This is a genomic window from Streptomyces sp. D2-8, assembly GCF_023184515.1.
GTDB lineage: Bacteria > Actinomycetota > Actinomycetes > Streptomycetales > Streptomycetaceae > Streptomyces.
In genome coordinates, this window is sequence record NZ_JAAHBP010000008.1 from 111,939 (window position 1) to 167,324 (window position 55,386).

Annotated in this window: 55 protein-coding genes and 2 pseudogenes (2 of these 57 running past the window's edge); 34 read left to right on the forward strand and 23 right to left on the reverse strand. The window is 71.3% G+C overall.

All coding sequences use genetic code 11. The annotated features are described in order from the left end of the window. From G3I77_RS16410 to G3I77_RS16445, 8 genes are all read left to right on the forward strand, one after another. Positions 1-247, forward strand: partial view of a hypothetical protein gene (locus G3I77_RS16410; protein WP_248504479.1) — the end only. It extends 392 nt beyond the left edge of the window; the window shows 247 of its 639 coding nt (coding positions 393-639); the start codon falls outside the window, past its left edge; the stop codon is at positions 245-247. Positions 248-414: 167 nt separating this feature from the next. Further along, positions 415-2,322 (forward strand): translational GTPase TypA, encoded by a 1,908-nt coding sequence (typA, locus tag G3I77_RS16415; protein ID WP_248504481.1) that lies wholly within the window; start codon positions 415-417, stop codon positions 2,320-2,322. A 605-nt stretch (positions 2,323-2,927) separates the two neighbouring features. After that, positions 2,928-4,541: an ABC transporter substrate-binding protein gene (locus G3I77_RS16420; protein WP_248504483.1), complete on the forward strand. Its 1,614-nt coding sequence runs from the start codon at positions 2,928-2,930 to the stop codon at positions 4,539-4,541. 132 nt (positions 4,542-4,673) lie between these two features. Further along, entirely contained in the window at positions 4,674-5,603 is a 930-nt protein-coding gene (locus G3I77_RS16425; protein WP_248504485.1) for an ABC transporter permease, read from the forward strand. After that, positions 5,596-6,555: an ABC transporter permease gene (locus G3I77_RS16430; RefSeq protein WP_248504487.1), complete on the forward strand. Its 960-nt coding sequence runs from the start codon at positions 5,596-5,598 to the stop codon at positions 6,553-6,555. Before G3I77_RS16425 ends, G3I77_RS16430 begins: the two co-directional genes overlap by 8 nt. Before the next feature lie 11 nt (positions 6,556-6,566). Beyond that, positions 6,567-7,625 (forward strand): ABC transporter ATP-binding protein, encoded by a 1,059-nt coding sequence (locus tag G3I77_RS16435; RefSeq protein ID WP_374385403.1) that lies wholly within the window; start codon positions 6,567-6,569, stop codon positions 7,623-7,625. After that, a complete protein-coding gene (locus tag G3I77_RS16440; protein WP_248504489.1) occupies positions 7,618-8,766 on the forward strand; it encodes an ABC transporter ATP-binding protein in 1,149 nt (382 codons plus the stop codon). The genes G3I77_RS16435 and G3I77_RS16440 overlap by 8 nt, the downstream gene beginning before the upstream one ends. Positions 8,767-8,844: 78 nt before the next feature. Continuing rightward, positions 8,845-9,261: a VOC family protein gene (locus tag G3I77_RS16445; protein ID WP_248504491.1), complete on the forward strand. Its 417-nt coding sequence runs from the start codon at positions 8,845-8,847 to the stop codon at positions 9,259-9,261. Positions 9,262-9,385: 124 nt separating this feature from the next. Here G3I77_RS16445 and G3I77_RS16450 read toward each other — a convergent pair whose 3' ends face one another. Beyond that, positions 9,386-11,512, reverse strand: a complete 2,127-nt coding sequence (locus tag G3I77_RS16450; protein ID WP_248504493.1) for a S9 family peptidase — start codon at positions 11,510-11,512, stop codon at positions 9,386-9,388. Between the two features lie 177 nt (positions 11,513-11,689). Here G3I77_RS16450 and G3I77_RS16455 point away from each other — a divergent pair, with 177 nt between their 5' ends. Further along, complete coding sequence (locus G3I77_RS16455; RefSeq protein WP_003992731.1) at positions 11,690-11,884, forward strand: hypothetical protein; 195 nt, start codon at positions 11,690-11,692, stop codon at positions 11,882-11,884. Positions 11,885-11,945: 61 nt separating this feature from the next. On the opposite strand, the gene G3I77_RS16460 is transcribed toward G3I77_RS16455, so the two are convergent. After that, a complete protein-coding gene (locus tag G3I77_RS16460; RefSeq protein ID WP_248504942.1) occupies positions 11,946-12,134 on the reverse strand; it encodes a DUF397 domain-containing protein in 189 nt (62 codons plus the stop codon). A 6-nt stretch (positions 12,135-12,140) separates the two neighbouring features. Between G3I77_RS16460 and G3I77_RS16465 the strand changes: the two are divergent. The 5 genes and pseudogenes from G3I77_RS16465 to G3I77_RS16485 form a co-directional block, all read left to right on the forward strand. Beyond that, positions 12,141-12,635, forward strand: a pseudogene (locus G3I77_RS16465) (helix-turn-helix domain-containing protein); the annotation flags it as partial. Next, positions 12,635-12,871, forward strand: a pseudogene (locus G3I77_RS16470) (hypothetical protein); the annotation flags it as partial. The pseudogenes G3I77_RS16465 and G3I77_RS16470, both read left to right, overlap by 1 nt. A gap of 53 nt (positions 12,872-12,924) precedes the next feature. Further along, positions 12,925-13,785, forward strand: coding sequence for an N-acetyl-1-D-myo-inositol-2-amino-2-deoxy-alpha-D-glucopyranoside deacetylase (gene mshB / locus G3I77_RS16475; protein ID WP_248504495.1), 861 nt, complete (start codon positions 12,925-12,927; stop codon positions 13,783-13,785). Beyond that, positions 13,782-14,192 (forward strand): DUF6113 family protein, encoded by a 411-nt coding sequence (locus G3I77_RS16480; protein WP_248504497.1) that lies wholly within the window; start codon positions 13,782-13,784, stop codon positions 14,190-14,192. The genes mshB and G3I77_RS16480 overlap by 4 nt, the downstream gene beginning before the upstream one ends. 156 nt (positions 14,193-14,348) lie before the next feature. Continuing rightward, positions 14,349-17,060 (forward strand): hypothetical protein, encoded by a 2,712-nt coding sequence (locus tag G3I77_RS16485; RefSeq protein ID WP_248504498.1) that lies wholly within the window; start codon positions 14,349-14,351, stop codon positions 17,058-17,060. A 113-nt stretch (positions 17,061-17,173) separates the two neighbouring features. On the opposite strand, the gene G3I77_RS16490 is transcribed toward G3I77_RS16485, so the two are convergent. After that, entirely contained in the window at positions 17,174-18,025 is an 852-nt protein-coding gene (locus G3I77_RS16490; protein WP_248504499.1) for a transglutaminase-like domain-containing protein, read from the reverse strand. Positions 18,026-18,042: 17 nt separating this feature from the next. Beyond that, complete coding sequence (locus tag G3I77_RS16495) at positions 18,043-19,071, reverse strand: GNAT family N-acetyltransferase (RefSeq protein WP_248504500.1); 1,029 nt, start codon at positions 19,069-19,071, stop codon at positions 18,043-18,045. A gap of 140 nt (positions 19,072-19,211) precedes the next feature. On the opposite strand from G3I77_RS16495, the gene fdxA reads away from it, so the two are divergent. Further along, positions 19,212-19,532, forward strand: coding sequence for a ferredoxin (gene fdxA, locus G3I77_RS16500; RefSeq protein WP_003973842.1), 321 nt, complete (start codon positions 19,212-19,214; stop codon positions 19,530-19,532). Between the two features lie 121 nt (positions 19,533-19,653). After that, on the forward strand, positions 19,654-20,745 hold the full coding sequence (locus G3I77_RS16505; protein WP_248504501.1) for a succinyldiaminopimelate transaminase: 1,092 nt from the start codon (positions 19,654-19,656) through the stop codon (positions 20,743-20,745). An 88-nt stretch (positions 20,746-20,833) separates the two neighbouring features. Here G3I77_RS16505 and G3I77_RS16510 read toward each other — a convergent pair whose 3' ends face one another. Both G3I77_RS16510 and G3I77_RS16515 read right to left on the reverse strand, forming a co-directional pair. Further along, a complete protein-coding gene (locus G3I77_RS16510) occupies positions 20,834-21,280 on the reverse strand; it encodes an ATP-binding protein (RefSeq protein WP_248504502.1) in 447 nt (148 codons plus the stop codon). Positions 21,281-21,640: 360 nt separating this feature from the next. Next, positions 21,641-22,561: a heavy metal transporter gene (locus G3I77_RS16515; protein WP_248504503.1), complete on the reverse strand. Its 921-nt coding sequence runs from the start codon at positions 22,559-22,561 to the stop codon at positions 21,641-21,643. A 145-nt stretch (positions 22,562-22,706) separates the two neighbouring features. Between G3I77_RS16515 and dapE the strand changes: the two genes are divergently transcribed. Both dapE and G3I77_RS16525 read left to right on the forward strand, forming a co-directional pair. Then, entirely contained in the window at positions 22,707-23,786 is a 1,080-nt protein-coding gene (gene dapE, locus G3I77_RS16520; protein WP_248504504.1) for a succinyl-diaminopimelate desuccinylase, read from the forward strand. 119 nt (positions 23,787-23,905) lie between these two features. Beyond that, complete coding sequence (locus G3I77_RS16525) at positions 23,906-24,664, forward strand: TIGR00730 family Rossman fold protein (RefSeq protein ID WP_248504505.1); 759 nt, start codon at positions 23,906-23,908, stop codon at positions 24,662-24,664. 95 nt (positions 24,665-24,759) lie between these two features. Here the strand turns inward: G3I77_RS16525 and folP are convergent, their stop codons facing one another. Beyond that, on the reverse strand, positions 24,760-25,620 hold the full coding sequence (folP, locus tag G3I77_RS16530; RefSeq protein ID WP_248504506.1) for a dihydropteroate synthase: 861 nt from the start codon (positions 25,618-25,620) through the stop codon (positions 24,760-24,762). A 145-nt stretch (positions 25,621-25,765) separates the two neighbouring features. Here folP and G3I77_RS16535 point away from each other — a divergent pair, with 145 nt between their 5' ends. Continuing rightward, positions 25,766-26,149, forward strand: coding sequence for a DivIVA domain-containing protein (locus tag G3I77_RS16535; protein WP_248504508.1), 384 nt, complete (start codon positions 25,766-25,768; stop codon positions 26,147-26,149). Then, complete coding sequence (locus tag G3I77_RS16540) at positions 26,146-26,733, forward strand: DNA-3-methyladenine glycosylase I (protein WP_308311393.1); 588 nt, start codon at positions 26,146-26,148, stop codon at positions 26,731-26,733. The genes G3I77_RS16535 and G3I77_RS16540 overlap by 4 nt, the downstream gene beginning before the upstream one ends. Before the next feature lie 58 nt (positions 26,734-26,791). Here G3I77_RS16540 and G3I77_RS16545 read toward each other — a convergent pair whose 3' ends face one another. Further along, positions 26,792-27,595, reverse strand: a complete 804-nt coding sequence (locus G3I77_RS16545) for an enoyl-CoA hydratase/isomerase family protein (protein ID WP_248504509.1) — start codon at positions 27,593-27,595, stop codon at positions 26,792-26,794. Between the two features lie 67 nt (positions 27,596-27,662). On the opposite strand from G3I77_RS16545, the gene G3I77_RS16550 reads away from it, so the two are divergent. Next, positions 27,663-27,827 (forward strand): hypothetical protein, encoded by a 165-nt coding sequence (locus G3I77_RS16550; RefSeq protein ID WP_248504511.1) that lies wholly within the window; start codon positions 27,663-27,665, stop codon positions 27,825-27,827. 153 nt (positions 27,828-27,980) lie between these two features. Next, the gene (locus tag G3I77_RS16555) at positions 27,981-28,148 is read left to right on the forward strand and encodes a DUF3117 domain-containing protein (protein ID WP_003966491.1); all 168 of its coding nucleotides are present in this window, start codon (positions 27,981-27,983) and stop codon (positions 28,146-28,148) included. A 119-nt stretch (positions 28,149-28,267) separates the two neighbouring features. Here the strand turns inward: G3I77_RS16555 and G3I77_RS16560 are convergent, their stop codons facing one another. After that, positions 28,268-28,966 (reverse strand): O-methyltransferase, encoded by a 699-nt coding sequence (locus G3I77_RS16560; RefSeq protein ID WP_308311396.1) that lies wholly within the window; start codon positions 28,964-28,966, stop codon positions 28,268-28,270. A gap of 234 nt (positions 28,967-29,200) precedes the next feature. On the opposite strand from G3I77_RS16560, the gene sigE reads away from it, so the two are divergent. The 5 genes from sigE to G3I77_RS16585 all read left to right on the forward strand — a co-directional run bounded on the left by sigE (position 29,201) and on the right by G3I77_RS16585 (position 34,593). After that, positions 29,201-29,902: an RNA polymerase sigma factor SigE gene (gene sigE / locus G3I77_RS16565; protein ID WP_248504947.1), complete on the forward strand. Its 702-nt coding sequence runs from the start codon at positions 29,201-29,203 to the stop codon at positions 29,900-29,902. After that, positions 29,899-30,939 carry a zf-HC2 domain-containing protein gene (locus G3I77_RS16570; protein ID WP_248504513.1) on the forward strand — a complete coding sequence of 347 codons (1,041 nt, stop codon included), beginning with the start codon at positions 29,899-29,901 and terminating at the stop codon, positions 30,937-30,939. Before sigE ends, G3I77_RS16570 begins: the two co-directional genes overlap by 4 nt. Positions 30,940-31,070: 131 nt before the next feature. Continuing rightward, positions 31,071-33,020, forward strand: a complete 1,950-nt coding sequence (locus tag G3I77_RS16575) for a trypsin-like peptidase domain-containing protein (RefSeq protein WP_248504515.1) — start codon at positions 31,071-31,073, stop codon at positions 33,018-33,020. A gap of 224 nt (positions 33,021-33,244) precedes the next feature. Further along, positions 33,245-33,694, forward strand: coding sequence for a sec-independent translocase (locus G3I77_RS16580; protein WP_248504517.1), 450 nt, complete (start codon positions 33,245-33,247; stop codon positions 33,692-33,694). 227 nt (positions 33,695-33,921) lie between these two features. Then, positions 33,922-34,593 carry a hypothetical protein gene (locus G3I77_RS16585; protein ID WP_248504518.1) on the forward strand — a complete coding sequence of 224 codons (672 nt, stop codon included), beginning with the start codon at positions 33,922-33,924 and terminating at the stop codon, positions 34,591-34,593. Positions 34,594-34,642: 49 nt separating this feature from the next. Here the strand turns inward: G3I77_RS16585 and G3I77_RS16590 are convergent, their stop codons facing one another. The 3 genes from G3I77_RS16590 to G3I77_RS16600 are packed head-to-tail and all read right to left on the reverse strand — an operon-like array spanning position 34,643 to position 37,691. Beyond that, a complete protein-coding gene (locus G3I77_RS16590) occupies positions 34,643-35,776 on the reverse strand; it encodes an Mrp/NBP35 family ATP-binding protein (protein WP_248504521.1) in 1,134 nt (377 codons plus the stop codon). A gap of 42 nt (positions 35,777-35,818) precedes the next feature. Then, positions 35,819-36,418 (reverse strand): DUF1003 domain-containing protein, encoded by a 600-nt coding sequence (locus G3I77_RS16595; RefSeq protein WP_248504523.1) that lies wholly within the window; start codon positions 36,416-36,418, stop codon positions 35,819-35,821. After that, positions 36,408-37,691, reverse strand: a complete 1,284-nt coding sequence (locus G3I77_RS16600; RefSeq protein ID WP_248504524.1) for a magnesium transporter MgtE N-terminal domain-containing protein — start codon at positions 37,689-37,691, stop codon at positions 36,408-36,410. Before G3I77_RS16600 ends, G3I77_RS16595 begins: the two co-directional genes overlap by 11 nt. Before the next feature lie 225 nt (positions 37,692-37,916). On the opposite strand from G3I77_RS16600, the gene G3I77_RS16605 reads away from it, so the two are divergent. Further along, a complete protein-coding gene (locus tag G3I77_RS16605; RefSeq protein WP_248504526.1) occupies positions 37,917-38,672 on the forward strand; it encodes a hypothetical protein in 756 nt (251 codons plus the stop codon). 4 nt (positions 38,673-38,676) lie between these two features. On the opposite strand, the gene G3I77_RS16610 is transcribed toward G3I77_RS16605, so the two are convergent. Then, entirely contained in the window at positions 38,677-39,189 is a 513-nt protein-coding gene (locus G3I77_RS16610; RefSeq protein WP_248504528.1) for a hypothetical protein, read from the reverse strand. Between the two features lie 23 nt (positions 39,190-39,212). After that, positions 39,213-40,328 (reverse strand): magnesium and cobalt transport protein CorA, encoded by a 1,116-nt coding sequence (locus G3I77_RS16615; RefSeq protein ID WP_248504530.1) that lies wholly within the window; start codon positions 40,326-40,328, stop codon positions 39,213-39,215. A 455-nt stretch (positions 40,329-40,783) separates the two neighbouring features. On the opposite strand from G3I77_RS16615, the gene G3I77_RS16620 reads away from it, so the two are divergent. Continuing rightward, positions 40,784-41,368 carry a suppressor of fused domain protein gene (locus G3I77_RS16620; RefSeq protein ID WP_248504532.1) on the forward strand — a complete coding sequence of 195 codons (585 nt, stop codon included), beginning with the start codon at positions 40,784-40,786 and terminating at the stop codon, positions 41,366-41,368. A 30-nt stretch (positions 41,369-41,398) separates the two neighbouring features. On the opposite strand, the gene G3I77_RS16625 is transcribed toward G3I77_RS16620, so the two are convergent. After that, the gene (locus tag G3I77_RS16625; RefSeq protein WP_248504534.1) at positions 41,399-42,709 is read right to left on the reverse strand and encodes an MFS transporter; all 1,311 of its coding nucleotides are present in this window, start codon (positions 42,707-42,709) and stop codon (positions 41,399-41,401) included. Positions 42,710-42,871: 162 nt separating this feature from the next. Between G3I77_RS16625 and G3I77_RS16630 the strand changes: the two genes are divergently transcribed. The 3 genes from G3I77_RS16630 to G3I77_RS16640 all read left to right on the forward strand — a co-directional run bounded on the left by G3I77_RS16630 (position 42,872) and on the right by G3I77_RS16640 (position 45,222). After that, on the forward strand, positions 42,872-43,513 hold the full coding sequence (locus G3I77_RS16630; RefSeq protein ID WP_248504536.1) for a DUF6758 family protein: 642 nt from the start codon (positions 42,872-42,874) through the stop codon (positions 43,511-43,513). 104 nt (positions 43,514-43,617) lie between these two features. Further along, positions 43,618-44,478, forward strand: coding sequence for a PHP domain-containing protein (locus tag G3I77_RS16635; protein WP_248504537.1), 861 nt, complete (start codon positions 43,618-43,620; stop codon positions 44,476-44,478). 138 nt (positions 44,479-44,616) lie between these two features. After that, positions 44,617-45,222, forward strand: coding sequence for a MarC family protein (locus G3I77_RS16640; protein ID WP_248504539.1), 606 nt, complete (start codon positions 44,617-44,619; stop codon positions 45,220-45,222). Positions 45,223-45,231: 9 nt separating this feature from the next. Here G3I77_RS16640 and G3I77_RS16645 read toward each other — a convergent pair whose 3' ends face one another. Both G3I77_RS16645 and G3I77_RS16650 read right to left on the reverse strand, forming a co-directional pair. Further along, the gene (locus G3I77_RS16645; RefSeq protein ID WP_248504541.1) at positions 45,232-47,331 is read right to left on the reverse strand and encodes a serine protease; all 2,100 of its coding nucleotides are present in this window, start codon (positions 47,329-47,331) and stop codon (positions 45,232-45,234) included. Positions 47,332-47,462: 131 nt separating this feature from the next. Next, complete coding sequence (locus G3I77_RS16650; protein WP_221342551.1) at positions 47,463-47,639, reverse strand: hypothetical protein; 177 nt, start codon at positions 47,637-47,639, stop codon at positions 47,463-47,465. A 194-nt stretch (positions 47,640-47,833) separates the two neighbouring features. On the opposite strand from G3I77_RS16650, the gene G3I77_RS16655 reads away from it, so the two are divergent. Beyond that, a complete protein-coding gene (locus G3I77_RS16655) occupies positions 47,834-48,736 on the forward strand; it encodes an NYN domain-containing protein (protein ID WP_248504949.1) in 903 nt (300 codons plus the stop codon). Between the two features lie 105 nt (positions 48,737-48,841). On the opposite strand, the gene G3I77_RS16660 is transcribed toward G3I77_RS16655, so the two are convergent. Then, positions 48,842-49,714 (reverse strand): alpha/beta fold hydrolase, encoded by an 873-nt coding sequence (locus G3I77_RS16660; RefSeq protein ID WP_248504542.1) that lies wholly within the window; start codon positions 49,712-49,714, stop codon positions 48,842-48,844. A 97-nt stretch (positions 49,715-49,811) separates the two neighbouring features. After that, a complete protein-coding gene (locus G3I77_RS16665) occupies positions 49,812-52,418 on the reverse strand; it encodes a DEAD/DEAH box helicase (RefSeq protein ID WP_248504951.1) in 2,607 nt (868 codons plus the stop codon). A gap of 475 nt (positions 52,419-52,893) precedes the next feature. On the opposite strand from G3I77_RS16665, the gene G3I77_RS16670 reads away from it, so the two are divergent. Beyond that, positions 52,894-53,643, forward strand: a complete 750-nt coding sequence (locus G3I77_RS16670) for a ferritin-like fold-containing protein (RefSeq protein WP_248504544.1) — start codon at positions 52,894-52,896, stop codon at positions 53,641-53,643. Between the two features lie 54 nt (positions 53,644-53,697). On the opposite strand, the gene G3I77_RS16675 is transcribed toward G3I77_RS16670, so the two are convergent. The 4 genes from G3I77_RS16675 to G3I77_RS16690 all read right to left on the reverse strand — a co-directional run. Beyond that, on the reverse strand, positions 53,698-53,967 hold the full coding sequence (locus G3I77_RS16675) for a hypothetical protein (protein WP_248504546.1): 270 nt from the start codon (positions 53,965-53,967) through the stop codon (positions 53,698-53,700). Between the two features lie 195 nt (positions 53,968-54,162). Further along, positions 54,163-54,390 (reverse strand): DUF3107 domain-containing protein, encoded by a 228-nt coding sequence (locus G3I77_RS16680; RefSeq protein ID WP_248504549.1) that lies wholly within the window; start codon positions 54,388-54,390, stop codon positions 54,163-54,165. A gap of 134 nt (positions 54,391-54,524) precedes the next feature. Further along, positions 54,525-55,172, reverse strand: coding sequence for a TetR/AcrR family transcriptional regulator (locus G3I77_RS16685; protein ID WP_031132394.1), 648 nt, complete (start codon positions 55,170-55,172; stop codon positions 54,525-54,527). A 207-nt stretch (positions 55,173-55,379) separates the two neighbouring features. After that, positions 55,380-55,386 carry the 3' portion of a hypothetical protein gene (locus tag G3I77_RS16690; protein WP_248504551.1) on the reverse strand. The gene runs 218 nt beyond the window's last position, so the window shows 7 of its 225 coding nt (coding positions 219-225); its start codon lies beyond the right edge, outside the window; the stop codon is at positions 55,380-55,382.

A 55,386-nucleotide genomic window follows, 5' to 3' on the forward strand; every position in this document is an offset into this window, starting at 1 on the left:
CACCGACGTCCGGCTCCCGGCGCCCGACCTCGACGACGGCCGTGTCACGCCCCACGCGGCGGGCGAGTTCGTCCAGTACGCCGGTGTGCGGGAAGTGGCGGCGGACTTCCGCTACATCTGCCAGGACGGCAGGACGGTCTCGGGCCACGCCCGGAACTGGACGGTCGACATCTCAGGCCTGACCGACTGCGACGAGCGCCCCGACTCGGCCCTCGCCCGGGAGGTCGTCCGGCGCTCCTGCGCCTGAGAAGCTCCTCGAAACAAGGCCTGACCTGCACCGACGTATCCCGGCTAACCCCTGCGGCCGCAGCCCCGTAGCATGGGGTGTGGCCGTGGCATGTTCAGCCCGGCAGGGCCCGCGCACCGTAGACGTCCGCGCAGGGCATTCCTCACACTCCGGGAGAACGCCGCAATATGGCCACGCGCCACGACATCCGCAACGTCGCCATCGTCGCCCACGTCGACCACGGCAAGACCACCATCGTCGACGGCATGCTGAAGCAGGCCGGCGCCTTCGCCGCCCACCAGCTCGAAGGCGTCGACGACCGCATGATGGACTCGAACGACCTGGAGCGTGAGAAGGGCATCACGATCCTGGCCAAGAACACGGCGGTGAAGTACCACCCGAAGGACGGGGGGGACGTCATCACCATCAACATCATCGACACCCCCGGTCACGCCGACTTCGGCGGCGAGGTCGAGCGCGGTCTGTCGATGGTCGACGGTGTCGTCCTGCTCGTGGACGCCTCCGAGGGCCCGCTCCCGCAGACCCGCTTCGTGCTGCGCAAGGCGCTCCAGCAGCGGCTGCCCGTCATCCTGTGCATCAACAAGACGGACCGCCCGGACTCCCGGATCGACGAGGTCGTCAACGAGACCTACGACCTCTTCCTCGACCTGGACGCCGACGAGGAGCAGATCGAGTTCCCGATCGTCTACGCCTGCGGCCGCGACGGCATCGCCTCGCTGACCAAGCCGGACAACGGCACGGTTCCCGCCGACTCCACCAGCCTGGAGCCGTTCTTCTCCACGATCCTGGAGCACATCCCGGCCCCGACCTACGACGAGGCCGCCCCGCTCCAGGCCCACGTCACCAACCTGGACGCCGACAACTTCCTCGGCCGTATCGCGCTGCTCCGCGTCGAGCAGGGCGAGCTGCGCAAGGGCCAGACGGTCGCGTGGATGAAGCGCGACGGGTCCGTCAGCAACGTCCGCATCACCGAGCTGATGATGACCGAGGCGCTCACCCGCAAGCCGGCCGAGATGGCCGGCCCCGGTGACATCTGCGCGGTCGCCGGTATCCCGGACATCATGATCGGCGAGACCCTGGCCGACCCGGAGAACCCGGTCGCGCTGCCGCTGATCACGGTCGACCAGCCCGCGATCTCCATGGTCATCGGCACCAACACCTCCCCTCTGGTCGGCCGTGGCGCCACCGGCAAGGGCGCCGACAACAAGGCGGCCGTCAAGGACCGCAAGGTCACCGCCCGCCAGGTCAAGGACCGCCTCGACCGCGAGCTGATCGGTAACGTCAGCCTCCGGGTGCTGGACACCGAGCGGCCGGACGCCTGGGAGGTGCAGGGCCGTGGTGAGCTGGCGCTGGCCATCCTGGTCGAGACGATGCGCCGGGAAGGCTTCGAGCTGACCATCGGCAAGCCGCAGGTCGTCACCAAGGACGTCGACGGCAAGGTCTACGAGCCGGTCGAGCGCATGACGATCGACGTGCCCGAGGAGCACATGGGCGCGGTCACGCAGCTCATGGGCGTGCGCAAGGGCCGCATGGACAACATGTCCAACCACGGCTCCGGCTGGGTCCGCATGGAGTTCGTCGTGCCCTCGCGCGGCCTCATCGGCTTCCGGACCGAGTTCCTGACCCAGACCCGCGGCACGGGCATCGGCCACTCCATCCACGAGGGCTTCGAGCCCTGGTTCGGCACGCTCCAGACCCGTAACAACGGCTCCCTGGTCGCCGACCGCTCCGGTGCGGTCACCGCGTTCGCGATGACCAACCTCCAGGAGCGCGGCGTGCTGTTCGTGGAGCCGGGCACCGAGGTGTACGAGGGCATGATCGTCGGCGAGAACTCCCGCGCCGACGACATGGACGTCAACATCACCAAGGAGAAGAAGCTCACCAACATGCGGTCCTCCTCGGCCGACTCGTTCGAGGCGATCGTCCCGCCGCGCAAGCTGTCGCTGGAGCAGTCCCTGGAGTTCTGCCGGGACGACGAGTGCGTCGAGGTCACCCCGGAGGCCGTGCGCATCCGCAAGGTGAACCTGGACGCCCGCGAGCGCGCCCGCGCCGCGAGCCGCGCCAAGCACGGCTGACACCCCTGCGACAGCACCGGGCACCCCGCATGGGCGGGGTGCCCGGTGCTGTTGTGTGAAGGGGAGAAAGCGCAAAGAAGAAGGGTAGGGAAAACCCTCGATTTGCCGGTGACAGCCGTCGGGGGCGCTCCTCGCCCACTACCCTGCTGCGGAAGCGCCAGGCCTCCCCGGTTCCGGGGAGCGCACAACGGCCGTGCCGCACAAGCTACTTGAGCGCGCGACAGACTCCGGTGGAACCCTGCACGGGATCCACGGTAGGTCGCAAGCGGTTTATCTCACTCTCGCGTCCGGAATGCGGACAGCCGACACCGATAGATGTGTAACAAGTCCGTTTCGCAGGGATCTTTCACCAAACCCTTTGTCCGGATTTTGGAAGATGTAGGCGAGAGCTGTGATCGAACCGAGACCTCGAGAGTGTGGTTCGGTCCTGGCGTTTGGCAGATAGTTAGGCGCGTAGAGCTCGGATGAACGGGTCACTCGCTGGAGGCGGCGCCGACTCACGAGCGCGGGGGCACCTGACGATTTCCGGCACCGGCGACGGGCGGTGGCGGTGGTCTGTCTGTGCTCCCTTTGCGGTGAACCAATGACTTCTTTAGGAGGAACCCATGCGCGGTGCCAAGAGCGCCAAGTGGGTCGCGGGGGCGATAGTGGTCGCCCTGGCCGCCACCGCCTGCGGCGGCAACGGTGATGACGAGGGTAAGAGCAAGGGTTCCGGGCCTGCCGGCTACGTCTCGATCGACGTCGGCGAGCCGCAGAAGCCGCTGATCCCGGCGGACACCAACGAGTCCAACGGCTCGTACGTCATCCAGTCCCTCTTCACCCAGCTGCTGGACTTCGACTCCAAGGGTGACATCGTCTACACGAACGCGGAGTCGGTCACCAGCGACGACTCCAAGACGTGGACGGTCAAGCTCAAGAAGGGCTGGAAGTTCCACAACGGCGAAGAAGTCACCTCCAAGTCGTACATCGACGCTTGGAACTGGTACGCCAACATCAAGAACAACCAGCAGAACTCCTTCTGGTTCCAGGACATCAAGGGCTACGACGATGTCCACCCGGAGAAGGGTGACCCGAAGGCCGAGACCATGTCCGGTCTGAAGGCCGTGGACGACCACACCTTCACCATCGAGCTGAAGTACACGATGCCGTACTTCAACTACAAGCTCGGCTACACCACGTGGGCCCCGCTGCCCAAGGTCTTCTACGACGACCCGAAGGCCTTCGGCCAGAAGCCGGTCGGCAACGGTCCCTACAAGTTCGAGAAGTGGGACCACAAGAAGCTCATCCAGGTCAAGGCCTGGGATGACTACCAGGGCCCGAACAAGGCGAAGAACAAGGGCGTCCAGTTCAAGGCCTACACGACCCTCGAGGCCGCCTACAAGGACGTCGTCTCCGGCAACCTGGACATGATCCGCCAGGTCGGCCCGACGGACCTGCCGAAGTACAAGCAGGACCTGGGCGACGGCGCCATCGAGCAGCCGTACGCGGCCCTCCAGTCGCTGACCGTGGCGTTCTACTCCAAGAGTTTCAAGGACATCGACCCGAAGGTCCTGCAGGGTCTGTCGATGGCGATCGACCGTGACACGATCACCAAGACGGTTCTGAACAACACCCGTACGCCGGCGAAGTCGTTCACCCCGCCGGGCGTCAAGGGCAACCAGAACCTGGACACCGACGTGTTCACGTACAACCCGGAGAAGGCCAAGAAGCTCGTCCAGGAGGGCGGCGGCGTTCCGGGCAACAAGTTCACCATCCAGTACAACACCGACGGTGGACACAAGGAGTGGGTGACCGCGGTCTGCGAGTCCATCCGCAAGGCCACCGGTGTCGACTGCGCCGGCGACCCCAAGCCGGACTTCGCCACGGACCTCGAGGCCCGTGACAACGACCAGGTGAAGGGCATGTACCGCGGTGGCTGGGTCGCCGACTACCCGGTCAACGCCAACTTCATGAAGGAGCTGTACCACACCACCGCCGAGGCCAACAACGGCAAGTTCTCCAACAAGGAGATCGACGGACTGATGAACAAGGCCGACAAGGCCAAGTCCCTCGAGGAGTCGGTGAAGGCCTTCCAGGAGGTCGAGAAGAAGCTGCTCGACCACATGCCGGCCATCCCGCTCTGGTACTACCGCATCAACGGCGGCCACGGTAAGAACGTCGACAACGTCAACGTCGACTTCCACGGTGACCTCGAAGTGTGGGCCGTCACCACCAAGTAAGAGGAGCCCTCGGGCTTTTCCCACTCGGCCGTAAGCCCACCGCCGATTCAGGCGGCGGTGGGAGGTGCGTGGGGTCGTCTCGTCACGAGGAGACGGCCCCCGCACCTGCGTTAACCCCTCACGGAGGCACCTATGGGGCGCTATGTCGCACGACGACTGCTCCAGATGATCCCGGTGTTCATCGGGTCAACTCTGCTCATCTTCTGCATGATGTACGCCCTGCCCGGCGACCCCGTCCGGGCGATGATGGGGGATCAGGCGTACGACCCGACGGTGGTCGCGAGCATCAAGAAGGATCTCGGCCTTGATCAGCCGCTCCTTCAGCAGTACGCGAACTACATGGCCGGGCTGTTCCAGGGCGACTTCGGTACCCAGATCGCCAGCCAGCGGCCCATCGCGGACGTCATCGCCGACGCGTTCCCGGTGACGATCAGACTGACGCTCTTCGCCTTCACCTTCGTCACGCTCGTGGGTATCGGCCTCGGTGTCGTCGCCGGTCTGCGCCCCGACACGCTGCAGGACCGCGGGCTGCTGACGCTGACGCTGTTCCTCGTCTCGATGCCCTCCTTCGTGCTGGGATTCCTGCTGCAGTACCAGTTCGCGTTCAAGTGGCAGCTCACCACGCCCACCGTGACCGACTCCACAGACTTCTCTCAACTCGTGCTCCCCGCCGTAGTGCTGGCGTCGCTCTCACTCGCCTACGTCGCCCGGTTGACCCGCACGTCGATCGCGGAGAACCTGCGGTCCGACTACATGCGCACCGCCATCGCCAAGGGGCTGCCGCGGCGCCGTGTCATCGGTGTCCACCTGATGCGCAACTCGCTGATTCCCGTGGTCACCTTCCTCGGCATCGAGATCGGCAGCCTGATGACCGGCGCCATCGTGACCGAGGGCATCTTCAACGTGCGGGGTATCGGCCTCGAGATCTACGACGCGCTCACCCGGCGTGAGGGCGCCACGGTCGTGGGGATCGCCTCGCTGATGGTGCTCATCTACCTCGCCGCCAGCTTGATCGTCGACCTGCTTTACGCGGTCCTGGACCCGAGGATCCGGTATGCCTGACAAGACCGTCGAGAAGGTCGAAGCCCTTCCCGGGGACACCGTGAGCACCGCGGGCGTCGTCGTGACCGACGCCGGCCCGGCTCCCGAGAAGGCGCGCAGCCTGTGGTCCGACGCCTGGCACGACCTGCGGCGCAACCCGCTGTTCCTGATCTCGGCCGTGCTGATCGTGTTCCTGCTGGTGATGTCGGTCTGGCCGGGGCTGTTCACCAGCGCCTCGCCGCGCGACGCCGACCTGGCCAAGCACTACCTGGGGAAGCCGAACTGGGGCCACCTCTTCGCCCCGGACTGGCTCGGCTACGACGTCCAGGGCCGATCGATCTACGCCCGTGTCGTCTACGGTGCCCGCGCCTCGATCACCGTCGGTGTGGGGGTCACCGTCGCCGTCACCATTCTCGGCACGGTCATCGGCATGATCGCCGGCTACTTCGGCGGCTGGACCGACACCCTGCTCTCGCGGATGACCGACATCTTCCTCGGTATCCCGTTCCTGCTCGGTGCCCTGGTGGTGCTCAACTCCTTCGACGAGCGCACCGTCTGGGTCGTCATCATGGCCCTTGCCTTCCTCGGCTGGACCCAGATCGCCCGTGTCGCCCGCGGTGCCGTGATCACCATCAAGCAGGCGGACTACGTGGTGGCCGCCAAGGCACTCGGCGCCTCGACGTCCCGGATCCTGTTCCGGCACATCCTGCCCAACGCGCTCGCGCCCATCATCGTCGTCGCGACCATCGCGCTCGGCGGCTACATCGCGGCCGAAGCCACCCTGTCCTTCCTGGGCGTGGGTCTCGGTGACTCGGCGGTATCGTGGGGCGGCGACGTGGCGCGAGGACGCGAGCAGCTCCGGATCGCCCCGCACACCCTGATCATCCCGTCGGTGATGGTCTCGATCACGGTGCTCTCGTTCCTGATGTTCGGCGATGCGGTACGCAACGCCCTCGACCCCAAGCTGCGCTGAGGGAGGCGTACGTGACCATCATCGATGAAGTGGCGGGAAGTCCCGCACCGGACGGTTCGGCGGACACGAGCCGCCCGCTGCTCGAAGTCCGCGACCTGCACGTGGAGTTCCGCACCCGCGACGGCGTCGCCAAGGCCGTCAACGGCGTCAACTACTCCGTCGCCGCGGGCGAGACGCTCGCCGTCCTCGGCGAGTCCGGCTCCGGAAAGTCCGTCACCGCCCAGGCCATCATGGGCATCCTCGACATGCCGCCCGGCCGCATCCCCCAGGGAGAGATCCTCTTCCGCGGCCAGGACATGCTGAAGATGTCCGGCGAAGAGCGTCGGAAGATCCGCGGCAACAAGATCGCGATGATCTTCCAGGACGCCCTCTCCTCGCTGAACCCGGTGCTCTCGGTCGGCTACCAGCTCGGCGAGATGTTCCGGGTCCACCAGGGCCTGAGCAAGAAGGACGCCAAGGCCAAGGCCATCGAGCTGATGGACCGCGTGAAGATCCCGGCCGCGAAGGAACGCGTCGGCGACTATCCGCACCAGTTCTCCGGCGGTATGCGCCAGCGCATCATGATCGCCATGGCGCTCGCCCTGGAGCCCGACCTGATCATCGCCGACGAGCCGACCACGGCCCTCGACGTGACGGTCCAGGCCCAGGTGATGGACCTGCTCGCGGAGCTCCAGCGCGAGTACAACATGGGCCTGATCCTGATCACCCACGACCTCGGCGTGGTCGCCGACGTCGCGGACAAGATCGCGGTGATGTACGCCGGCCGGATCGTGGAGACCGCGCCCGTGCACGAGCTGTACAAGCGGCCCGCGCACCCCTACACCAAGGGTCTGCTCCACTCGATCCCGCGCCTGGACCAGAAGGGCCAGGACCTGTACGCGATCAAGGGCCTGCCGCCCAACCTGACGCGTATCCCGTCCGGCTGCGCCTTCAACCCGCGGTGCCCGCAGGCGCAGGACATCTGCCGTACGGACGTCCCGCCGCTGCTCCCCGTCACCGAGCGGGACGGCGGCGAGCTGACCGGCCGCGGCAGTGCGTGCCACTTCTGGAAGGAGACGATCCATGGCTGAGCTGAACAAGACGGACGAGTCCATGGACGCCACCCCCAACGTCACCGACGTCGAGACGGTCGAGGCGGCCACCGACGAGGAGGCCGTCGCGGCGATCGAGGCGCCGGTCGAGCGCGGTGAGCCGATCCTGCAGGTGCGCAACCTGGTCAAGCACTTCCCGCTGACCCAGGGCATCCTGTTCAAGCGTCAGATCGGTGCGGTCAAGGCCGTGGACGGGGTCTCCTTCGACCTCTACCAGGGCGAGACGCTCGGCATCGTGGGCGAGTCCGGCTGTGGCAAGTCCACCGTCGCCAAGCTGCTGATGATGCTGGAGAAGGCGACCGCGGGCGAGATCTTCTACAAGGGCCAGGACATCACCAAGCTGTCCGGGCGTGCGCTGAAGGCGGTCCGCCGCAACATCCAGATGGTGTTCCAGGACCCGTACACCTCGCTCAACCCCCGTATGACGGTGGGCGACATCATCGGCGAGACCTTCGAGATCCACCCCGAGGTGGCCCCGAAGGGGGACCGCCGCCGCAGGGTCCAGGACCTGCTGGACGTGGTCGGTCTCAACCCCGAGTACATCAACCGCTACCCGCACCAGTTCTCGGGCGGTCAGCGCCAGCGCATCGGCATCGCCCGCGGCCTGGCCCTGAACCCCGAGATCATCATCTGCGACGAGCCGGTCTCCGCGCTGGACGTGTCCGTTCAGGCGCAGGTCATCAACCTGATGGAGAAGCTCCAGGACGAATTCAACCTCTCCTACCTCTTCATCGCGCACGACCTGTCGATCGTCCGGCACATCTCGGACCGCGTGGGTGTGATGTACCTCGGCAAGATGGCGGAGATCGGCACGGACACGGAGATCTACGACCACCCGACGCACCCCTACACCCAGGCGCTGCTGTCGGCCGTCCCGGTCCCCGACCCGGAGTCCCGTGAAGGCCGCGAGCGGATCATCCTCACCGGCGACGTCCCCTCCCCGGCCAACCCGCCCTCGGGCTGCCGCTTCCGCACCCGCTGCTGGAAGGCCGAGGACAAGTGCGCCCAGGAGGTCCCGCTCCTCGCGATCCCCGAGCGCTTCAAGGGCGACGACACCCCGGCGGCCCACGAGTCCGCCTGCCACTTCGCGGAGGAAAAGGACGTGGTCCACGCGGCCTGATCCGCCGACCCGACGTCTCCACTGGTTCCCGGCATCCCCGCAGCGGGGATGCCGGGAACCGGCGTTCGAGGATCCTGGATGCTGCATCACATCGAACTGTGGGTGCCCGACCTGCCGCGGGCGGTCCGCGAATGGGGCTGGCTCCTCGGCCGCCTCGGCCATGACGCGTACCAGGAGTGGGAACACGGCCGCAGCTGGCGGCTCGGCCCTACGTACCTGGTCGTCGAGCAGTCGCCGGCGATGAGCGCCGCGGAGCACGACCGCATGCGGCCGGGGCTCAACCACCTCGCGTTCCACGCGGGACCCCCCGAGCGGGTCGACGCACTGTCCGCCGCGGCCCCGGCCCACGGCTGGACGCCGTTGTTCGCCGACCGCTACCCGCACGCCGGCGGCCCCGAGCAGTACGCGGCCTATCTCTCTAACACCGACGGCTTCGAAGTGGAACTCGTGGCGTCCGAGGCGTACAACCCCACAAACCCCCGCGAACTGCGTTAACAAACAGGCAACTTCGCCGACCCGGTTCCGATATACGGACACGTCACGCTGGTCAGCGTACGGCCGTGCGGGTGCCGTAAGCGGGCCGGGGCACGCCATGTCGCCCCGGCCCGTTGCCGTGTGCTCAGGTGCCGGTGATGCCCAGGGAGCGCTTCAGGAAGTCGACCTGGAGGAGGAGCAGGTTCTCGGCGACCTGTTCCTGGGGGGTGATGTGGGTGACGCCGGACAGCGGCAGCACCTCGTGGGGGCGGCCGGCGGCCAGCAGGGCCGAGGACAGGCGCAGGGCGTGCGCGACCACCACGTTGTCGTCGGCGAGGCCGTGCACGATCATCAGCGGGCGGTGCGGCTCGGCGGGGGAGGACAGCCCCTCGGCGGTGACCAGGGAGCTCTTCGCGTACGACTCCGGGTGCTCCGCCGGCGTGCCCAGGTAGCGCTCCGTGTAGTGGGTGTCGTACAGGCTCCAGTCCGTCACCGGCGCGCCCGCGATGCCCGCGTGGAAGACGTCCGGGCGGCGCAGCACCGCCAGGCCCGCCAGCCAGCCGCCGTAGGACCAGCCGCGGATCGCGACCCGGGACAGGTCCAGGGGGTGGCGCTTCGCGAGGTCCTCCAGAGCCTCCACCTGGTCGTCCAGCGACAGCGTGAAGTCGTGGTGGATCGCCTTCTCCCAGGCGGGGGAGAGGCCCGGGGTACCGCGTCCGTCCGCGACCACGACCGCGAAGCCCTGGTCCGCGAACCACTGCGAGGTGAGGTGCGCGTTGTGGGCCGCGACCACCCGCTGGCCGTGCGGGCCGCCGTACGGGTCCATGAGGACCGGCAGGGGGGTGTCACCGTCGTAGTCCCGAGGCATAAGCACGGCGCACGGGACAGAGCGTGCGCCCCCCTCGGTGAGCGTCACGCGGGGGGACATACCGGGATCTTCGGCGTACGAGGGGATAGTCCTGGTCGGTTTTCCGTCGCGCAGGACCCGTACCAGAGAACCTGGCCGGTTCAGCGTCGCCGAGACCAGGACCGTCACCTCCCCGGCCCGCACCGCCGCGTGCACGCCCGGCTCCTGCGACACCCGCTCCACGCCCAGCTCGTTCACCCGGTACACATGCACCTGGCCCGTCTCCGCCTCGCCGGCGGCCTCCGCGCCCGCCGACGCCGAGATGAGCACGTCGTGCTCGGAGACGTCCAGCACGGCCCGGACATGCAACTGCGCTCCCGTGAGCGGCCGTTCCCCGACCGCCAGCACCCGCGCACCCCCCTCGTCCGCGATCCGCACCAGCTGCCCGGACGGGCTCCAGCACGGCACCCCGGGGAAAAGATCAAGCCATGTTCGATCTTCGTCGGCGTGCACCATCCGCGTCGCGCCCGAGTCCGGATCCACGGCCAGGATCAGCTGACTGCGCTGGTCGCGCGCCTGTACGAGCAGCAGTGGCGCGCCCGCCGCTGACCAGTGGACATGCGCCAGATACGGGTAGCGCGCCCGGTCCCAGGAGACCTCCGTGCGCAGCCCGTCCAGGTCGATCACGAACAGCCGCACCTCCGCGTTGCCCGTGCCCGCCGCCGGGTACGGCACCCGCTGCGGCTCCCGTTCCGGATGCGCGGGATCGGCGATCCACCACCGCCGCACCGGCGTGTCGTCCACCCGCGCCATGAGCAGCCGGTCCGACTCCGGAGCCCACCAGAAGCCCCGCGAGCGCCCCATCTCCTCGGCCGCGATGAACTCGGCCAGTCCGTATGAGACATTCTCCGACTCCGGCTCGGCGAGCGACCGGTCGCCCTCCCCTTCGGCGCCCACCACCCGCAGGGCACCCTGCGCGACATACGCGACGTGCCGCCCGTCGGGCGACGGACGCGGGTCGATCACCGGCCCCGGCGCGGGCAGTTCACGCGCCGTCCCGGCCCGCAGCTCGGCCGCGAAAAGCCGCCCCGACAAGGCGAAAGAGGCCAACTCGACGGCCGTGTCGGTGGCGTAGCCGACGATGCCGGCCCCGCCCTCGCGGCTGCGTTCGCGCCGGGCCCGTTCCTCGGGCGAGAGGTCCTCCGAGGCACCGCCCAGCAGGGCGCGCGGGTCGGCGGCGACGCGCTCCCCGCCCTCCTCCGTGTCGAGGACCCAGAGCGAATTCGCCCGGTCCGTACCGGAACCGGAGCGCAGGAACACGACACGCGAACCGTCGGGCGCCACGGTGAACGAACGCGGCGCGCCGAGCGTGAAGCGCTGGGTACGGGCGTGCCGTCGGGGGAAGGAGTGAGGCTCGGTCGTCATGCCCTGACCATATTGGCCATGCGCCCCCTTGTGCGGCCGTGCGCCGATCGATGCGCACGGAGGGATAGTTATGATCAATGTCGCATAGTGGGTATGAACCTGCTGGCTGCTGTACGGATTTGATACCCCCATAGTCCGACCCCCCGCGCCCTCGTGGATCTTTGGAGGTGAACCGCCGTGGCACTCTCGATTTCGGCGGTGGTGCTGCTGGCGATCATCGTCTTCTTGCTGATCAAGAAGTCAGGACTGAAGGCGGGGCACGCGATCGTCTGCATGCTGCTCGGCTTCTACCTCGCCTCCTCGACCGTCGCTCCCACGATCAGCGAGCTGACGACGAACATCGCGGGCATGATCGGCAGCATCAAGTTCTGAGCGTCGCGCCCGCAGGCCCGGAGCGAGGGACGGTCCGGGCCTGAGCGGAGGCGTCGCCGGATCAGCTCCCGACCGCGTACGGCACGAAGCCGGCCCACGCGGCGGGGGTGAAGGCCAGCCGGGGGCCCTCGACGTCCTTCGAGTCACGGACGTGGGCGGTGCCGGGTTCTGCGGCGACCTCGACGCAGGAGTCGCCTTCACTGCCGCTGCTGTAGCTGCTCTTGACCCTAGCGCGCCCCCGCGCGCCCAGGCCCGAATTGCGGGCAACAAACACCCGAACCGGCGGCCCGGGGCGACCCACCGCACCGGCGGCCTCCAGCACGACAACACCCGCCACACCACCCGCTTCACGGTGGTCGGCAACCACCTGGCCCAGCACGAGGAGCTCTCGCTCCTCGCCATCGGGCTCGGCACGCACCTCCAGTCACTGCCGAAGGGCGCCCCGGCCGACATCAAGACCCTCGCCGCCCGGTTCCCCGAGGGAGCGACCCGGATCGGCGCCGCCCTGCGCGAACTGGAGGCCCACGGCTACCTGCGCCGCGAACGCGTCCGCACCCCCACCGGCCGCATCGTCACCCGCACGACGTCCTGCAATCAGCCGGCGGCGGCCCGCCAGCCCACCGAGGCGACCTGAGGGGCCACGGAGTCGAAGCCTCGGGATGCCTGCGAGGAGCGCGCGTCCCGGGTGAATCGTGAGGCACGAGCACCCCGCAAACCGCTCCCGGCCGTACCGACCCCCGCGTACCCCGCCGTGACTATCCGCTGCTCGGCATTCCCGTCTACGCGATCTTCGACCCCCGTACCGGCACCGGTGCGGTCCTCACCGACATCCACCCCACTCCGGACGGCCCCCGGTACGCCACCCGCAAGGACTTCGTCTACGGGGAGGACGTCACCATCGGTGAGTGGACCATCCCCACGAGCGGCCTGCCGCGCTACCAGGACGACGATGCGGGAGAGCTCGCCCACGTGCCCGACGAGGGCTGACAGTGGCCGGGGCGCGCGGCGAACGGGGGACCGGTGCCTCGTAGGGTGGCCCCATGACGGAACTGCCCTCCCGACGTCTGCTGCTGGTGCACGCGCACCCGGACGACGAGTCGATCAACAACGGCGCGACCATGGCCAGGTACGCGGCCGAGGGTGTCCACGTCACCCTGGTCACCTGCACCCTCGGTGAACGCGGCGAGGTCATCCCGCCCGAGCTCGCGCACCTGAGCGGTGCCGCCCTGGGCCAGCACCGCCGCAGCGAGCTCGCCGCCGCCATGGCCGAGCTCGGCGTCCAGGACGTCCGCCTGCTCGGCGGCGCCGGGCGCTACAGCGACTCCGGGATGATGGGCCTGCCCGACAACGACGACCCCGGCTGCTTCTGGCAGGCCGACGTCGACAAGGCCGCCGCGCACCTGGTCGAGGTGATCCGCGAGGTACGCCCCCAGGTCCTCGTCACCTACGACGACAACGGCGGCTACGGACACCCCGACCACATCCAGGCCCACCGCGTCGCCATGCGCGCCGCCGAACTGTCCGCCGACGCCGGCCTGCCGATCCCCAAGGTCTACTGGAACCGGGTCCCCCGCCCCGTTGTGGAGGAGTCCTTCGCGCGGCTCCGGGAGGACCTGCCGGGCACCCCCTTCACCAAGGCGGCCGACGTCGACGACGTCCCGGGTGTGGTGGCCGAGGAGCGGATCACCACCGTGCTCGACGGCACCGCCCACGCCGCCGCCAAGGCCGCCGCGATGCGCGCCCACGCCACCCAGATCACCGTGGCCGAGCCGTACTTCGTGCTGTCCAACGAACTCGCCCAGCCGATCCTCACGACGGAGTACTACGAGCTGGTGCGCGGCGAGCGGGGCCCCGGAGAGCGGGAGACGGACCTGTTCGCCGGTCTCGAGGAGGCCTCATGAGCGACCGTACGCCGATGCTCGCCCAGCCGATGCGGCCGCCCACCGCGGGACGCATCGGGGCCTTCCTCGGGTTCTTCGTGCTCGGCGCCGTGGTCGGCGTGGCCGGGGCCCTGGTGCAGCCCGGGTGGTTCCCGGGCGGGCTGCTGCTCGCCCTGGCCGGTGAGGCCGGAGCCGTCCTGGGCGCCGCACGCGTCCTCCGCGGCCGGGTCGGGGGCGTCGCGGCCGCCGCCGGCTGGATGCTCGCCGTCGTCCTGCTCACCGCCAGCCGCCCCGAGGGCGACTTCCTCTTCGCCGCGGGGAGCGGCTCCTATCTCTTTCTGCTCGGAGGCATCGCCGTGGCTGTGATCTGCGCCACCTTCGCCCCGGGGCGGCAACCTGACGGCGGTTCCGTCCGACTTGCCAAGTGACGTACCACTTCGCCAGGACGTGGCCGTGGGGGTCCGGTGTGGGTTTCCCCGGCGGTCCTGGGATACGGGCGAGAAGTGGCCAGTATGGTGGTGCGCGCCGCCGAGCTGCCCGCGTGAGGTTGCGTCGGGCGGCGGAGCCAACCGGGAGAACCTGCCTTGAGTCGTGAAACTGACACTCCGTCCTCCGGGCCCAACGGGCGCGGCGGAGCCGCCTACCCGTCGGGTACGCCGCCGTACGGGACCCCGACGGTCTCCGACGCCGGTACGGACGCGGGCCGTTCCGCCACGCGGCCGGAGGAACGCAAGACCGAGACCACGCTGACGACCCGGATCCGGATCAACATCCCCGGGTCGCGGCCCATTCCGCCCGTGGTGATGCGCAAGCCCGTCGCGGAGGCGGAGAGCCCGGCCGTCACCGACACGCACGGTGAAGCGTCGACGGCGCCGGGCACCGCCCCGTCCACGGGCGCGGGCACGGCCGAGCCTCCCGTCGAGCCCGCACAGCCGGGCGACGACAAGCCGGCCAGCGACTGGTTCGCGCCCCGCAAGTCCGGCGGGGGCAAGGGCGGTCCGGGCAGCGGCTCCACCAACGGGGCCGGGCTGCCGGGCGGTTCGCCTCAGACGGCGGGCGGCTCCGGTGCGGGCGGTCCCGGTGCGGGCGGTCCCGGCGCGGGGGCGCCGGGTGCCGGTGCGTCCGGTGGGGCGCGGCCGGGTGCCGGGCGGCCCGGAGGCGTGGTCGGCTCCATGGGCGCGCCGGGCGGCTCCCGGTCCGGCGGCACTAACGGTGCCGGGCTCCCCGGCGGCGCGACCGGCGGCCCCGTCGCGCCCGGGCACGGCGGCGGCACCGGCTCCTTCGACGTCACCGAGGCCCTGGCGGCGGGCCCGCTGGGCACCGGCTCGCGTCCCGCCCCGGGCGGTGGCGAACCGCGCCGCGACGACCTGCCGTACTTCTCCGAGAACGGCCGCGACGGGCAGGGCGGGCAGAACGGGCAGGGCGGCTTCGGCGGCCCGAGCACGGCCAACGGCTTCGGCGGGACCGGCGCGCCCGGCACCCCCGGATCCCAGGGCCCGGCCGGCCCGACGGGCGGACCGGTCACCGGTGACGGCCCGATGGTGCCGCCGGCCGGCGGTCCGGGCGGCTTCCCCGAGCAGGGCGGTCCCGGCGGTCCCGGGCGGCAGGGTGCCTTCAACGCGCCCGGAGGCCCGGGCGGTCCCGGTAACCCGGGTGGACCTGGTGCCTTCAGTGCTCCCGGCGGCCCCGGTACTCCCGGCGGGCCTGGCGGCTTCGGCGACCCGGGCAGGCCCGGTGGCCCCGAGGCCTTCAATGAGCCCGGCGGCCCCGGTGCTCCCGGCGGCCCCGGTGCCCCAGGCGGCCCTGGCGGCTTCGGCGACCCCAGCAGGCCCGGTGGCCCCGAGGCCTTCAACGAGCCCGACCGACCCGGCGCCCCGGGCGGCCCTGGAGCCCCCGGAGCCTTCAACGACCCCGGCCGGCCGGGAGGCCCCGGCGCGCCCGCCGGACCCGGAGCCATAGGCGGCGGCCCCGGTGGCCCGGGCGCCCCCGGCGGTCCCGCCGGTACGGGCGTACCCGGAGCTCCTGGCGGCCCCGCGGGCCCGGGTGCCCGGGGCGCCACCACCGCTCCCGGCGCCGCAGGCCCCGGCCCCGGCGGTGGCATGAGCGACGACACCGCCATCCTCACCCCGCAGAAGCCGGCCCCCGAACCCCCGGACGGCCAGGGCTACAGCGGTCCCCGGCACGACAACGTCTCCGGGCACACCGTCACCAGCGGCATCCCCGTCGTACCGCCCGGCGCGGCCTCGCCGTTCGGCCCGGGCGCGTCCGGTGACAGCCCGGTGCCCCATACGGCCCCGAAGCTGCCCGAGCCGGTCTCCCCGCCCCCGGCGAGCTCCTCGAAGGCGCCGAAGAAGAAGGGGCGCAACAAGCTCGTGCTGCTCGCCGTCGGCCTGGTCGTCCTCACCGGAGGCGTCTACGGCGCCGGTCTGCTGATGAACCGCACCGACGTGCCCAAGGGCACCAGCGTGCTCGGCGTGGACATCGGCGGCACCACCCGCGACGGCGCGGTCAGGAAGCTCGACGAGGCCTTCGACGACCGCGTCGGCAAGGAGCTGAAGCTGTCGTTGGGCGGCAAGACCGTCGCCCTCGACCCGGACAACGCGGGCCTGCAGTTCGACATGGACGCCACGGCCGACGCGGCGGCGAAGAGCGACTACAACCCGGTCTCCGTGATCGGCTCGCTGTTCGGCAACCACCGTGTCGTCACACCGGTCATGCCCGTCGACGAGGAGAAGCTCCACGCCTCCCTGGAGAGCGCCGCTGGCGGTTCCGGCGCGACGACCGACGGCACGATCGTGTTCAAGGGCGGCAAGGCCGTCCCCGTCTACGGCAAGACCGGCCAGGGCATCGACCTCGCCAAGTCGACGACGGCGGTGGAGGAGGCGTACCGCGCCCAGGTGGAGACCGGCACGCCCGGCACGGTGAAGCTCCCGACCACCACCCGGCAGCCGACCGTCTCGAACGCCGAGGTCGACCGGATGCTGAAGGAGTTCGCGCAGCCCGCGATGTCCGACCTCGTCACCATCCGCACCGACGCGGCGCACAGCATCGACTTCGGCCGCGTGTCCCTGCCGAAGATCCTGAGCTTCAAGGCCGTCGACGGCAAGCTGGTCGACACGTACAACCTCAAGGCGCTCCAGGAGGCGTACGGCACGACCTTCGAGGGCGTGCAGATCGAGGGCGCGAGCGGCAAGCGGGACGTCACCCCGCAGGACGTCGTCGCCGCGCTGCGCAAGGCCCTGCGAGGCACGACACCCGCGGAGCGCGTCGGAGTCATCGACACCAAGCCGAACTGACCTCCGGCCACCCGCGCGCGAGAGCCCCCGCCCGGTGAGGGCGGGGCTCTCGTCGTCACCCCGCAGGCATCACACCTGTCATGCGGCACTCCGGACGCCCGGCTCCGCCCGGCTCAGTTCAGCATCGCCCGAGCCGCGAAAGCCTCCCCCCGCACCCGCTCGGCCGCAGGCTCGTCCACGGCTTCGACGACCTCCGCGTAGGCTTCCAACTCCAAGGCCCCGCCGAGGAACTCCCCCCGCTGAACGAGCAACTGGGCCCGCTCATAGCGCAACCGAGCCGGATGCGACGGCAGCAACAGCGACAACTCCACCGCCCACAGCGCCACATCCGACCGCTCGGGACGGGCCGCGGCCCACGCCCGCACGTTGTTCAGAATCCGCAGCACCACATCCAGCGGATCCGCTGGCCGCAGCATCGCCGCGTCCAGCCGCGCCCCCGTCGCCCCGGCCACCAGCAACTCCGCGTCGGCCCCGCTCAGCACCCGCCCCCCGTCGAACGGATCCGCCAGCACCTGCCCCTCGTCGGGCCCGAACCCGACCACGAAGTGCCCCGGAAGGGCGACCCCGTACACCGGCGCCCCCGCCCGCCGGGCCACCTCCAGCCACACCACGGACAGCAGGATCGGCAGCCCCCTGCGCCGCTCCAGCACCTCGTGCAGCAGCGAGGACTCCAGGCGCTGATAGTCGCCGGGGGTGCCGTGGAACCCCATCCGCTCACCCAGCAGCTCCCGCAGGGCGACCGCCCAGGCCCGCGGCCCGGCGGGCCGGTACGGCAGCAGCCCGGCCAGCCGGTCCAGCTCGATCTGCGCGGCGTCCAGGCCCGCCTCGTCCAGCTCCCCGTCGGCCTCCGCGCCCACCAACAGGCACAGCGTCGACAGATCGGGCCGCTCGGACCGGGCCTCTTCGGCGAACCGCCGCCGCAGCTCGGCGGAACGCTCGGGGGACGGGGGAAACGGGGGTCGCATAGCCGGCTCGTGCCCTCTCACGACGATCGGTTACCGGCCGGTGTGCCGGCGTCCGGCGCCCGGTAGTGGTGGTACGCGTGGTGCGCGGCGAAGCCCATCCCGGCGTACAGCGCCCGCGCTCCCGCGTTGTCGGCCTCGACCTGGAGCCACGCGGCCGACGCGCCCTCGTCGAGCGCCTGCCGGGCCAGCGCGGCCATCACGGCCGTGCCCAGCCCCTGCCGCCGCAGCGCCGGATCGACCTCTACGGCGGCGAACCCGGCCCACCGGCCGTCGACGACACACCGCCCGATCGCGGCCGGAGGCGCTCCCTCAGCCGCCCCGGGCACCGTCGCGAACCACACCGACGGTCCGCTCCGCAGCACCCGCAGCGCCACCTCGCTCACGCCCTTGCGCTGATACCGGGCCAGCCATGCCTCGTCGGCCTCCCGGGACAGCACGACCCCCGCCGGGTCGCCCCGGTCGGCGATCGGCGCCAGCGGCCCGGCCCACAGCTCCGCGGTCACCTCCCGCGCCCAGCCCCGCTGCTCCAGCTCGGCGCAGAGCAGTTCCTGCGTGCCCTCGGCGCCGGTCGCGGTCTGGACGTAGGCGGGCAGTCCGCGCTCGCCGTACCACCGCCGCACGGCGTCGAGCGCCTCGTCGAGCGGCGCGCCCGGCGCGCCCAGCGGCAGCACCGAGTTCGCCCGCCGGGTGAACCCGGACGCGGCCCGCAGCTCCCACTCGCCGAGCCGCTCGCTCTCCACGGGCCGCCAGGCCCGCGCGGCGACCCGGGCCAGCTCCTCGTAGGAGGCGGCCGGGCCGCGGCGACGCGCCGGGGCGGACGGCACGGTCTTGCCCGCGACCAGCGCGGATTCCGCGATACGGACGCTCTCGCCACTCTTCCGTGTGATCAGCAGCACACCGTTGTCCCATGATGTGAGAACACCGACCGTGTCGGTGAACTTCTCACCCGGAGCCTCATGTTCGATCAAGCTCCGCACGGAGACCCGTTTGCCCACGTCAGCAGTGGTGATACGGACCTCGAGTCGCCCGGCGGCAGAGATTTCCACAGGTCAGTTCACCCCTCCTGTTCGGATCATGCCCAGGAACGGAGATACTAGGGGCGGGCATCGACGACGCCGCGCTCCCGCGCGCCAGGCGGCGGAGCCTGAGGAGGCCCGCCAGCGCCCTATCGAGGAGGAACGACAGCGTGACCTACGTCATCGCGCAGCCTTGTGTCGACGTCAAGGACAAGGCGTGCATCGAGGAGTGCCCGGTCGACTGCATCTACGAGGGCCAGCGGTCCTTGTACATCCACCCGGACGAATGCGTCGACTGTGGTGCCTGTGAGCCGGTCTGCCCGGTCGAGGCGATCTTCTACGAGGACGACACTCCGGAGGAGTGGAAGGACTACTACAAGGCGAACGTCGAGTTCTTCGACGAACTCGGTTCGCCCGGCGGGGCCAGCAAGCTCGGGCTGATCGAGCGGGACCACCCGTTCGTCGCCGCGCTGCCGCCGCAGAACCAGTAAAGGTGGCCCGCACCCCGCGCCGCCTCGGTCCCGTACGGCCCGATCACCCCGCTGATCGCCGTACGGGGCCGAGGCGTTTGCCGTCACCGGCTCGTACGTACCAGAAAGTGAGCCAGCACCCGTGTCCGCAGTCTCCGACCGCCTCCCCACCTTCCCCTGGGACAAGCTGACCCCGTACAAGGCCACGGCCGCCGCCCACCCGGACGGCATCGTCGACCTGTCCGTCGGCACCCCGGTCGACCCGGTACCCGAGCTGATCCAGAAGGCGCTGGTGGCCGCGGCCGACTCGCCGGGTTATCCGACCGTCTGGGGCACACCCGAGCTGCGCGACGCGATCACCGGCTGGGTGGAGCGCCGCCTCGGCGCCCGGGAGATCACCCACCACCACGTGCTGCCGATCGTCGGCTCCAAGGAGCTCGTCGCCTGGCTCCCGACCCAGCTGGGCCTCGGCCCCGGCGACCGGGTGGCCTACCCGCGCCTGGCCTACCCGACGTACGAGGTCGGCGCCCGCCTGGCGCGTGCCGGCCACGAGGCCTACGACGACCCGACGGAGCTGGACCCCGAGGGCCTGAAGCTGCTCTGGCTGAACTCCCCGTCGAACCCCACGGGCAAGGTCCTGTCGAAGGAGGAGCTGACCCGGATCGTCTCCTGGGCCCGCTCGCACGGCATCCTGCTCTTCTCCGACGAGTGCTACCTGGAGCTGGGCTGGGAGGCCGACCCGGTCTCGGTCCTGCACCCGGACGTCAACGGCGGCTCCTACGACGGCATCGTCTCCGTCCACTCCCTCTCCAAGCGCTCGAACCTCGCCGGCTACCGCGCGGCCTTCCTGGCGGGTGACCCGGCGGTCCTCGGCCCGCTCCTGGAGATCCGCAAGCACGGCGGCATGATGACGTCGGCCCCGACACAGGCGGCGGTGATCGCGGCCCTCGGCGACGACGACCACGTCCGGGTCCAGCGCGCCCGCTACGCCTCCCGCCGCGAGCTCCTGCGCGAGGCCCTCCTCACCCACGGCTTCCGCATCGAGCACAGCGAGGCCAGCCTCTACCTGTGGGCCACCAGGGGCGAATCCTGCTGGGACACGGTCGCCCACCTCGCCAAACGCGGCATCCTCGTGGCCCCGGGCGACTTCTACGGCCCGGCGGGCGCGGAGTTCGTGCGCGTGGCGCTGACGGCGACGGACGAACGGATCGCGGCGGCCGTACGGCGTCTGTGACCGCCGCCCGGCACACACCCGCCCGACAACACACCGAAGGGGTCCAGGGAAGCTCCCTGGACCCCTTCGGCGTCACAACGCCGGTGCGTCAGCCGACCGGCAGGCTCTTCACCGGCAGGGAGTCCGCGGACGGCACGCCACCCTTGGTCAGGGAGTCCGTCGGCAGGCCGCCCTTGGTGGAACCGGCCGCGTCGCCGGCGAGCTGCCCGGCGGTGCCCGCCGCGTCACCGGCCGCCTTCTGCGCCACGGGCGTGGTCTTCTTGACCGCCTTGCCGCCGGTCTTGCCCGCGGCCGGCACCGCCTTCTTGACGGTCTTGCCGCCGGTGTCACCCGCGGACTTCGTGACGTTCTGCGCCGCGCCGTCGACGGTGTTGCCGACGTTGGCCCCGTCCAGGGCGGTCAGGCCACCGAGGTTCGGGGTGGCGGGCAGCTCGGGGGCCGCGCTGGCGGAGCCGGCCGCACCGACCCCGGCAGCCGCTCCCGCAGCGACGATCAGCGCGGCACGGGCGATTCGGCGGGTCAGGGGGAGGGACATGGTGCTCCTTCGACGGAGAGAACAGTGAGCTTCGTGAAGTGTCCGACCAGGTCCGGCAGTTGATCGACTGGCTGTTGATCACCCCGGCTCGGACGCACTGACTACCGCTCGAAGCCCGCGAAGGTTGCGGCGGCGCAACGTAAAGAGTTGGTAATGCGTCGCATTATCGGCTGCGGATAAAAAGGGTCGAAAGGGCTGTTGCGAGAAGCCCCGCCGAATCCTTCCAGCCCTGTGTTCCCAAGGGTTTGCACGGTGCCCCGAGTGAGGGTGCGAAAACCTGCGCACACCGTCGCCGCCGAGCCGTGCGGGTAACCCCCTGGGGTGAGTCCCCGCACTCCTGCGCGATCCAGTGCCGGGGCGCTAGCTCATCGTGACGATACGGACCGCTTCCGCGTCCCGTTCCGCACCCGCGGTGCCCTTCGCCGCGGGCTCCCGCCACTGGCTGGCGGTGTTCCCGGCGACCCACTCCCGCCCCGCGTAGGTGACGCGCGCGATGTGCAGCTCGGACGCGTTGGCCACGGCCCAGTGGGCCAGCTGCCAGCCGCGCCGGTCCAGGCTCCGCCCGGTCGCCGAACCGGTGTCGCCGCTCACCGGCAGGGTCACGGTCCGCCCGCCGGCCCCGTCCGCGGGGCTCGGGGACGGTGTCGGCGTGGCCGTCGACGAGCCGCCCACCTGGGCACCGGCCGGCTCCAGCACATCCCGCCCGAAGTCCCGCACGAGCGCGGCACGCACCCCGTCGGGGCCCGAGGCCCGGGTCGCGGCCGGGCGGCCCTCGCAGGTCAACGTGGCCGCGGACTGCCCGGTCAGGGCCGCGGCGAGCAGCGCGGCGTCCGGCTCGTGCTTGGCGTAGGCCTGCGGGAAGCCGCTGCGCTGCACGCGCTGCGCGGCGACGGTGAGCGGCAGCCGGGTGTAGCCGGGCACCTTGACCAGGTGGTCGTAGAACTCACCGGCCGAGTACGCCGGGTCCATGATCTCCTTCGGCGTTCCCCAGCCCTGCGAGGGCCGCTGCTGGAACAGGCCGAGGGAGTCACGGTCGCCGTAGTCGATGTTGCGCAGCGTCGACTCCTGCAGCGCGGTCGCCAGCGCGATGGTCACGGCCCGCTCGGGCAGGCCGCGCGCGGTCCCCACGGCGGTGATCGTCGCCGCGTTGACCCCCTGTTCGGGCGTGAACTCGTACGACGCCCCGTCGCCCTTGCCGGAGACGACCTTGCAGCCCGGTCCGACCGAGCCCCCGGTGACGTACTGCACGACGAGGTAACCGGCGACCGCGAGCAGGGCCATGAGGGCGGCTCCGCATCGGAAAAGGCGGCCACGACGCTTGGGAGAGGACGACTCTGGCACGCCGTACAAGGTACTGGAGAGTACGGAGTGGCATGAGCCGGGTGGGGAGAGTGAGGGCGGGGCCCGGCGCGTTAGGGTCGACGGCATGGCCGACACCTCGCTTGACCTCACGCTGGACGCCGCGGAGCTCACCGCCCGGCTCGTCGACTTCCGTTCCGAGAGCGGCACCGAGAAGCCCCTCGCCGACGCGATCGAGACCGCGCTGCGCGCGCTGCCCCATCTGACGGTCGACCGGTACGGCAACAACGTCGTGGCCCGCACGAACCTGGGCCGCTCGGAGCGGGTGATCCTGGCCGGTCACATCGACACCGTCCCGATCGCGGGCAACGTCCCCTCCCGGCTCGACGAGGACGGCGTCCTGTGGGGCTGCGGCACCTGCGACATGAAGTCGGGAGTGGCGGTCCAGCTCCGCATCGCGGCGACCGTCCCGGCCCCCAACCGCGACCTGACCTTCGTCTTCTACGACAACGAGGAGGTCGCCGCGGAGCTGAACGGCCTCAAGCACGTCTCCGAGACGCACCCCGAGTGGCTGGAGGGCGACTTCGCGGTGCTCCTGGAGCCGTCGGACGGCCAGGTCGAGGGCGGCTGCCAGGGCACGCTGCGGGTGCTGCTGAAGACCACCGGCGAGCGGGCCCACTCGGCGCGCGGCTGGATGGGCTCCAACGCGATCCACGCCGCCGCCCCCATCCTCGCCCGCCTGGCCTCCTACGAACCCCGTTGGCCGGTCATCGACGGCCTCGAGTACCGCGAGGGCCTGAACGCGGTGGGCATCAGCGGGGGAGTGGCCGGCAACGTGATCCCCGACGAGTGCGTCGTCACCGTCAACTTCCGCTACGCGCCCGACCGCACGCCCGAGGAGGCCGTCGCCCACGTCCGTGAGGTCTTCGCGGACTGCGGGGTGGAGGAGTTCGAGGTCGTCGACCACAGCGGCGCGGCGATGCCCGGCCTGTCCCATCCGGCGGCGAAGGCGTTCATCGAGGCGGTCGGCGGCACCCCGATGCCGAAGTACGGCTGGACGGACGTCTCCCGCTTCTCGGCCCTGGGCGTCCCCGCGGTCAACTACGGCCCCGGCAACCCCCACTTGGCGCACAAGCGGGACGAGCGAGTGGAGATCGCCAAGATCCTCGCGGGCGAGGAGCGCCTGAGGAACTGGCTGACCGCCTGACCCCGCCGGGACGCCATCGGGTTTACGGCGCTCGATCGCGGACATGCTCACGTCCCTCGTTCGTAACCCGCGTAGATCTACGCTGAGGTGGAAAGACAGGCACGACGGAGGGAGCGCACATGGCGACCGGCAACCCCGAGGGGAAGAAGCAGCCGCCGGAGGAAAAGCGCCTGGGCCCGGTCCTCCAGAGGCGGGACCAGGTGCAGGCCAGTACCACCGACCAGCGGCTGCTGGACGGGCGAGCCCCCTCCGACTGGGTCCACACCGACCCCTGGCGCGTGCTGCGCATCCAGTCGGAGTTCATCGAGGGCTTCGGTACGCTCGCCGAACTCCCGCCCGCGATCAGCGTCTTCGGCTCGGCCCGGACCCCGGCGGACTCGCCCGAGTACGAAGCGGGCGTGCGGCTGGGGCAGGGCCTGGTCGACGCGGGCTTCGCCGTCATCACGGGCGGCGGTCCGGGCGCGATGGAGGCGGCCAACAGGGGCGCCCTCGAGGCGAAGGGCATCTCGGTCGGCCTCGGCATCGAGCTGCCGTTCGAGCAGGGGCTGAACCCGTACGTCGACATCGGCCTGAACTTCCGCTACTTCTTCGTCCGGAAGATGATGTTCGTCAAGTACGCCCAGGGATTCGTCGTGCTGCCCGGCGGCCTCGGCACCCTCGACGAACTCTTCGAGGCCCTCACGCTGGTCCAGACCCAGAAGGTCACGCGCTTCCCGATCGTCCTCTTCGGCAGCGACTACTGGGGCGGCCTGGTCGACTGGCTCCGCGACACGGTGATCGCCCAGGGCAAGGCGGCGGACAAGGACCTGCTGCTGTTCCACGTGACGGACGACGTGGAGGAGGCGGTGGCCCTGGTGTCGAAGGAGGCGGGCAGGTAGGGGTCTTTTCGAGCCCGGCCTCCTCTCCGACCGTGTCGGGCGGCGGGTGGGCACAGGTCGGGGGGTCCAGGGGGCGGAGCCCCCTGGTACCTCAGTCAGGCCAACCCGCGCCGGGCAACGGCAGGAGCCCGATGCCCCGCGATCGTCGCCACCATGTCCAGCACCTGCCGCGTCTCGGCGACCTCGTGCACCCGGTACACCTGCGCCCCCAGCCACGCGGACACGGCCGTGGTCGCCAACGTACCGATCACCCGCTCCTTCACGGGCCGGTCCAGGGTCTCCCCGACGAAGTCCTTGTTGGACAGCGACACCAGCACCGGCCACCCCGTGGCGACCATCTCGTCCAGCCGCCGCGTCGCCTCCAGGCTGTGCCGCGTGTTCTTCCCGAAGTCATGGCCGGGGTCGATCATGATCGACTCGCGCGGCACGCCCAGCGCCAGCGCCCGCTCGGCCAGCCCGACCGTCACGTCCAGGATGTCCGCCATGACGTCGTCGTACTCGATCCGGTGCGGACGCGTCCGCGGCTCCGCCCCGCCGGCGTGCGTGCACACGAGCCCCACCCGATAGCGCGCGGCGACCTCCGCCAGGCCCGGATCGACCCCGCCCCACGCGTCGTTCAGCAGATCGGCCCCGGCCTCGCACACGGCCTCGCCGACCTCGGCCCGCCACGTGTCCACGCTGATGATCACGTCAGGGAACCGCCGCCGCACCTCCGCGACGAACCCGACCGTCCGCCGGGCCTCCTCCTCGGCCGTGACCTCCTCGCCCGGCCCGGCCTTGACCCCGCCGATGTCGATGATCGCGGCGCCCTCGGCCACGGCCCGCTCCACACGCGCGAGGGCCGGCTCGTCGCGGAAGGTGGCGCCCTGGTCGTAGAAGGAGTCCGGGGTGCGGTTCACGATCGCCATGATCACCGGCTCGTGCGTCCCGAATTCCCGCTTGCCCAGCCTGAGCATCCCCTGTGACCTTTCCTGGTACGTCCCGCTCTTCCGCCGCCTGCGACCCTAGCCGTCGGACTCGCATGGCACGATCGGAGCCTGACAACATCCGACTCGGCGGACTTCCGAAGAGTCCGATCCATCCGACCGTGGGGGCCCCGCGATGGTTATGTTCCTGTTCCTGGTCGTCGCGCTCGCCGTCGTGGTCGGCGCGGTGACGCTCGCCGTGGTGGGCGGCGGCGAGAGCGGCCCGCTGCCCGAGGCCGCCCCCGAGCGGCTGCGGGACCCGCTGCCCCCGGACCGCCCGGTCGACCGCGCGGACGTGGAGGCCCTGCGCTTCCCGCTCGCCGCCCGCGGCTACCGGATGGGCGACGTGGACGACGCCCTCAGCCGCCTGGGCGCCGAGCTCGCCGAGCGCGACGCCCGCATCGCCGACCTGGAGTCGGCCCTGGCCGGTGCCCGCTCGGCCTCCGCCCACGGGCCGGTGCACGCGTCCGGGGAGAACCACGTCTCCATGGAGAAGCCGGGGCGGGAGGACCGGCCGTGAGCGACGGAGCCGCCCTGGCCGGCCCGGACGGCGCGCTGCGCTGCCCCTGGGCCCTGTCCGCCCCGGAGTACATCGCGTACCACGACGAGGAGTGGGGCCGTCCGGTCCACGGCGACGACGCGCTCTTCGAGCGGCTCAGCCTGGAGGCCTTCCAGTCCGGCCTGTCCTGGATCACGATCCTGCGCCGCCGCCCCGGCTTCCGCGCCGCCTTCGCCGACTTCAAGATCACCTCGGTCGCCGCCTTCACCGACGAGGACCGCGAGCGACTGCTGGCCGACGCCGGCATCATCCGCAACCGCGCCAAGATCGACGCGACCCTCGCCAACGCGCGTGCGCTCACCGAATGGTCCCCGGGCGAACTGGACGCCCTGATCTGGTCCCACGCCCCCGACCCGGCCGCCCGCCCGATCCCGGAATCCCTCTCCGACGTCCCACCCTTCACACCCGAGTCGACGGCCCTGTCCAAGGCCCTGAAGAAGCGCGGCCTGCGCTTCGTCGGCCCGACGACGGCGTACGCCCTGATGCAGGCGTGCGGCCTGGTGGACGACCACCTTCAGACATGCGTGGCGAGAAGCGCCGCTTGAGGGGCGCGGGGCCCCGTCGCACAGGCCCCGCGGCCCCGACGGCGCTGCACCCCGGAGCTCACCGGCCCAGATACTTCGGCTTCTCCTTGTTGACGAAGGCCTGCACCGCGATCGCGTGATCCTCGGACGAACCGGCCCGGGTCTGGAGCTCGTCCTCCTTCTCCAGGGCCTCCTCCAAGGAGTGCGTCAGACCGTAGGCCACCGACTCCTTCAGCGCCGCGAGCGCCACCGTCGGCCCCTCGGCCAGCGCCCGCGCCACCTTCTCGGCCTCCGCCCGCAGCTCCCCGGCAGGCACCAGCCGGTTGGCGATGCCGAGCTCGTACGCCTCCTGTGCGGTGATGCTCCGCGGGAAGAGCAGCAGGTCGGCAGCCCGCCCCGGTCCGACCACCCTCGGCAGCGTCCAGGAGATCCCCGAGTCCGCGGTCAGGGCGACCCCGGCGAACGAGGTGTTGAACGCCGCCGTGTCCGCCACGATCCGGTAGTCCGCCGCGAGCGCGAAGCCGAAGCCCGCCCCGGCCGCCACCCCGTTCACGGCGGCGACCACCGGCTTCGCCGCCGCGGCCAGGGCTCGCACGATCGGGTTGTAGTGCTCCCGCACCGTGCTCATGGTCTGCCCCGACCCCGTCTCCCGGTCCTGGACCAGCAGCCCGATGTGCTCCTTGAGGTCCTGCCCGACGCAGAACGCCCGGTCACCGGCGGCGGTCAGCAGCACCGCCCGTACGGCCGCGTCCTCCGCCGCGGACCGGACCGCCTCCCGCAGGGCGACCTTGGTCTCCACGTTCAGCGCGTTCATCGCCTCCGGGCGGTTCAGCGTGATCGTCGCGAGTCCGTCGCTCACCTCGTAGAGCACGGTGTCGGTCATGGCGTATCCCCTCCGGGTCGCGGATCGGGGGCGTACCGGCCGGTACGCCCCGGGTCTGCAGGACAGCATGACGGAGATCGCCGACGGGGAACCTGACCGGACGTGTGACCTGCGTCAAAGAATTCTCGTCCGGATTGGTTCGGCGGATGTGTGTGCGGTGGCGGAGTATCGCAGTCTGATCGCCGAATTGAGTGGTTTTGCTCGCGTGCGTTGCCCAAGCGATGCCGACTGATGTTGGTCATCGGGTCCTGCGATGCGGGATAATGGCCTGGAAGCAATGTGTTCGATGCCGGTGTCGCGTGTCCTGCCACAAGGGCCGCACGTGTGCCCTTCTCAGGGGCCGTCGGCTTTGACGATGAGCTGGGTTTCAGGAAGGGGAACGAGCATGGCGGCCATGAAGCCGCGAACGGGTGATGGCCCGCTCGAGGTGACCAAGGAGGGGCGGGGCATCGTCATGCGCGTTCCGCTCGAAGGCGGCGGTCGGCTCGTCGTCGAGCTGACCCCTGACGAGGCCGACGCGCTCGGCGACGCCCTCAAGAAGGTCGTCGGCTGACGCGCAAGCGACCATACCCCTTCAGTTGCCCCGGCATCACCCGTGATGCCGGGGCGGCTGTTTTCTCACCGATGACACTCGCCTGCCCCGGCTTCGGCTCCGCTAACGTGCCGTCCCGGTCAGCGTTTCACCGCGCACAGCAGCCCGTCGCCCACCGGCAGCAGGGACGGCACCAGCTCCTGGCTCTCACGCACCGCGCGCAGCAGCTCCCGCAGCCGCAGCACCTCCGTGGGCTGCGGACCGGAGTCCACCGTCCGGCCGTTCGCGAAGGCGCCCTCGAAGACGACCAGCCCGCCGGTGCGCAGCAGACGCAACGATTCAGCGAGGTAGTCCATGACCTCCAGCCGGTCGCCGTCGCAGAAGACCAGGTCGTATCCGGCGTCCGCGAGGCGGGGCAGCACGTCCAGGGCCCGGCCGGGGATGAAGCGGGCCCGGTTGCTGGCGAAGCCGGAGGCGCGGAAGGCCTGGCGGGCGAACTGCTGGTGCTCCGGCTCGGGGTCCACGGTCGTCAGGACACCGTCGGGCCGCATACCGTGCAGGAGGTGGATCCCGGAGACACCGCAGCCGGTCCCGATCTCGGCGACGGCCTTCGCGTCGACCGACGCGGCCAGCAACCGCAGCGCGGCGCCCGTGCCGGGCGTCACCGAGCGCAGCCCTGCCTCACGGGCCCGGTCCCGGGCCCAGTGCAGCGCTTCGTCCTCGGCGACATAGGCGTCGGCGAACGCCCAGCTCGTCTGCCGGTTGCCGGTAATGACCCTCTCCTGTCCCCGTGGATGCCTCGGCGTGACTGTATCCGTTGGGCACGGGAACCCGCAGATGGGACCGGTCGTTTAAAGGGATGAGCAAGTGGCGCGGGTCGGGACGGGGGGCGGGCCGTGGATCAGGACGCCGAGCAAGTGCCAACGCAGCAGTACGAGGCGTATCAGCCCAGATCAAATTCTCGTAAAAGCGCTTATCCGGTCCTAACGGGCGAGGTGGCTATGGTAGGGGCTCCACTGGACACCACCAGAGCTGACAGGGGAGGTGCGGCTGCGCCTGTGGATCGCGCAGGAGTGCTCCGGCGCTTCCTCGGATCGGCGGGCAGGCCGACATCTGTGAACGACACCGCTGCTGACCACAGTCACGCCGCTGACTTCGCCCAGACCGCGACCTTCACCACCGACGCGGACGGGCAGGCGTGGACTCCGCCCACGTGGGAGGAGATCGTCAGCACGCACAGCGGCCGGGTCTACCGGCTCGCCTACCGCCTGACCGGCAACCAGCACGACGCGGAGGACCTCACGCAGGAGGTCTTCGTCCGCGTCTTCCGCTCACTGTCGACCTACACGCCGGGCACCTTCGAGGGCTGGCTGCACCGCATCACCACGAACCTGTTCCTGGACATGGTCCGTCGCAAGCAGCGCATCCGCTTCGACGCGCTCGGCGAGGACGCGGCCGAGCGGCTGCCCAGCAAGGAGCCCACGCCGCAGCAGGCCTTCAACGACGCGCACTTCGACGCGGACGTCCAGCAGGCCCTCGACACCCTGGCCCCGGAGTTCCGCGCCGCGGTCGTCCTGTGCGACATCGAAGGGCTGTCGTACGAGGAGATCGCCGCGACTCTCGGCGTCAAGCTCGGCACGGTCCGCTCGCGGATCCACCGTGGCCGGTCCCAGCTGCGCAAGGCCCTCGCGCACCGCTCACCGGAGGCGCGTGCCGAGCGCCGCTCCTTCGTGCCCCGTGTTCCCGCCCTGGGAGGAGGGGGCGCGAGCGCGTGAGCGGATCTCGGCCGAAAGCCTCCGAGGGTCACCTCGCAGAGCAGCATCTGGGAGACCGACTCTCCGCCCTGGTGGACGGAGAGCTCGGTCATGACGCGCGTGAGCGCGTACTGGCGCATGTGGCCACCTGCCCGAAGTGCAAGGCGGAGGTGGACGCCCAGCGCCGGCTGAAGAACGTCTTCGCGGAGGCGGCCCCGCCGCCCCCCTCCGAGAGTTTCCTGGCCCGCCTGCAGGGACTACCCGCGGGCGGCGGCCCGGACGGTGATGCCACACCGCCGGGCGGAGGAGGGCTGCCCGGAAGTCTGTCCGGACGGTTCGGATCGTCCGGGGCCTTCGGCGTGAAGCGCGGCGAGCGCTTCGAGTTCGGGTACGCCCCGTCCCGGCCGCACCTGCCCGTGCTGCCCGCGTCCCCGGGAAACCGGAGCCTCCCCTCCGACTCCAGCGGCCTGCCCTCCGATCACCGGGGCCTTCCCTCGGAGAGGGGCTTCCGCATCCACGACGTCGGCCGGCACGACGGCGACCGGTCCTCCTCGCGGCTGCGCTTCGCGTTCGTGGCCGCCGGTGCCGTGTCCCTGGCCGCGATCGCGCTGGGCGGCGTCACCTCTGGCACCCCGACCGACACGGATGCCCGCGGCGGCCAGGGCGCGGGGAGCAACGTGACCCCGGTGCGCCCCCAGGGCTCCGGCGCCGCGACATCGCCCGAATCCCAGCGCCGCCGGACCGCGCCGCTGCTCGGGCAGGCGCCCGGCCAGAACATGCTCGGCCACACCCCGGTCGCCCCGACCGAGGTCTCCGCCCCGCTGCTGCCCGGGGTGGCGCCCGCCGCTCAGCACCACGCGCTGCACGCGCTGACCGCCCCGGTGGTGGCCGGTGCCGCCGTCATGTCCCCGCTGATACGTCCGCTCGAGGCGGCCACGCCGGCCGCCCTGACCTCGTGGTCCGCGGTCCCCGAGATCACGGCACCCCTGTTCGCCGTGCCCCTTCCGGACCCGGCCTCGTCCGCCTCTTCCTCCGCCTCCCCCCGTACGGCTCACTGACCGGCGTCTGCGCAGCGGCACGCGAACCTGATTGAATCCGGGGGTTGTCGCCCGCTGCCCAGGTGTGGCCGGGCGCCGATTCGACGAACAGCGGCCACCGCGACGAGCCGTGCCGCGGCTGTGGGGAGAGCATGAACGAGGGGAAGCCCACGAAGGCGAAGTGGTGGAGCCGTCCACGGCCGCAGAACCTTGCGGGGGAGCCGGAGGGTACGGACCGGGCCGTGGCGCGGGACCCGGGCGTGAACGGGGTGCCCGGGCCGCTGACGGCCCCGGCCGACCTGACCGGCACCGACGGGGACTTCGAGCTGGCACGTCCCGCGGCTCGGCACGACGACGACGGCGACTACGAGCTGAGGCGTCCCGAGGCGGTTCCGGCCCAGGGCGCGGGGGAGCCCTCCGCATCGGCGCCCGGGGCGGCGGAGCCCGGCGACGGCGCCCCGGCTCGGACCATGGACCGGGGCGCCGTGGAGGCCGCTGCCGCGGTCCCAGCCGCCCGGCAGGCCGGCCAGGACGCCCCCGTCACCTCCGCCTCACCCGCCGTGCCGGCCGAGGGCGCTCCCAGGCCGCTGCACGACCCCGACCCCTACAGCACCCCGCCCTACGGCGAGCCCGGTCCCTGGGCGCCCGCGCCGCCCGTCCAGCACCCCGCGACGACCCCCGCGCAGGGCGTGGCGATACCGGGCACCCCTGCCGTTCCTCCGCCCCACGGCACACCGCCTGCACCGGCCCCCAACAGCCCCGCGCCTGCCGCGCACGCGCCGGCCGAGATGCCGGCCCCCGGCGCCCCCGCACCCATGCCGGCCGCGGTGCCGCCCGCGGCGCCGGTCTACGCCGAGCCTCCAGCACCAGAGCCGGCCAGCCCCGCCCCCACCCCCTGGCAGCGCTACGACCCCTGGGCGGCTCCCGCGTCTGCCGGCGGGCACGGCCCTCTCCAGCAGAACGGCGCCGCCGTGCTGAGCACGGAGCAGCGGCGCAAGCGGGGCAAGAAGTCCCTGGTGCTCGGCGCCGTGCTGCTCGCGCTCGTGTCCGGGGGCCTCGGCGGCGCCGTAGGGACGTATCTGGAGCGGAACGGGGGCGTCGGGACCCTCGAGCTGCCGCAGGCCGGGAAAGAGGCCTCCGCGCGGGACGCGGACAGTGTGGCCGGGATCGCCGGGCGGGCCCTGCCCAGCGTGGTCACCCTGCATGTCAGCGGCGCGGGCGAGCAGGGCACGGGCACCGGCTTCGTGCTCGACACCCGCGGGCACATCCTCACCAACAACCACGTCGTGCAGCCCGCCGGATCGGGCGGCGAGATCACCGTGACCTTCAACGGCGGGCAGACCGCCCAAGCCGAGATCGTCGGCCGGGACAGCGGCTACGACCTCGCCGTCGTCAAGGTGAAGGGCGTCAGCGGACTCACCCCGCTGCCCCTCGGCAACTCGGACAACGTGCAGGTCGGCGACCCGGTCGTGGCCATCGGCGCCCCCTTCGACCTGGCCGGCACGGTCACCTCCGGCATCATCAGCGCCAAGCAGCGGCCCATCACGGCCGGCGGTGAGAAGGGCGACGGCAGCGACGTGTCGTACGTCGACGCGCTGCAGACCGACGCGCCCATCAACCCCGGCAACTCCGGCGGCCCGCTGCTGGACGCCCGGGCCCGGGTCATCGGCATCAACTCGGCCATCCGCTCGGCGGACAGCGGCTCCACGCAGGACAGCGGCCGGGCCGGTTCGATAGGCCTCGGCTTCGCCATACCCATCAACCAGGGCAAACGCGTCGCCGAAGAGCTGATCAACACCGGGAAGGCGACCCACCCGGTCATCGGCATCACCCTGGACATGGACTACACGGGCGACGGCGCCCGTGTCGCCGCCGAGCGCAGCGAGGGCGGAGCGCCGGTCACCGCGGGCGGCCCGGGCGCCAAGGCCGGGATCAAGGCGGGCGATGTCATCACCGAGGTCGACGGCCAACGGGTGCACACCGGCGAGGAACTGATCGTCAAGACCCGGGCGCACCGCCCCGGCGACCGGCTGGAACTGACCGTCGAGCGCGGCGGCAAGGAGCGGAAGGTCTCGCTCGTCCTCGGCTCGGCCGGTGGCTGAGGCATGAGGTCCGGGACCCGCGGAGACGGCTCAGCAGCCCGCACAAGGGACCGACAAGGCAAACAATCGGGAAAGCGCTCCCACCTCCCGCACTCGGAGGTCCCGGGACAGTACCGGTCCGACAGGATCGCCGGGTACCGTGGATCCGGCCCGGACCACGGCAAGACCCGCACCGACCACGAGGGCCGAGGACCGAGGACCGAGGACATCGCAAGGAGCTTCAGGTGTTCAATGACATAGGACCACTCGAGCTGGTGACGCTCATCGTCCTCGCCGTGCTCGTCTTCGGTCCGGACAAGCTCCCCAAGGTCATCCAGGACGTGACGCGCACGATCCGGAAGATCCGTGAGTTCTCGGAGAGCGCCAAGAACGACATCCGGGAGGAACTCGGCCCGGAGTTCAAGGACTTCGAGTTCGAGGACCTCAACCCCAAGGCCTACCTCCGCAAGCAGCTGGACAACGAGGACCTGGGGCTCAAGGAGATCCGCAACGGCTTCGACCTGAAGAAGGAGATGGCCGAGGTCACCGACGCCGTCCACAGCCGTGACTCCGACTCGTCCTCCGGGTCGTCCGCCGGCGCCGCCGGTTCGTCCGGTGGCCGGATCGACATGACGAAGAAGCCTCAGACGCCCGCTCCGGACGACCGGCCGCCCTTCGACGCGGACGCCACCTGAGCGACACGCCCAGGGGCGCACACCCCCGCGCGCGTGACGCGTTTCATACTCCGGTCGGGCTGTGTACGGCCTGAACCGGGCGCCCGTGCGGCCCCCGCGCCGGGCGGTTTCCCTGCTGCTCGCAGCGGTGTGGCTATGCTGCCGAGTTGTTGTGCGGACCGTGACGAGTACGCCCGAAGGGGGGCGGGCCGTTTTGGTCCGACTAGAGCGAGGAGGCGTCCGGGCACATGGAGACGACGAGTCGGGAAGTCGCGCAGACGCCGGCCGCGGAGGGTGGACAACAGCTCCCCTTCGCCCGGCGTACGGTCGACGGCTACCTGCGTGCGCCCTTCCCGTGGTACGGCCTCGATGAGGCCTTCACGGGGCCGCGCTGGCTGATGCAGGTCGGTACGACGGCCGACGGAGCCGTGGAACACGGGTCGATCGGGCACGGGGACGAACCCACGGTGCGCAACGAGCATGCCGCCGGGGGCGATCAGGAGGCCAAGGAGAAGTTCGCGGTCGTCGTGACCGTGGCGGCGAATCCCTCACGGCGCACGGCGGACGGTACGGGGCTGCTGGAGGCCACGTCGGTGTCCTCCGCGGCGTGGCTCGCGGGTGTGGGACTGCTGTCCTTCACCTGGCCCGGGTCGATGGACCACACGCTGCGGGACGACTGGCTGGAGCAGCAGACCGAGACCGCGTGGGTGCTGGCGGACGACCTGGACGGGGCCGACTGGTCGACGCTGTCGCTTCCCGTGGACGGGGTGCCGACGGCGTTCCACTACCGGGAGTCCGAGTTCGGCTGGGTGCTGGCCGGTTCCACCTCGGCAGGGGTTCACGTCGGGGCGTACGGCAGGGGCATGAGTGCCTATGGGCTCGGGTTCGCCGTGGTGAAGGACATCGCCGCCTACGCGTGAGGCCACCGGGGCGCCGGGTGTTTCGGCGCCCCGGAAAAAGCAGGACGTCTCAGAACTTGTTCCTCGGGGTGATCCCCAGGGACAGGCCCGACAGGCCGCGCTGGCGGCCGCCCAGCTTGCCCGCGATCGCCCGGAGGGCCGAGCCCGCTGGGGAGTCCGGGTCCGTCAGGACGACGGGCCGGCCGTCGTCGCCGCCCTCGCGGAGTCGGACGTCGATGGGGATGCTGCCGAGGACCGGGACGTTCGTGCCGGTCGTGCGGGTCAGGCCGTCGGCGACCACCTGGCCGCCGCCCGTGCCGAAGACGTCGACCATCTCGTCGCAGTGCGGGCAGGGCAGACCGGACATGTTCTCGACCACGCCGACGATCTTCTGGTGGGTCTGGACGGCGATGGAGCCCGCGCGCTCGGCGACCTCGGCCGCCGCCTGCTGCGGCGTCGTGACGACCAGGATCTCGGCGTTCGGGACCAGTTGGGCGACGGAGATCGCGATGTCGCCGGTGCCGGGCGGCAGGTCCAGCAGCAGGACGTCCAGGTCGCCCCAGTACACGTCCGCGAGGAACTGCTGGAGGGCGCGGTGGAGCATCGGGCCGCGCCAGACGACCGGGGCGTTGCCCGGGGTGAACATGCCGATGGAGATGACCTTCACGCCGTTCGCGGACGGCGGCATGATCATGTTCTCGACCTGGGTGGGACGGCCGTCCGCGCCCAGCATGCGCGGCACGGAGTGGCCGTAGATGTCGGCGTCGACGACACCGACCTTGAGGCCGTCGGCCGCCATCGCCGCCGCCAGGTTCACCGTCACCGAGGACTTGCCGACGCCGCCCTTGCCGGAGGCGACCGCGTAGACACGGGTCAGGCTGCCCGGCTTGGCGAAGGGCACCTCGCGCTCGGTCTGGCCGCCGCGCAGGGCGGACGCCAGCTCGCGGCGCTGCTCGTCGCTCATCACGTCGAGCGTGACGTCGACGCGGGTGACCCCCTCGACCGCGGAGACCGCGTCGGTCACGCGCTGCGTGATCGTGTCCCGCATCGGGCAGCCCGAGACCGTGAGGTACACGGTGACCGCGACCGCCCCGTCCGCGCCGATCTCCACGGACTTGACCATCCCGAGTTCGGTGATGGGCTTGTGGATCTCGGGGTCGTTCACCGTCGCCAGTGCCTCGCGCACCGCGTCTTCCGTAGCCATAGGACGATGGTACGGCGCTCTACCGGTGCGTAGGAAAGCGTCTCAGCGGTCGTCTGCGTCACGTCCCCGTGACCGTTCCGCCGGGAATACGACGGGGTCGTGACGATGGCCGTTCTGCCGTTCCTCCAGCTCCTTGATCACGTCCTGGAACTCCGAGCGGATCCAGTCGCGGGTGGCGACCTCGCCCAGGCCGATGCGCAGGGCCGCGATCTCGCGGGTCAGGTACTCCGTGTCCGCGATCGACCGCTCGTTCTGCTTGCGGTCCTGCTCCAGGTTGACCCGGTCGCGGTCGTCCTGCCGGTTCTGCGCGAGCAGGATCAGCGGGGCGGCGTAGGAGGCCTGGAGCGACAGCATCAGGGTCAGGAAGATGAACGGGTACTCGTCGAACCGCAGGGGCCGGGGCGCGAGGCTGTTCCACGCCACCCACAGGATGATGGCGGCCGTCATCCAGACCAGGAACCGTCCGGTGCCGAGGAAGCGGGCGATGCGTTCCGAGAACCGGCCGAAGGCCTCCGGGTCGTACTCGGGCAGGATCCGGTGCCGGGGCACCCCCGGCTGGTCGAGGCGGGCGGCGCGCGGCCGGGAGGCGGCCGTGGCGCCCGTCGGCGTGCGCTCGCGCAGGGTGTCGCGCTCAGGAACCATCGGTCGCCACCTCCTCGTCCAAGTGGAACTCGGTCTCCCGCCAGTCCTCGGGGAGCATGTGGTCGAGTACGTCGTCCACGGTCACCGCGCCCAGCAGCGAGCCGGCCTCGTCGACCACGGGGGCCGCGACCATGTCGTACGTGGCGAAGAAGCCCGCGATGGCCGGCAGCTCCGCCTCGGGGTCGAGGGGCTGCAGGTCGCTGTCCAGGATCGAGCTGACCAGCGAGGGCGGTGGCTCCCGCAGCAGGCGCTGGAAGTGGACGGTGCCCAGGTACTTGCCGGTCGGGGTGTCGTCGGGTGGGCGGCAGACGTAGACCTGGGCCGCCAGTGCGGGGGAGAGGTCGGCGTTACGGACGCGGGCGAGCGCGTCGGCGACGGTGGCGTCCGGCCGCAGCACGATCGGTTCCGTGGTCATCAGACCGCCCGCCGTGCGGTCCTCGTACGACATCAGGCGCCGCATGTCGGCCGCGTCGCCGGGCTGCATCAGGCGCAGCAGCCGCTCCTGGTCGTCGGTGGGCAGCTCGCCCAGCAGGTCGGCGGCGTCGTCGGGGTCCATGGCCTCCAGGACGTCGGCGGCGCGCTCCTCCTTGAGCTTGCCGAGGATCTCGATCTGGTCGTCCTCCGGGAGCTCCTCCAGCACGTCGGCCAGGCGGTCGTCGTCCAGGGCGGCGGCGACCTCGGCCCGGCGCTTGGGGGAGAGGTGGTGCAGGACGTTGGCCAGGTCGGCCGGGCGCAGCTGCTCGAACGTGGCGAGGAGGCTCTCCGCGCCCTGCCCCTGCTCCTCCAGGGAGAAGCCGGTCACGGCGGTCCACTCGACGGTCAGTGCCTCGCCCTTGGCGCGCCGGAAGGCGCTTCCCTTGCGGCCCTTGCGGACGAAGACCCGGTCGATCTCCCACTCCCGGCGGGCCGGCAGCTGATGCACCGACAGGTCGAGCACGGAGACCTCCTCGCCGGTCTCGGTGAGCGTCACGCGCCGGTCCAGCAGCTCCCCGAAGACGAGCCGCTCGGTGGGCCGCTGCTCGAAGCGCCGGACGTTCAGCACGCCGGTGGTGATGACCTGGCCGGACTGGATGGCCGTGACCCGGGTCATGGGCAGGAAGATGCGGCGGCGGGTGGCGAGTTCGACGACGAGGCCGAGCAGTCTCGGCGGTCGCTGCCCCACGCGCAGCATGACGACCAGATCGCGCACCCGCCCCACCTGGTCGCCGGCGGGGTCGAAGACGGCGATACCGGAGAGGTGCGAGACGAAGATCCGGGGGGCGCCCGCTGCCATGGCCGCGGCTCCTTTTCGTGCGGGGTGGTTCGTGATGCCGTTGTGGGTGGCTGTCCTTGTGTCTGTGTCTTCCGAATTGCCCGCTCGGGTGGGCTTCAGGCTAGCCCGTCCCGATCGGCGACGCGTCGGCGGGCGGTCCGGACGGACTGGCTCCGATCTGCCCGCACGACCCCGGTACCCTGCGGTACGCCGTTCAGGTCTCCCGTCAGAGAGGCAGCTCCACCTGTGACTCCGATTCGCCAGAGCCGTGGCCGCAGAGCCGCACTCGCGAGCGTGACGTGCGCGCTGCTCGTGACGGGGACGGTGCTCACCGGCTGCGCGGAGGATCCGAACGAGGGCACCAACGGGGTCGGCAGACTCCCCGCCGCCAAGATCCAGGGCAAGACCCGCTCGGCCGCCGAGTCCGCCGGGGCGGTCCGTGTGCACGGCAACGTCGTCAGCGGCGGGCGGACCTACACGCTCGACATGCGGCTGAAGGACGACGGCGGCGACGGGTCGGTCACCTCGAAGGGGGCGACCTTCAAACTGCTGCGCATCGGCGAGCAGCTCTACGTCATGGCGGACGCCGAGTTCTGGACTCACGGCAGCGGCCAGGGCGGGAGCGGCAAGTCGGACGCGGCGGCGGCCTCCAAGCTCGGCGGCAAGTATGTGAAGGTGCCGAAGGGCGACCCCTCGTACAAGAAGTTCAGCGGTTTCACGGACAAGGGTCTCCTCCTCGACGGTCTGCTGACCCTGCACGGGACGCTCGCGACGGACGGCCACGACGAGGAGGCGGGCGTCCGCACCATCCGCGTCACCGGTGACAAGGGCTCCGGCGGCACCCTGGAGGTCTCCCTCGAGGGCAAGCCGTACCCGCTGCGCCTGGAGCGGGCCGGCGGGGCGGGCACCCTCACGTTCTCCGCCTGGGGTGAGGACTTCTCCCTCAGGGAGCCGGAGAAGAACGAGACGGTGGACTACGGCAAGCAGCTGCCGACGTCGTAGGCCGTCAGGTCCGTTTGCGCTTCTTCAGCAGCAGGCGGGGCAGCCCCGCGGGGACCGGTCGGCGGGTGAGCGCCGGGGACGGCAGGGGCGGCTCGGACAGGGAGCCGTCGGGCAGCGGCGCCGTCGCCCCGGTCGGTACCAGGCGCAGTACCCGGCACTCACGGGCCCAGCGGCCGGTCATGGCCTCGCCGTCGGGGGCGTTCAGCCGTTTGCCCTTGAGCTCGGCGACCGCCGCGTCCCACGCCTCGGAGCCCGGCGCGAGTTCGGTGACCCGCGCCGTCCAGGTGACCAGCCGGCCGCCCTTGTCCTTGCTGCGGACCGTCACCTTCGCCTCGGCGCCGTCGACCAGCCCCGGCAGCGGCTGCTCGCCCGGCCCGTCGCCGACCAGGCACGCGGCACCCTCGTGCCACACGTGCCACAGCGCACGCGCCGGGCCGTCGGGGCCCTGGACCCAGACGAGGCCGGACTTCTTCGTGGCCTCCTCGACGAGGGCCTGGTCGAGCAGCTCGCTTGTCATGGGACCCAGCCTAGCCAGGCTGCTCACAGCCACCCGTTCCGCTTCAGCGTGCGGTGGATGCCGAGACAGACGGCCACCGTGAAGCTCAGGATCACCGGGTAGCCGTACTTCCAGTGCAACTCCGGCATGTACGTGAAGTTCATGCCGTAGACGCCGCACACCATCGTCGGCACGGCGATGATCGCGGCCCACGAGGTGATCTTCCGCATGTCCTCGTTCTGGGCGACGGACGCCTGCGCGAGGTTGGCCTGGAGGATGGAGTTGAGCAGCTCGTCGAAGCCGAGGACCTGCTCCTGGACGCGGGCCAGGTGGTCGGCGACGTCCCGGAAGTACTTCTGGATGTCCGGGTCGATCAGCCGCATCGGCCGCTCGCTCAGCAGCTGCATGGGGCGCAGCAGTGGCGACACGGCCCGCTTGAACTCCAGTACCTCCCGCTTGAGTTGGTAGATCCGGCCGGCGTCCGAACCGCGCGGCGAGCCCTTGCGCCCCGGGGAGAACACCTCGGTCTCGACCTCGTCGATGTCGTCCTGCACCGCGTCGGCGACGGCGATGTACCCGTCGACGACGTGGTCGGCGATGGCGTGCAGCACGGCCGAGGGTCCCTTGGCGAGCAGCTCGGGGTCGTCCTGGAGGCGGTGCCTGAGGGCCCGCAGGGAGCCCTGGCCGCCGTGCCGGACGGTGATGAAGAAGTCCCGTCCGGTGAAGCACATGACCTCGCCGGACTCGACGACCTCGCTGTTGGCGTCGAGCTGGTCGTGCTCGACGTAGTGGATGGTCTTGAAGACCGTGAAGAGGGAGTCGTCGTAGCGCTCCAGCTTGGGCCGCTGGTGGGCCTGGACGGCGTCCTCAACGGCGAGCGGGTGCAGCCCGAACTCGCTGGCGATGCCGGAGAATTCGGCCTCCGTCGGCTCGTGCAGGCCGATCCACACGAAGCCCCCGTCGCGGCGCACCAGGCGCACCGCCTCCTGCGGGGTCAGGGCGGTCTCGGTCTCGATGCGGCGGCCGTCGCGGTAGACGGCGCAGTCGACGACGGCCGTGGCCGCGCCGGGGCTGCGGGTGGCGTCGTACGTCCCGCCGTCCTTGCGCAGCGACACACGGGACGGACGGACGACTGCGCGCAGGTCGCGGATCATCGACATGGCGGGCTCCTTCGCGGGCGTGCAACGAACGGCGCCGGCGACGGGTGGAACTACCCGGAATGAGGACGTTGTGACTACGGATGTTTGGCACGTCCACAAAGCGGGGAGCACCGCACCGTCGCGGTGGCCGGTTTCGTTACTGATTCAGCTACTGAGGCAGATCAGGCAAAGCGAAACGAAGCGCTCTTCCGCGGTGAAGCGAGTGCGAGAGGTGGCAGCCAGAGAACAGAGCAGCTACATCGGCGGCGCGAAGAGCGTGGTGCTACTGCACGGTCGACTTCGATCCATTGCAGCCCCACCTCCTCCGGCCGGTCCCTCGTAAGGGAGTTCCTTCGGCGTCGGGGCTTGATCGCGACGCTTCTGCGTGCTGCCCCGAACCACCGGGCAAGAGTAGCAGCCGACACAACTGTCAAGGTGCTGCTTTGCCCGCTACTGACGAGTTCTATGCTCGCCGCATGGCAGATGTTCTTCCTCTGGTCGAAGCCCGGTTGCGCAGCGCGCTGGGCGAACCGGACGCGCGCGCGGCGGTCACCTTCCTGGGCACGGACCGCGTCGAGGTGCTCCGCTTCCAGGAGGGCGGCATCGTCCGCTACGCCTCGCTCGGCATGTCCGCGCACCCCATGACGGACCCGACGGCGGTGGTCGCCGACCCGGTCAAGGGTCCGCGCGCCGAGCTGGTCCTCTCGGTCCGTTCCGGGCTCGCCGACACCGACAAGGTGCTCCGGCCGCTCGCCGTGCTCGCGGCGTCTCCGCAGGTGGAGGGCCTGGTCGTGGCTCCCGGTGCGTCCCTCGACGTCGGTGAGCCGCTGTGGCCGGGCGCCCCCTTCACCTCGGTCCTGGTCGCCGAGCCGGGCGGCCTGGTGGAGGACCTGGAGCTCGACGAGCCCCTCGACCCCGTACGGTTCCTGCCGCTGCTGCCGATGACGCCGAACGAGGCCGCCTGGAAGCGCGTGCACGGCGCGCAGGCGTTGCGGGAGCGGTGGCTGAACCAGGGGACGGACCTCCGGGATCCGTCCCGGAAGTCCGTCCCGCTGGAGTGAGGAAGCTCACCAACCCCTGGCCGCGAAGAGTCAGTTGGCGAAGACGGTGACGCCGTCCTCGGTCGCGTGCTTCGGCTCCAGCTCCTGAGCGGTGGGGGTCCCCCCTGCTCGAGCGGAGTCGAGAGCTTGGGGGAGGGTGAGGGCCTTGCGCCGTGCGGCGACCACGACCGCGCCCGCGGTGACCGCCGCCACCACGAACGGGATGTGGATGTCGGTCCACTCCTCGATCTTCGGCGCGAAGTAGGGAGCGGCCGCCGCCGCGAACCAGCGCACGAAGTTGTAGCCCGCGCTCGCCACCGGCCGGGGTGCGTCCGAGACGCCGAGGGCCAGCTCGGTGTAGACGGTGTTGTTCACGCCGATGAAGGCGCCGGACAGGATCGTGCAGACGACGGCGGTCGGGTGGGAGCCGTAGCCGAGCACCAGCACATCGGCCGCGAGCAGCACCAGCGAACCGCCGAGCACCTTCAGCGAACCGAACCGCTTCTGGAGCCGGGGCGCCACGATCACCGAGAAGAAGGCGAGCAGCACACCCCAGGCGAAGAACACCGCACCCGACCGGTACGGGCTCATGTTCAGCACGAACGGCGTGAAGGCCAGCACGGTGAAGAACGTGTAGTTGTAGAAGAACGCCGAGACCGCCGCGGAGGCGAGGCCGCCGTGGCCGAGGGCCTTGACCGGGTCCAGCAGCGAGGTCTTGCGGGCCGGCTTGGGCTGCTCCTTCAGGAACACGGTGACGCACAGGAAGCCGACGGCCATCAGGAACGCCGTACCGAAGAACGGGTAGCGCCAGCTGGCGTCCCCGAGCAGGGCGCCCAGCAGCGGGCCGCAGGCCATGCCGAGGCCGAGGGCCGACTCGTACAGCAGGATCGCCGCCGCGCTGCCTCCCGCCTGTCGCCCACCACCACCCTTGCCTGACGCGCTGCGCGCGGGCCCTACTGGATTCGCCGCGCCGACGATGACCGCCAGGGCCGTCGAGACGAACAGCGCGTTGCCGAGGCCCCATCCGGCCCGGAAGCCGACCAGTTCGCCGACGGAACCGGAGGTGCCCGCGAGCCCGGCGAACACCACGACGAACGCGAGGCCGAGCAGCAGTGTCCTGCGGCCGCCGATCCGGCTGGAGACGAAGCCGGTCACCAGCATCGCCACGGCGGTGATGAGGAAGTACGACGTGAAGAGCAGGGAGACCTGGCTCGCCGTGGCGTCGAGGCCCTGGGCGATGGACGGCAGGATCGGGTCGACGAGCCCGATGCCCATGAAGGCGACGACCGACGCCCCGGCGGTCGCCCACACGGACGTGGGCTGCTTCAGGAGGCCGCCCGCTCCGGCGTCGAAGGGGTCCATGGCTTGCTCCCTTCTCCCGAGACAGAGATAGTTGGTATATGCATACAGTAAGTTAGCCAAGCTAATTAATGCAAGCTACATCTAATATGGGCGGTGAAGGGTTCCATCCGGATGGGTGATCGTCCTTGACGCGGCGGGGCGGGGGTAGGACCGTGGGGCCCTATGAGGGGCGAACCCAGTTGCCCGAAGTGCGGTGGCCGGGTCAGGGCTCCCGGCCTCTTCTCCGACTCGTGGCAGTGCGATGTGCACGGCACCGTTCATCCGGTGCAGCCCGTGATACCGCCCAGCGTCGACGCCCTCAACGTCGTGGTGCACCGCACCAAGGTGCCGCTGTGGATGCCGTGGCCGCTGCCGGTGGGGTGGCTGTTCACGGGGGTGGCCTGCGCGGGGGACGACCGTACGGGCGGCCGTGCGACCGCCGTCGCCTGCACGGGCCCCGGGCCGCTCGGCGGGATGGGCGAGCTGATCCTGGTGGCCGAGGAGCTCGGGGTCGGGCTCGGGGCGCGGTACGCCGGCATGGACGGGCCGGACCCGGGGCCGCACATGAACGTCGAGAAGCCGCCGCAGGCGAAGGTGCTGGCCGCGGGGCGTCCCACGCCGCTGTGGCATGTGGCCGGGGCGCCGGACGACCGTGCCGTGTTCGCGGGGGAGGCACTCGGGATGTGGCTGTGGGCGGTCGTGTGGCCCGAGCAGTCCGGGTTGCTGATGTACGACGAGCTGGTGCTGACGGATCTGCGGGACGCGGGGGCCGAGGTCGAGCTGGTGCCGTGCGGCGCCTTGTCGCCCCGCCTGCTGGGGCCCTGAGGGGTGTAGGGGGCTCTTGCCGGGTTCAGGTGTGACATGGGGCGTTGAAAAGCTGGTTATCCTTGAGCAGTCCTGTCGTCCCGCCCGTGTCTGGAGTCCGTGTCGTGCGTATCGATCTGCACACCCACTCCACCGCTTCCGACGGGACGGACTCGCCCGCCGAGCTGGTGCGCAAGGCCGCTGCGGCCGGGCTGGACGTCGTCGCGCTCACCGATCACGACACCACCCGTGGGCACACCGAGGCGATCGCCGCGCTGCCCGAGGGAATCACGCTGGTCACCGGGGCCGAGCTCTCCTGCCGGATCGACGGCATCAGCATGCACATGCTGGCCTACCTCTTCGACGCCGAGGAGCCGGCGCTGCTCGCCGAGCGGGAGCTGGTCCGGGACGACCGGGTGCCGCGTGCCCAGGGCATGATCGCCAAGCTCCAGGAGCTGGGCGTGCCGGTCACGTGGGAGCAGGTGGCGCGGATCGCCGGTGACGGCTCCGTCGGGCGCCCGCACGTGGCGAGCGCGCTGGTCGAGCTGGGTGTCGTGCCGACCGTGAACGACGCCTTCACCCAGGACTGGCTGGCCGACGGCGGCCGGGTCTTCGTGGAGAAGCACGAGACCGACCCCTTCGAGGCGATCCGGCTGATCAAGGGCGCGGGCGGGGTCGCCGTCTTCGCGCATCCCGGGGCGAGCAAGCGGGGACTCACCGTGCCGGAGGCCGCCATCGCCGAGATGGCCGCGGCCGGGCTGGACGGCCTCGAAGTCGACCACATGGACCACGACACGGACACGCGGGCGCGGCTGCGGGGGCTGGCGAAGGAACTCGGGCTTCTCGTGACCGGGTCGTCGGACTACCACGGCAGCCGGAAGACGTGCGTGCTCGGGGAGTACACGACGGATCCCGAGGTCTACGGGGAGATCACGCGGCGGGCCTTCGGAGCGTTTCCCGTGCCGGGGGCCGGCGGAGCCGTCTGAAGTTCCTCCCCCCTGTGCGTCTGTAGGCCCTGTAGGCCCGTTCCCCTTCTTTCTCACTCGGCGCCGCCCGCCGTGCCCACCCGTTCCGCCGTGCGGAACGCCTGCGCACAGCAGCGGCCCCCTGCGCAAGGCTCACTCATGTTCGACCTCGCCGTCTTCGGCTCCCTGTTCCTGACCCTCTTCGTCATCATGGATCCCCCGGGGATCACCCCGATCTTCCTCGCGCTCACCTCCGGCCGGCCCGGCAAGGTGCAGAAGCGGATGGCCTTCCAGGCCGTCTGTGTCGCCGGTGGCGTGATCACCGTGTTCGGGCTCCTCGGGCACCAGATCCTGAACTATCTGCACGTCTCCGTGCCCGCGCTGATGATCGCGGGCGGCCTGCTGCTTCTGCTGATCGCGCTGGATCTGCTCACCGGCAAGACCGACGAGCCCAAGCAGACCAAGGACGTGAACGTCGCCCTCGTGCCGCTGGGCATGCCGCTGCTGGCCGGACCCGGGGCGATCGTGTCGGTCATCCTCGCCGTGCAGAAGGCCCACAGCGTCGCCGCGCAGGTGTCCGTGTGGGCGGCGATCCTCGCCATCCACGTCGTGCTGTGGATGGTGATGCGCTACTCGCTGGTGATCATCCGGATCATCAAGGACGGCGGCGTGGTCCTGGTGACCCGGCTCGCCGGCATGATGCTCTCCGCGATCGCCGTGCAGCAGATCATCAACGGCGTCACGCAGGTGATCCAGGGGAGCTGAGGGCCCGCGTCAGGCCTGGAGGGGCAGGACACTGCGGATCTCCCGGGCCGGTCCCGGATGGCCGAGATACTCGTCGATCTTGTGCGCGCGATCGCGGCCGTTGGGGACGGCCAGCTGGGTGAGCTTCCCCCACCGCTCGTCCTCCAGGGGGCAGCCGATGGCCACCGCGTCGGTGGGGCACCAGACGTTCACCCAGTCACGCACCCTGGGCGGCTGGTGCGGACCGCGGGTGAGGAGCCGTTCGTTGACGCCGTCCAGGCCGAGCGGACTGCCCGCGGTGACCAGCAGGACGGGGTCGAGGCCGTCGGGGAGCCGGGCCAGGAGGTCCATGCCCACCACCGTGCCCAGGCTGTGCGTGACCAGCACCAGCTCGCCGCCGGTCGGCATCGTCTCCATGACGCTGTCCAGCACCGACTGCCGCACGGCGCTGTCGCCGAGGTACAGGTCGACGTCCCGCAGGAACGTGGCGATGGTCCACTCGTCCAGGTCGGACCGGGCGGCCAGCCAGCTCAGCGGCCGGTGCAGCGCCCCGACCAGGCCCGCACCGAAGCCCTCCGTGGTCGCCGGCCCGTTCTGCGGCATGCCCGCCCGGGCGGCCGCCTCGTAGAGCAGCCGCTCGTAGGAGCCGGTGGGCGACTCCGCGGCGAACACCTCGGCGGCAGCGGCGGCGCTCACCTGGTCGAGGCCGATGGGCTCGGCCGTGCTCTCCCTGCCGCTCACGAGGTCGTGCAGTCTCGTGCCGTAGAACGGGAACCACACGTCCTCCGGGTCGAGCGGGGGCAGGGCCGCGAGGGTGAGTCCGCGGTTCAGGCCGGCCGTCCAGATGCGGCGGAGATCGTCGGGTTCCTGGTCCTGCTGGTCCCGGCCGTGCAGGAAGACCAGGTGCCGGTGGCCGCCGAAGGCGGTACCGCGGGCCCGGAGGCCGACCTTGGGTCTCCGGGCCGTGGTCTCGCTCTCGGTCAGGGGGACCGTCACCGGCACCGCGGGGACCGCCGGGGTCGTGACGCCCGGTACCGCCGCCGTCGTCCTCTCGGGCCGCGCCCCCGGGGCCGGTGCGGTGGCCATGGCCTGGTCCAGGCCGGTGTCCGGGCCCATCTCGGTCAGCAGGGCACGCCGCCCCGGGTCGAGGTCCAGTCCGGTCAGGTGCTTGAGGATCGAGCTGATCCGGACGCCCTCGTTGGCGACCCACTCGATGGCGTCGTCGCCGTCGCCCTGCTGCCAGGGCCGGCCGTCCTTGCGCAGGACGCGGCCCCGGTCGTCCTTCTTCGGCACGCCGCTGTGGTGCAGTGCCACGACCTCCCACTGGTCGTTGAAGACGGGGGAGCCGGAGTTCCCCGGTTCCGTGTCGGTCGTGTAGTGGACGAAGTCGTCGAGGCGGACCAGCACCGCGTTGTCACGCAGGGCGATCTCCTTCAGCCGTCCCAGCGGATGGCCGATGATGTTCACCTTCTCGCCGAGCACCAGCTTGCCGATCTGCACGCTCAGCCGGTTCCAGCCGAAGATCTCGCCCGGCGCAGGGCCGTCCGGGGTGGGCGCCACCGCCACGAGGGCGAAGTCGAGCCGCCGGTCCGCGGCGAAGAAGGTCCCGGGGTCGAGCTCCATCCGGACGACGGTGTCGGGCAGGTTGTCGGCTGTGACCTGGGCGTTGAACTCCGCGAAGCACTGGCGCGCGAAGCTCTCGTCGGGCAGGACGTGGTGGTTCGTCATCATCAGCCGCGGCGAGACCAGGAAGCCGGTGCCGTGCGGCAGCTCGCGGCCGTCGCGCCGCCGGGTGATCCGGGCGACCGTGGCCCCGGCCCTGACCCCGCGCGGCAGGAAGCTCCAGGCCTGGAGCTCGTTGGACAGGTCGATGATCCGCTCGTTGGCGTCGGGCAGGTCCATGGCCTCGCGGTGGATGTCCGCCACCACTGCCGAGGGCGACAGACCGCCCCGGTCGAGGATCCGGTCGGCGCGGACGGCGAGCGCGTCCGGGGAGTCCGGGAACCGCACACCGGCCGCCAGCCGGCCCTCGACCCGCTCGCGCTCCGGGGCGGAGTCCTCGTAGCGCCGCGCGGCCTCGGCTGCGGCCTGCTGGTGCAGCTCCTCGTGCGACCGATCCGTCACCGACATGGTCCACCGTCCTGTTCTGGTTCGCACCGGCCCCCAGCCAGTACGCCCCCGACCGCGGAGGTCCGCAACAGCGGAGCCCCCGCACGGCCGATGCCGGGCGGGGGCTGCGAAGTGTGGGAGAGCTGCGCGCGTTATGAGGCCGTGGTCTCGGCCGGGCGGATCCACAGGCGCTGCCCTATGGCGGCGGCCTGCTGAACGATGCGGTTGACGGAGGCGGCGTCCACAACGGTCGAGTCCACAGCTGTGCCGTCGACGTCGTCGAGTCGCATGATTTCGAAGCGCAAGGGCTTCTCCCTTCGTCTGGTCATCCTCCTGAGGAGAACTACTTGGGTGTGCGGCCACCAGGCTTCGTGCCCGGTGTTCCTTATGGGTCAACAGGGATGCATGCATCAAACATTCCCTACGCTAAGGAAATTTTTCGAACGGCTAATTACTGTGCCGTAAGAGTGCTGTTACGGGACCGACCGGGACCGGTTGTGTTCGCAGCGTGACCGCCGGGACAATGGAGGTGATGAACGACGACCTCGCGGCCCTCCACGCCCGCATCGACCGCACCAACGAGCTGCTCCAGCGCATGCTCGCCGAGGTGGCGAAGACGCCCTCGACCCACGCGATCTTCGTCGATGCCGGGTATCTGTACGCAGCCGCGGGGCGCCTCGTCGCCGGCACGGAGGACCGCCGCGCGTTCGACCTCGACGCCGAGGGCCTGATCGACGCGCTGATCGACAAGGCCCGCACGATCTTCGCGGACAGCCGGCTGCTGCGGGTCTACTGGTACGACGGCGCCCGGCGCCGCATCCACACGGCCGAGCAGCAGACCATCGCGGAACTTCCGGACGTCAAGGTGCGGCTGGGCAACCTCAACGCCAACAACCAGCAGAAGGGCGTCGATTCGATCATCCGCTCCGACCTGGAGTCCCTCGCCCGGCACCGCGCCATCAGCGACGCGGCCCTGCTCGGCGGCGACGAGGACCTGGTCTCGGCGGTGGAGGCGGCCCAGGGGTACGGCGCCCGGGTCCACCTCTGGGGCATCGAGGCGCCGGAGGGCCGCAACCAGGCGGAGCCCCTCCTGTGGGAGGTCGACAGTCAGCGCACCTTCGACCTCGAGTTCTTCAAGCCGTACGTCTCCCGCCGCACGGCCCCCGCCTACGAGACGGCCGCGGGCCGGCCCTCCCGTGAGGATGTGCGGTTCGTGGGCGCGCAGATCGCCGCGAAGTGGCTGGCGGCACGCGGCCGGGACACGCTGGTGGAGCTGCTGCCCGGGCACCCGTACCTGCCCGGTTCCGTGGACCAGGACCTGCTCGTGGAGGCGGAGGGCCTCCTGCAGTACTCGCTGCGCGGCCAGGCGGACCTGCGGCGGGCGCTGCGGGACGGCTTCTGGGAGCACCTGCGGACGCAGTACTAGACCGGGTCCGGTGTCGTTTCGGGGGCTGCGAGGTACCAGGTCGTGTCCGTAAAGTCCCATCGTTCGCCAGGCGTCGCGGGGCAGGCGGGACTTTACGGACACGGCCTAGGGGCGTCCGATGCCGTCCCAGAAGTCGGCGAGGGCGTGGGCCGTCGGCAGCGGCTGGTCGGCGTTGGGGGAGTGCTCGGCTCCCGCGATGACCGAGCGGCGCGCGCCCAGCCGCAGGGCCATGTCGTCGAGGATCGCCACCGGCCAGGTGTCGTCGTGCGTGCCCGACAGGACGTGGAACGGCAGCGGAATCGCGGCGAGTTCGGCCACGCGGTCGGGCTCGGTGCACAACTGGCGCCCTGTGGCGAGCAGTTGGGCAGGGCTGTGGCCCAGCCAGCGGCGGCGCAACTGGTCCTGGTCGCCGAGGCCGCGGGCGGGACCGCCGACTTCCTCCGGCGGTCCCATGGCCTGGATGGCCTCCCACACCGCCTCCATCGACAGCACGGCGAGCGCGTCCCGCAGCAGTTTCACGCGCTGCTGCTGGGAGACGGAGATCTCCGCGGGCCCTGACGAGATCAGGGTGAAGGAGGCGAAGGGGGAGTGGTCGAGCAGTACGGCCGCGCGGGCGATCTGCCCGCCGAGCGAGTGCCCGGCGAGGTGCACGGGCCCGCCCAGCGCCTCGGCCTGCGCGAGCACGTCCCGCGCCAGTTCCCCCTGGGCGTAGGCGGACTCGTCGTCCAGAGGCCCGTCCGACTCGTGCTGCCCTCGCCCGTCCACGGCGACGACCCGGTATCCCCGCTGCGCGAGCGGCTCGTGGAGCAGCCCGAAGTCCTCCTTGCTCCCGGTGAACCCGGGCAGCATCAGGACGACTCCCCGGCCCTCCACACCCGCCTTCGGCGACGAGTCGACGACGGCGAACTCACCGCGCGAGGTGCGCAGGGGGTAGGCGCGGGCGCCCGGGGGCGGAGGGAAGGCGGGGTGGCTGGTCACGGGGCGAGGGTAGCGGGTGCGGCCGGCCCTGTGCCCCAGGGGGAACGCCGACGGCCCGGCCCCCTGTGAGAGGGCCGGGCCGTCGCAGAGGGGTGTGTCAGCCCTCCGTGGGCTCCGCGGTGGCCGTGGCCTTGCGGGTGCGGCGAGCCCTGGGCTTCGCCTCCGCCGCGTCCTCCGCAGTGGCAGCCGTGGCGGCCGTCGTCGCCTTGCGCGCGCGGCGCGGCTTGGCGGCCTCCGGCTCCTGATCCGCCTGTGCGGGGATCTCGGTGGGCTCGGCGGCCTTGCGGGTGCGGCGGCGCGGTTTGACCTCCGTGCTTTCGACCGTGTCGACGGCGGCCTCGGCGGCTGCGGCGGTCTTCCGCGTCCGGCGCGGCTTGGCCTCGGCGGCCTCCGCGTCCGGGGCGGCAACGGCGGTCTTCCGCGTACGACGCGGCTTGGCCTCGGCGGCCTCCGGCTCCTGAGCCGTCTGGGCCGGGATCTCGGCGAGGGCCGGGGCCGGCTCGGCGGCCTTACGGGTCCGGCGGCGCGGCTTGGCCTCCGTGCCCTCGGCCATGTCGACGGCGTCCTCCGCCGGGGCGGCGGCCTTGCGGGCGCGGCGCGGCTTGGCCTCGGCGGCCTCGGGAGCCTCGGCCGTGGCCGTGCCCGCGGTCTCGGCGGTCTTGCGGGTGCGGCGGCGCGGCTTGGCCTCGGTGGCCTCCGCCGTGTCGACGGCGGCCTCGGCCGCTGCCGTCGCCTTGCGCGTACGCCGGGGCTTCGCCTCGACCGTCTCGGCGGTGTCCTCCGCCGCGGCGGCCGTCTTGCGGGCGCGGCGCGGCTTGGCCTCGGCGGCCTCGGCCGTGTCAACGCTCGCCTCGGCCTTCGCGGCCGTCTTGCGGGTGCGGCGCGGCTTCGCCTCCGCCGTCTCCGGCGCGGACTCGGTGGTCCCCTCGGCCGTGTCGACCGCCGACTCGGCCGCGGACGTCGCCGTGGCCTTGCGGGTGCGGCGGCGCGGCTTGGCGGCGGCCTCGGGCAGCGCGGCATCCGCGGCGGCCGGGGCTTCGGCGACGATCGCCGGCTCCGCGGCCGCCGGCGTCACCGCGGCCTCGGCCTCCACCGCCGGCGCCTCCGACCGGCGCGTACGGCGTCGGCGCGGCTTCTCAGCCGTCTCAGGGGCCTGAGTGGCAGTGCCCTCCGCCGTCGCGACGGCGCTCTCCGCCTGCTCGGATGCGGGGGACTCGACCGCCGCGACCGGGGCGGGCTCGGACTGGGCTCCGCCGCGGGTGCGACGACGGCGACGCGGGGTGCGCGGAGCCGTCACGGCGTCCGCCTCGGCGGCGCCGCCGGTGGCCGTGGTGCCCGGTGCGGTGGCGCCTGCGGACTCGGGCGCGCCGTCCAGCGCGGCCCCGCCCCGGGTACGGCGGCGGCGACGCGGCGTACGCGACGACCGCTCGCGGTCGGCCGAGCGGGACTCGTCCCGGTCACTGCGGCCACCTCGGCCACCTCGTCCGTCGCGCCCGCGCGGTCCGCGGCCGCCCGGCTCGCCCAGGTCCTCCAGCTGCTCCGCGTCCAGCCCGGCGCGCGTACGCTCCGAGCGCGGCAGGAGGCCCTTGGTGCCCTCGGGGATGCCGAGGTCGGAATAGAGGTGCGGGGAGGTGGAGTACGTCTCCGGCGGGTCGTTGAAGTCCAGCTTCAGCGCCTTGTTGATCAGCTGCCAGCGCGGGATGTCGTCCCAGTCGACGAGCGTGATCGCGATGCCCTTGGCGCCCGCGCGGCCCGTACGGCCGATGCGGTGCAGGTACGTCTTCTCCTCTTCCGGCGACTGGTAGTTGATGACGTGCGTCACGCCCTCGACGTCGATACCGCGGGCGGCGACGTCGGTGCAGACGAGCACGTCCACCTTGCCGTTGCGGAACGCCCGCAGCGCCTGCTCACGAGCGCCCTGGCCGAGGTCGCCGTGGACCGCGCCGGAGGCGAAGCCGCGCTGCTTGAGCTGGTCGGCGAGGTCGGCCGCCGTGCGCTTGGTGCGGCAGAAGACCATGGCCAGTCCCCGGCCCTCGGCCTGGAGGATGCGCGCGACCATCTCGGGCTTGTCCATGTTGTGCGCGCGGTAGATGTACTGCTTGGTGTTCGCGACCGTCGCGCCCGCGTCGTCCGGCGACGTGGCACTGATGTGCGTGGGCTGCGACATGTAGCGGCGGGCGAGGCCGATGACCGCGCCCGGCATGGTCGCCGAGAACAGCATGGTCTGGCGCCGCACCGGCAGCATGTTGATGATCTTCTCGACGTCGGGCAGGAAGCCCAGGTCGAGCATCTCGTCGGCCTCGTCGAGGACGAGGGACTTGACGTGCTTCAGGTTCAGCTTCTTCTGCCCGGCGAGGTCGAGCAGCCGGCCCGGGGTGCCGACGACCACGTCGACGCCCTTCTTGAGGGCCTCGACCTGGGGCTCGTAGGCCCGGCCGCCGTAGATGGCGAGGACGCGTACGTTGCGCACCTTGCCGGCCGTCAGAAGGTCGTTGGTGACCTGCGTGCACAGCTCGCGCGTGGGGACGACGACGAGCGCCTGCGGGGCCTCGGTGAGGGCTTCGGGCTCCGCGCGTCCGGCCTCGACGTCGGCGGGGACGGTGACGCGCTCGAGGAGCGGGAGGCCGAAGCCCAGCGTCTTGCCGGTGCCGGTCTTGGCCTGGCCGATGACGTCCTTGCCCGAAAGGGCCACGGGGAGCGTCATCTCCTGGATGGGGAAGGGAGTCATGATGCCGACGGCCTCCAGGGCCTCGGCGGTCTCGGGGAGGATTCCGAGCTCTCGGAACGTAGTCAGGGTGCTGCCTCTTCTGTGTGGGCGGCGCGAGGCGAGCGCGGGGTCGTGTCAGACCGTGCCGGGGACGTCGGCTGCCTACGGGCGGGCCGTAGAGCACGGGACCGCGCCGACGCTCTAGCGCTCGTGCCGCTGAGGGTGTCCCCCTCCGGGTCTCGTACGCACTGTGGCGGACGGCCGGGGAGGGCTGTCGGGTCGGAGCCGATCGGGCCTCCGACCGGGCATCCTCATACGTGCGGCCTGTCGAGGTACGTCGACGTACCAGCAGGCGCATTACCACCATACCCCGGAAACGCGCACATGCGATGGCCGATTTGGTCACGTAGTCGTCGTCACAGTGATTGACCAGGGCCTTACGCCTCCCGGCGGGCGGGCTATTGTGCGCTTTATGACGAGCTCTGACAAGCCTGAGAACGCCTCGGACACCGCCGCCGCCGAAGACACCTCAGTCGCCGCCCGGGACTGGGCGACGGCCTCCGCCGACCCTCAGTACCGCGCCGCGGTCGTGGACCTGCTCGGTGCGCTCGCGTACGGGGAGCTGGCGGCGTTCGAGCGGCTGGCGGAGGACGCCAAGCTGGCGCCGACGCTGGCGGACAAGGCGGAGCTGGCGAAGATGGCGTCGGCGGAGTTCCACCACTTCGAGAGGCTGCGCGACCGGCTCGCCGAGATCGGGGAGGAGCCGACGCGGGCGATGGAGCCGTTCGTCGCCGCGTACGACGGGTTCCACAAGCAGACGGCCCCCTCGGACTGGCTGGAGGGACTCGTCAAGGCCTACGTCGGCGACTCCATCGCCAGCGACTTCTACCGGGAGGTCGCCGCCCGGCTGGACTCCGACTCGCGCAACCTGGTGCTGGCCGTGCTCGACGACACGGGGCACGGCGGCTTCGCCGTGGAGAAGGTGCGGGCCGCGATCGACGCCGACCCGCGTGTGGGCGGGCGGCTCGCGCTGTGGGCGCGGCGGCTGATGGGCGAGGCCCTGTCGCAGTCCCAGCGGGTGGTCGCCGACCGGGACGCGCTGTCGACCATGCTGGTGGGCGGTGTCGCGGACGGCTTCGACCTCGCCGAGGTCGGCAAGATGTTCTCCCGGATCACCGAGGCCCACACCAAGCGGATGGCCGCACTGGGGCTGGCCGCCTAGCTCTCCGCCGGCCGACCGGCCCGCATCGTCATAAGCGCCACCATCGGCGACCCGTCACGCGGTCGCCGATCGGCGGCGCAGTCTTCCCGAGGGGCGCAGCAGCAGCGACAGCGAGGCCACCGAGACGATCGCCGCGCCGAGCAGGACGAGCAGCACGTGCCCGGTGTCCAGCGCGCTGTGCATGACGAAGGCTCCGAAGAGGGCGCCGGCGACGCCGGTCGACAGGACCATGGGGCGCGCCGGGAGACGGTGCGGCAGCCGCTGGGTGGCCGCCCACGCCAGAGCCAGGCCGAGGATCGCGGAACTCAGCGTTTCCAGGAGCATGTCGGGGTCCCTCCCACATGGCCGGCCTGCCCAAATCGGTCGTAGCCCGTCTTACCCCTGACCTGCGGAATCCAATCCACCCCTGTGGGCGGCTTGTGCTCCGTCCGTGGAGAAACCGGTGTGCCGCAAGGGGGCCGGGAACGGCAAAGGGGGCGGGTCGGCCGACAGCCGTCCCGCCCCGCTCCACACCTGCGCCTACAGCGCGCCGAAGCCCACCTTGCGCGGGGCCTGCTCGCCGATCTCGATGTAGGCGAGACGGTCGGCCGGGACCAGGACCTTGCGGCCGTGCTCGTCCACGAGGCTCAGCAGCGGCGACTTCCCGGCCAGTGCCTCGGAAACGGCCCGCTCGACCTCCTCGGCAGTCTGACCGCTCTCCAGAACGATCTCGCGGGGCGCGTGCTGCACGCCGATCTTGACCTCCACGGCTATGTCCCTCCGACGGTCAGTGATGTGCGCGACCTTCCGCGCCGTACGCAGCACACATTAGCCCGGTGAGGGGACGTACATGCTCCGCCCGAGAACGCCACGAGCGAACATCGGGCGGGAACAAGGCGCCGTCAGTGGTGCGGCTGGTCCATGCCGTGCAGCGGGAAGCCCGCGATACCGCGCCAGGCCAGCGAGGTGAGCAGCTGCACCGCCTGGTCGCGGGGCACGCTGCGGTCGCTGTGCAGCCAGGACCGGGCCACCACCTGGGCGAGACCGCCCAGGCCCGAGGCGAGCAGCATCGACTCCGCGCGCGACAGGCCGGTGTCCTCGGCGATGACGTCGCAGATCGCCTCCGCGCACTCGTTCGTGACCTTGTCGACGCGCTCGCGCACGGCGGGCTCGTTCGTCAGGTCCGACTCGAAGACCAGGCGGAAGGCGCCGCCGTCGTCCTCGACGTAGGCGAAGTAGGCGTCCATCGTCGCCCGGACGCGCTGCTTGTTGTCGGTCGTCGACGCGAGCGCGTTCCGTACGGACTGGATGAGCGACTCGCAGTGCTGGTCCAGCAGCGCGAGATAGAGGTCGAGCTTGCCCGGGAAGTGCTGGTAGAGCACCGGCTTGCTGACGCCTGCGCGCTCCGCGATGTCGTCCATCGCGGCCGCGTGGTAGCCCTGGGCCACGAAGACCTCCTGGGCGGCGCCCAGGAGCTGGTTGCGTCGGGCACGGCGCGGCAGGCGTGTGCCCCGCGGGCGAACCGCCTCTGTCTGCTCGATGGCTGTCACGCCGCCTCCCATGTTCGTCCATGTGCGGATCTGGCCGCGTCGCCATCGTACTTTTCGGTAACCGTGGCGCGCGCGGTGAGAGCGCAGAATTTCACGGACCGGACGGATGCGAAAGCGGTTGCGAAGGTTTCAAACAGGGGCAGAGCGGGCAAAATCCAGCCTCTTTCCTGTTCTGTGGAGCTGCTCGTCGCCCGTCGGCGGCGAGCGTCACCGG

What these genes read in the sequence shown, in the direction of transcription:
- G3I77_RS16650 (WP_221342551.1), bottom strand. Translation starts at nt 47,639, where the DNA reads ATGACCAGACGAAGGGAGAAGCCCTTGCGCTTCGAAATCATGCGACTC.
- G3I77_RS16585 (WP_248504518.1), top strand. Translation starts at nt 33,922, where the DNA reads ATGGAGACGACGAGTCGGGAAGTCGCGCAGACGCCGGCCGCGGAGGGT.
- G3I77_RS16535 (WP_248504508.1), top strand. Translation starts at nt 25,766, where the DNA reads ATGGTTATGTTCCTGTTCCTGGTCGTCGCGCTCGCCGTCGTGGTCGGC.
- G3I77_RS16590 (WP_248504521.1), bottom strand. Translation starts at nt 35,776, where the DNA reads ATGGCTACGGAAGACGCGGTGCGCGAGGCACTGGCGACGGTGAACGAC.
- G3I77_RS16670 (WP_248504544.1), top strand. Translation starts at nt 52,894, where the DNA reads ATGACGAGCTCTGACAAGCCTGAGAACGCCTCGGACACCGCCGCCGCC.
- G3I77_RS16640 (WP_248504539.1), top strand. Translation starts at nt 44,617, where the DNA reads ATGTTCGACCTCGCCGTCTTCGGCTCCCTGTTCCTGACCCTCTTCGTC.
- G3I77_RS16550 (WP_248504511.1), top strand. Translation starts at nt 27,663, where the DNA reads ATGACGGAGATCGCCGACGGGGAACCTGACCGGACGTGTGACCTGCGT.
- G3I77_RS16625 (WP_248504534.1), bottom strand. Translation starts at nt 42,709, where the DNA reads ATGGACCCCTTCGACGCCGGAGCGGGCGGCCTCCTGAAGCAGCCCACG.
- G3I77_RS16555 (WP_003966491.1), top strand. Translation starts at nt 27,981, where the DNA reads ATGGCGGCCATGAAGCCGCGAACGGGTGATGGCCCGCTCGAGGTGACC.
- G3I77_RS16665 (WP_248504951.1), bottom strand. Translation starts at nt 52,418, where the DNA reads ATGACGCTCCCCGTGGCCCTTTCGGGCAAGGACGTCATCGGCCAGGCC.
- dapE (WP_248504504.1), top strand. Translation starts at nt 22,707, where the DNA reads ATGGCCGACACCTCGCTTGACCTCACGCTGGACGCCGCGGAGCTCACC.
- typA (WP_248504481.1), top strand. Translation starts at nt 415, where the DNA reads ATGGCCACGCGCCACGACATCCGCAACGTCGCCATCGTCGCCCACGTC.
- G3I77_RS16510 (WP_248504502.1), bottom strand. Translation starts at nt 21,280, where the DNA reads ATGTCCCTCCCCCTGACCCGCCGAATCGCCCGTGCCGCGCTGATCGTC.
- G3I77_RS16600 (WP_248504524.1), bottom strand. Translation starts at nt 37,691, where the DNA reads ATGGCAGCGGGCGCCCCCCGGATCTTCGTCTCGCACCTCTCCGGTATC.
- G3I77_RS16420 (WP_248504483.1), top strand. Translation starts at nt 2,928, where the DNA reads ATGCGCGGTGCCAAGAGCGCCAAGTGGGTCGCGGGGGCGATAGTGGTC.
- G3I77_RS16445 (WP_248504491.1), top strand. Translation starts at nt 8,845, where the DNA reads ATGCTGCATCACATCGAACTGTGGGTGCCCGACCTGCCGCGGGCGGTC.
- folP (WP_248504506.1), bottom strand. Translation starts at nt 25,620, where the DNA reads ATGCTCAGGCTGGGCAAGCGGGAATTCGGGACGCACGAGCCGGTGATC.
- G3I77_RS16630 (WP_248504536.1), top strand. Translation starts at nt 42,872, where the DNA reads ATGAGGGGCGAACCCAGTTGCCCGAAGTGCGGTGGCCGGGTCAGGGCT.
- G3I77_RS16490 (WP_248504499.1), bottom strand. Translation starts at nt 18,025, where the DNA reads ATGCGACCCCCGTTTCCCCCGTCCCCCGAGCGTTCCGCCGAGCTGCGG.
- G3I77_RS16440 (WP_248504489.1), top strand. Translation starts at nt 7,618, where the DNA reads ATGGCTGAGCTGAACAAGACGGACGAGTCCATGGACGCCACCCCCAAC.
- G3I77_RS16525 (WP_248504505.1), top strand. Translation starts at nt 23,906, where the DNA reads ATGGCGACCGGCAACCCCGAGGGGAAGAAGCAGCCGCCGGAGGAAAAG.
- G3I77_RS16425 (WP_248504485.1), top strand. Translation starts at nt 4,674, where the DNA reads ATGGGGCGCTATGTCGCACGACGACTGCTCCAGATGATCCCGGTGTTC.
- G3I77_RS16430 (WP_248504487.1), top strand. Translation starts at nt 5,596, where the DNA reads ATGCCTGACAAGACCGTCGAGAAGGTCGAAGCCCTTCCCGGGGACACC.
- G3I77_RS16620 (WP_248504532.1), top strand. Translation starts at nt 40,784, where the DNA reads ATGGCAGATGTTCTTCCTCTGGTCGAAGCCCGGTTGCGCAGCGCGCTG.
- G3I77_RS16615 (WP_248504530.1), bottom strand. Translation starts at nt 40,328, where the DNA reads ATGTCGATGATCCGCGACCTGCGCGCAGTCGTCCGTCCGTCCCGTGTG.
- G3I77_RS16595 (WP_248504523.1), bottom strand. Translation starts at nt 36,418, where the DNA reads ATGGTTCCTGAGCGCGACACCCTGCGCGAGCGCACGCCGACGGGCGCC.
- G3I77_RS16515 (WP_248504503.1), bottom strand. Translation starts at nt 22,561, where the DNA reads ATGGCCCTGCTCGCGGTCGCCGGTTACCTCGTCGTGCAGTACGTCACC.
- G3I77_RS16480 (WP_248504497.1), top strand. Translation starts at nt 13,782, where the DNA reads ATGAGCGACCGTACGCCGATGCTCGCCCAGCCGATGCGGCCGCCCACC.
- G3I77_RS16545 (WP_248504509.1), bottom strand. Translation starts at nt 27,595, where the DNA reads ATGACCGACACCGTGCTCTACGAGGTGAGCGACGGACTCGCGACGATC.
- G3I77_RS16610 (WP_248504528.1), bottom strand. Translation starts at nt 39,189, where the DNA reads ATGACAAGCGAGCTGCTCGACCAGGCCCTCGTCGAGGAGGCCACGAAG.
- G3I77_RS16655 (WP_248504949.1), top strand. Translation starts at nt 47,834, where the DNA reads ATGGAGGTGATGAACGACGACCTCGCGGCCCTCCACGCCCGCATCGAC.
- G3I77_RS16675 (WP_248504546.1), bottom strand. Translation starts at nt 53,967, where the DNA reads ATGCTCCTGGAAACGCTGAGTTCCGCGATCCTCGGCCTGGCTCTGGCG.
- G3I77_RS16575 (WP_248504515.1), top strand. Translation starts at nt 31,071, where the DNA reads ATGAACGAGGGGAAGCCCACGAAGGCGAAGTGGTGGAGCCGTCCACGG.
- G3I77_RS16450 (WP_248504493.1), bottom strand. Translation starts at nt 11,512, where the DNA reads ATGACGACCGAGCCTCACTCCTTCCCCCGACGGCACGCCCGTACCCAG.
- mshB (WP_248504495.1), top strand. Translation starts at nt 12,925, where the DNA reads ATGACGGAACTGCCCTCCCGACGTCTGCTGCTGGTGCACGCGCACCCG.
- G3I77_RS16645 (WP_248504541.1), bottom strand. Translation starts at nt 47,331, where the DNA reads ATGTCGGTGACGGATCGGTCGCACGAGGAGCTGCACCAGCAGGCCGCA.